The following is a 57,671-nucleotide window of genomic DNA, read 5'->3' on the forward strand; positions in this document are numbered from 1 at the left end:
GGGTGAAAAATTTTAAACATTTGTTTGGAGGGTTGGATGAGAGCGTGGGAGGGTTGGAGGGTTGGAGAGGGTGAGAGGGGATGATTCGGGATACGGGATACGGGATGCGGGGTTTAGGGTGATGATTGCCCACAGATCTCGCAGATTGACACAGAGAAGATGTTTGCTTTTATATTATATAGAATGGGAAGGATGGGAAATGCCAAAGAATATATTTATATATATAATATAGAGTGATAAGATTTAACTCGTATAAAGTAATTAATTAAAATGCTTCGACACAGCTCAGCATGACATTGCTAATACTAAAGGCTAAAAGGTCTGAGACACTATACTGTTATTTTACTTTCTTTAAGACTCTCGTAAAGAAGTTGGGATTCCTCCGGAATGAAATGGAGGTATGTTCGTATATTAACCACTTTCTATAGAAATCAGAAATATTGAAAACACAATACTAATGTTACTGCTCTACCCGGAAACCCGAAACCCGAAACTCAATAACCCGAACCTCATCATTCATCATTTACAGCTCCTCTCCTAGCCCTGATAGTAATGGTTACCCCGCAGCTTGGGTTGGAGGGCGAATGGGTTTGGGAGACCCTTCGGCTTCGCTCAGGGTGACAGCGTGGGAGGGCGATGGCGCGAGGAGTATGAATGGATAGCAGGATAAAGCTCCTGATTATTGGGCTGGATAGTCTGAGAGTCAGAGGGTTGGAGACTTGGAGACTTGGAGAGTAATAAAGTTTGAGGGTGGGTGGGTAAAAGGGTTTGAGAGTGCGGGAAGAAGAATAAAGAGGTAAACTCTATTTTATGCTATATATATTATACTATATATATTATACTATATATAAAGTAAGCTTAATCAAATAACCGTAGCTGCTGATCGCGAGTTCCTGTAAAATTTGCTGCTGAAAGCTTTGGAAACTCTTTGCCTTCAAAAAACTTCTTTTTGCCGATCTTAAAGGTGGTGTGAATCATTTCTGCAATATTCCCCTCTCCCTGTTGTCTTTCAAAATATCTTTTATCACCCAGTTTTCCACCCCGCATGGAGCGGATAAGGTTTAAAACTTTTTGTGCCCTATCCGGAAAATGGGTTTCAATCCAGTTCACAAAAACAGGTTCAACGGTATCATTTAACCGCACCAAGGTATATCCGAATCCTAAGGCTCCTGCATTGGAAATGGCTTTTAATATATTCAATGGTTCATCACTGTTGAGCCCGGGAATAATGGGAGCTACCATTACATGCACAGGAATATTATTTTCTGAAAGAATTTCCACAGCTTTTAATTTATTTTTTGCGGAACTTGTTCTCGGCTCCATCCTGCGCCTCAATTCTTCATTGATTGTCGGAATACTTAGAGAGACTGACACCAGATTTTGTTCTGCCATGGGTTTTAAAATATCGAGATCTCTCAGCACCAATGCATTTTTTGTCAGTATATTGATAGGATGCCTGTAATCCAGACAGAGCTGCAGTAATTTTCTGGTAATTTCAAATTGTCTTTCGGCCGGCTGATAGCAGTCGGTATTTCCGGACAATAGAATCGGGGCAGCTTTATAGCCTCTTTTTTGAAAAAATTTCTCCAGTAATTCGGGAGCATTTTTCTTTACCATGATTTTTCTTTCAAAGTCAATCCCGGCGCTATACCCCCAATACTCGTGGGTAGGTCTTGCAAAGCAGTAAGAGCAGCCATGTTCGCATCCCTGGTAGGGATTCATGGAATATTCCATTGGAAGATCTTCGCTTTTAACCTGATTGACAATGGTTTTGGGAAACACTTCTGTAAAAGAAGTCTTTACCGTTTCGAAATCTTCATCTTCAGGTTCATAGGTATACCTGTCGAAACGATTGACAACGTTCCGCTGAGCTCCCTGACCTTTTATGAAATTTTCGTTTTGCATTCCGGTGTAAAATTAGAATGGAATTTTTATAAAATAATGAGTTTTAACATTAAAGTTTTCCACAAAAAAATCCAACACTTTCAAAAGCGTTGGATTTAAACATAATTAAATATATTTTTTTACTACTTCAGTGCGAATAATTCTACTCCATGAGTTTCATCATCATTATTTTTTTCATCAAAGTGTCTGTGATAGTCCGAATAGGAATCACTATATTTTTTATCTTTTTTAGTCAAAATTTTTTTAATGCTAATTAAACTTAATACTGCCAAAAGACCAACTCCCCCTGCCAGTAAAACTCCAACTTCTTTTTTCATATTTCTCTGATTTATTATTGATACCATTGCAAAAAGCATACCTATTTTATTTTTTTTAATTATAAATTTTGTTAACATTAAACTTTATTTTTAGGAAAATTGCAATCCGCTATTTTTCTTATATTTAAAGTCTGCAATGGTTTAATTATTGTACTTAAAAATAAAAATATTATTATGGAAAATCCAGAAAACATAGACAGAATGACGACCTTGAGCCAAGTGATGAAAACACTCTCTGAAAGAGGAATACACAGGGAGTTCAGAATGAATGAAAAATGTGAAATGAAGTTTGAAAATTCTGACAAGGTGTATCAACCCTCTGAACTGGTGATTTTAAAAACCTATCGTTTCGAAGGAGACAGCAATCCTGATGATAATGCAGTGCTTTACGTAATCAAGGATAATGCAGGAAATCGTGGAATGATTATAGATTCTTACGGAGCGGACAGCAATTATCCGGGAGAAGAGTTCGATAAATTTTTAAGGGATATTCCTATTTTGGAAAGTGATGAATTCAATTTCTAGAAAATTCATCTTTTGTATATTGATTTTTTAAACCATTAAGTTCGTTTTATTACAATATTGCTTCTTCTTTTAATGGGCAATGGATAAGCAGACGTAATGGTTTAAAGAATTATTCTTCAGCCTTTTCCTTTTTCTTGAAAATATTATTCAGGAAACCTTTCTTTTCTTTTTTCTCTACTACCGGTTGGGGAGTTTCTTTTTTATTTTTTATTTCCTGTTTTATTTCTTTTACCGACTGCTTCATATCTTTCACGGAAGAAACCGCCTCTTTCACCTTTTTCTCTGTCTTTTCTACATTTTTACCAATCAGGGTTTTCTTTAATCCCTGTTCTATTCCTCTCCAGAAGAGATTAAAGAAAGACTTTGTAGGATCACGTTCCACATTTTCCACCGTAACAGCTTCCGGAAAGCTTCCTGAGTCTGATTTCAGAAAAATATTGGCAACTGCAGTCAGAAACCCTTTTTTCTCATGGTTATTCTTATTTAATACGGCAATTTTTAAGTCTTTATGTTTAAGATTAAAGGTGCCATGTAATCCGGCAGGGTTTCCTTTAAAGCTAAAAAGCATTTCCTGAATAGTTCCTGCAGTAGCTGTCACATGAAGGTAAGGTCTGATAAAGGGATTGATTCCGCTTGCGGGAAGATTGGACGTTTTTCCGGAGATCGCAAATCTATCATTCTGATCGGCTACATCAAAGTTCCAGTTGACAGAAAGCGGTGAGAGGTTCATGAAAGAACAATTGATTTTAATGTCCACTTTTGTGGGTTTTCCTTTTATTTTGGCAGAGTTCAGATTTTTAACATTCATATTAAAATTACTGAAGGTCAGTTTTCCGGGGCCCATACTTTCCGGAGTATCTTCTTCGTATACCAGGACAGAATTTTTGAGATCAAGGTTGTGAACTGTCATTGGAATTTTAATAGACCGCAGCATTTTAGAATATAATGCTTTTATTTTGGGGTCGTCTTTAGGAATTTTACTTCTGAAAATATTGGCATCTGCAGACTCAATGTCTACCTGCGAAGCGTTTACCATTTTGTTGTGAGAAAACAGATCCCACTCTCCTTCTGCGCTAATTTGTCCGGCTTTTAAATCGTAGAGATCTCTCTCAACAGGTATCATTTTGATAAATTGGGCTCTTGAAACGAGAGGTTTCATGGCGAAATTATTAATCTGCACTTTATTTTTATTTAGCTTCAGAAGTCCCAGACTCATGTTGTAAAATTCTGTTTTATACGCAAGGTTTCTGGTGGTAATATAATAATCTTTCACTTTGAAGGACAAGCCCGGCTGATTAGGCTTAGGTGATAATTCAATATTATTTACAGTGGCATTAAGATCATGGAATGTTAAAGGCTGTTTTCCTTTGTCATAAGTAATATTTGAATTTTTTAAGGATGTTTTTCTTATGATAACCGAATTAATAATATTCGGCTTTGCAGATTTATCGGTGCTTTTTTCACCCGCTTTAAAAGTTCCGTTTACATTTTCTACAAGAAGATCTTTAAGATCAAGATTTATTTTTTTATCAACGAATTCCAGTTTATTGATATTAAAAGCAATATGGTTTGTTTTTAGCACCGCTGCAGCTTTTCCAGTTGCAGGATGCCCCGGCGTCAATACAACGTCCCATATTTCACCATTTGCAGGTTTCAATGCCAAGCTTCTTATTGTAATATTCTGGCTGTTGGAGTATTCAATATTCCTTCCTGCAATAGTAAAGTCTTTATATCCTATTGGAATAACCTGTTCAGATGTTTCTTTATTAAACATCAGCTGATTGATATTTACCGTAAGGCCCGCTACAGACAGAAGATTATTTCCATCCTGTTTTGTAACGTTTACTATGGCATTATTCAGCTTTATATTTTTTAAATCTACCTCAAAATTTGATTTTTTTTCAGCCTTTTTAGCTTTTACACCCGTGTTATAAATTTTCAGAACAGGGTTTTGGAAGCCTGCATTGTTGAGTGAAACTTTATTTTGGTTTAAAATAACATCCGTAAAATCCATTTTAGGCACTGCAAATTCAAATAACTGAGTTTTTTCAGGATAAAACTTTTTAAACTGAGCAAAAGAGAGCAGCGGAGTCAGTCTGAAATTCTCAACAGCCATCTGTCCATTACTTGTATTGATACTACTAATGGTAATGGCATATATTTTATCCGGACGGAAAAAGAACTTTTCTCCTTTGATGCTGTATTTGTCAAAAACAACGGGCAGTTTATTTTCTACAGACTCTTCTGTCATCTGCAAATTTTCTACAAACAGATCCAATTGCTGCACAGATAGAAATTTCTGTTTGGTATGTCTGAAAACAGAAATTTTACCTTCGTTGATCCTGATATTTTCAAATAAAACCGGATTTCTTTTCTTTCCGGTTTTTCGATCAATAGGCTTTGCCAGAATGACATTTAAAACAGGTTTTGCCAGCAACAAATCTGACGAGCTGATTCTTTTATTAAAAACAGCATCATAAATTCCGAAACGGCTTATTTTCAAGGTATCAATGGTTCCCTGCAGCCCAATAACATCTGTATTTTGTGGATCTTTACTATTAACTGAGATTCCTGTTGCGAAGATATTCCCGGTTCCCAGATCCACATCAAGGGTTTTATAGGAAACTTTATAAGCAGTATTCTTTTTTATATAGTCCGGAAGCTGGGTCTTAAGCCAAATATTTAGCCCGAAATTCGCAGCTAGAAGAATTACTGCCAGAATTCCGCAAACCATAAGTAACTTTTTAATCCATCTTTTCATATCGTGATTTTGCTAAATATAAGTTTAAATATAAGATTAATAAGTGTAAATTTTACTCTACTATATGTAGTAATATTAAAATCAATATAATCCATTACTTTTTTAAGATGAGCAGAATACGCCTGAATCTCAAAATAGCAAAAGACCGCCCCGTTGGAGACAGTCTTTTCCTTATGAAAAAAAATTTTTATTTCAGATTATGATATCATTCTTTGATTATTTTTTTCGAAAAGAGTTCTCCCTTATTATTTTTCAGGAAAACAACATAATTTCCAGACGCAAGTGAGGACACCTCTATTGCACCTTTTCCCTTTGTGATGTATCCTTCAGAAGCAATCCTTCCCTCCATGGTGTACACAATATAAGATATATTCTCGCTGGAAATGATATGGATTACAGATCTGACACGAGTGACAGGGATTTCAGCAAAAGATGCTGTATTTTTTTTCACATCCATTGCTGCCAATGTGGCATTTGGATTATACCTGTAAGTTAGTGTTACCGGCGTCCCGTATTCATTATTAAAGCCATCCACCAGATAATATTTTATCATATAGTCAATTGGGAATGTTCCGGAGCCGGTATCAGAATTCCACATCGTATACCCACTTGAAACTTCAGAATTTGCGGGAATACTGATTGCAGGTTTGGAATTTCCTGGATAAACTGCTCCTAAAATTATAAATGGCAGGCATGTATTCTGGTAACAGAATTGAAAACTACTTCCGTCGGCATTAATAATATTCATAACCTTTGCACGAACATTAATAGGAACAGCAGAGTTGTTTTTAATTTTATAGTGTAAGGTTGCCAGATTTTCATCCACGCTGTTATAAGTAATAACGCTTCCGTCATTTATTGGTGTCCCGTCTTCTTTTGCCAAAGCAAGCTGCGCTTTCCCATAAAAAGAGATAAAAACAGACAGAAATATAATGTAATTAATATTTTTCATAATTTTTAATTTATAAAACCGGGAAGCTATATCGCAAGCTTCCCGGATTGTGAGAAATTACTTAATAATTAACTTTTTAGTAACTGGTTCCGTATCTTTTTCTTTAATGGAAACCAGATAAGTTCCTTTTACTAAATCGTGTACAGAAATTGGAGTATTAGGCTCTACATCTTCTTTTTCAAGAATTATTCTTCCCGTAACATCAAGAATTTTAATGTTTACTTTTCCTTTTCCGTTAATTTTAAAATAGTCTTTTGCAGGATTAGGGTATAAAGTATGTTCGTTATCTGTCTTTTCAGCAGCATGAACGCCTAATGTCCCGTTTATGGCAAATGGTCCTGCCGCATTCACTATTTCGCCGGTTATACCATCCAATAAAAGCAAAACAACTTTTATTTTATCCAGATTATAAGCGGTTGGAATATTTGCTGTAAATGTGTAGTTTACAACCTGTCCGTCAGTTATTGAAGCAGGTATAGATCCAGCTTGCCCGGCATATCCTCCCAACAGCATTCTGCCTACATGATCATACACCATATCGGCAGCTGGTATAGGATTAGGCTTACTTTCATATCCGTCCATAGGTCCGGCTCCTCCTCCGGCATAATAGTTTTTCTGATTGTATCCCGAAGTTGTTCCTTTTACTTCATTTTCTACAACTACTGCCGCTAATCTGAAGTTAGCATTTGTAAAATTGGTTCTGAAAACAGCAGATGCATTGAATGTTAAAGTTCTTCCTGCTAAAGAAGCTGTTGCATTTAATGCAGCCGGAACAATCATTGGTTTTCTGTCATTAATAAACTCAGAAAAATCAGGACCAACACTTTGTCTGAGAAGACTTCTGTCCACATTCATGCCAGGAAAGCTATTAAAGTTTGCTCCCGTATTATATTCAGCCAACATCATGGGATCGCTGTTGTGTACAGCAATTCCTATGAAATCATTAGGAAAACTGGTTTCTGCATTATGCATTCCTACTGCTCCTCGCGGACACCAGCCACACCATGTTCCCGTACCTTCTTCAATTACTACTTTTTTAGGCGAATTCTGGCTGACACTATTAAATGGGACTGAAAGTGTATTGTCTGCAGGAGTAGCATCCGCTGCTCCGTTGACTCCGGTGATAGATACTGCTATATTTTTATTGACGACTGTAGGATAATTTACAGCAACCGAATGCGTAATTACTTTTTCCTGCCCTGCATCTAAAGGTGTTGCTAATGCTATTACTGCGGAATGATCTGTCCCATCATTCCAGTTAAGGGTGACGTTATTAATACTTTGTAGTCCATTATTTTTTACAGTTGTTTTGATAAAATAATCCGTATTGATTACTCCATATCGATTTAAAGATAAATTTGTAAGGGCTACATCATAATCTGCAAGACTTTTGACTTTTATATTATCCAAAATGAGATAATATTGATCTGTACAGTCATAATGTCTAAAAGAAATATAAACTTGCTGCCCAATAAAGGGACTTACATTGATCACTCTGCTTTGAAAGCCACCTGCTGCCACAGTTTCTGTATACACAGGGGTGGAAGCAGTAATAGCTCCTGAAACGTTGGTTGTCGTAACATATACAGAATATTTTTCGTTTGGATAATTAGAATGAGTTGCCAAATTATAAACCAGATAAGCATTAGAAGCAGTAACAGAACTTAAGTCAATAATTGGTGAGGTAATCAAATTATTTGGAGTAAGAGCTATATTATTACTATCATCATAAGAATAAGAAACAAGAGATCCGTTTCCAAACCCTGCATTTATACTGGAAGCATTTGCATTAATCCATTGTTTCCCATCACCGTCAATATCAGTACTCACCCATCCGTTGAGCCCTGTAGTATTAAAATCCTGACTGTAATAAGTCTGTGAGTAGTGTATCCCGAATATCAGGATACACATCGTAAATAAAATCTTTTTCATTTGTTTTAAAATTTAAGTTTAGTATATAATAAGTTTTATAAAAATTCATAGGTGTTGGTTATCCCTATCTTTTCTTCTCTCACATTCAGTACGGTTCCATTACCATCCATTACCATCACAATAATTTTAAGATGATCACGGTTGTAATCTGAAGGAATAGAGTATTGAAATGTTCTTGAGTATTCGTTGGAAATTTCTGTCTGGGAGCCTGGAATATTTTCCCCTGCCACTGATGAGGTCAATTTATTCCGTAAAACATTGTGGTGTACATAATCATAAATGATAGGAGCTCCTAAAGCAGGAACATAGTTTTTCTGTTTACCTACCAGTTCATCCTCTACAATAAATGCGGCCATTTTAAGTCCTGAAAAACTTTGGGCAAACGAAATCCGGGCATCGATATTCAACGTATTGCCCGAAACAGCAGAGCCTATTTTTATTCCTATTTTACTGAATGCTTTTAGCTGAGACAATGGCAATGACATATCTGTATAATTCTCAGTATCATCCCACATCGTATTTCTGTTGATGAACATTGTGGGCCAGCCCAGATCTACCCCGGTTACATTTTTAAACTGCTCTACTTCAGTACTTACGGTATTCGACCACGGATCCTGACCGCTCGGGCCATGAATCCCGATAAAGACGAAACCATCATCAGTCTGTAATTTCAGATTTTTTGCTCTGGCCCCTGCACGGGTACAGTTTCCACACCAGGTACCGGTAAAGTCTTCGTATAGAATTCTGTGCTTAAAATTAACCCCGTCATTGATAACAGCATTTACTGAAATAGGATTTACCGGAAGGTTTTTATAGGCAGCCCGGACGGTATAAACACCTTTCTCTGCAGGAGTATAGAGATTTCCATTGATCGGGTGGTCATTAACAAAAATCTCACTTTCTGCAGTAATGTCATTATTGAGATTATCTTTTACTTTGAAAGTAAAGGTTTTGCCCAACAATTTCTCGTTACCTCCTTCTGAAGAAACCGTAAGATAGGTAACTACATTATCTCCTTCGTCACTCATAGATCCCTTACAGGAAGCCAGTAACAAAAAAAATAAAATCACACAATTTTGAAATAATAACTTTTTTTTCATTTTAATTTGAATTTTTTAATGTGTTTTTTAAAAAAATGAGGCTTTACATATGTGATGTTAATAAATCAATTTAAAATTTCAACTTTTATATTTTGATAAAATCAATATATTAGATAAAACAATAAATAATTCGCATTGAAATTACACAATTTATTATATATTAGCAAATAAAATAGATGTTTAATTATTAAAAATAATATCATGTTAAAAGTAATCTTATCTGGCTTTTTATTTCTTTATGTAAGTTTTTGTTACGCTCAGGATCTCCCCAATGTTTCAGTAAACACATTGTCCGGTGACAGAATTAATTTTTCCAAAATAGATTCTTCCCATCCTGTTGTTGTTAGTTTTTGGGCTACCTGGTGCCTTCCGTGTATGGAGGAACTTACTGCCATTAATGACAAATACGAGGATTGGCAGAAGGAAAGCCAATTTACCTTATTGGCAGCTGCTACAGATGATGCCCGTACAGTTTCAAAAGTAAAAACACTTGTTAAAAGCAAAGGATGGCCATACACCGTATTGCTGGACTCTAATCAAACTCTTAAGAGAGCTTTAAATATCAATAGTATCCCCCACGTCATCATTATTCATAAGGGCAAGGTGGTATATTCACACATAGGTTATTCTCCCGGGGATGAGGATGAACTGATAAAGAAGATTAAAGAATACAATACCGGCAATTAATTATGCAAAAGAAATTATTTTATGGTGCTGCTTTACTGGCCAGTGTTAATCTTTTCAGCCAACTCTCTGTAAATCTGGAATCCAATTCGCAATACTATGTAGATGACAGTAAGGTTAAACTCTCTGAAACTGAAAAAGATCAAAGATTCAGATCAAACAATTATCTGAATGTCAGCTACAAACTGAACAAATTCACAGTCGGAGCGCAGCTTGAATCGTATGAACCTAAGGCTTTGCTTAATTACTCTCCTGTGCTGAATAAAACCAATCTTGGAACTTACTTTATCAGCTACAATAATGAAAAAGCAGGAATTGATGCTACGTTGGGGCATTTTTATGAGCAATTCGGAAGTGGTTTAGCTTTGCGTGTATGGGAAGATAAACAGCTAGGGATTGCTAATTCTTTGTTGGGAGGTAAAATAAAATATACGGACCCCAGCCAAACCATCATTTTAAAAGCCCTATTAGGAAAGCAGAGATTAGGGTTTGATCTATCTAAAGGATTGATTATGGGACTGGATGCAGAACTGAAACTGGATAATATGATAAAGGTAAAGGATCTTTCCACAAGTATAGGATTCAGCTATGTCAATAAATATGAAGACAATAAGGACAATACCATATTCCCTAAAGATGTCAGTATTTATTCATCGAGAATTAAAATGGAATATTCGAAACTAGCAATGGAACTCGAATATCTTTATAAAACCAAAGACAACATTAAGCAAATCAATGTACTGGATCCGAATAATATATTTTCCGGCAATGCTTTCCTGCTAAATCTTTCTTATGCCACAGACCGTTTTGGGATTATTGCGGGGCTAAGAAGGCTGGAAAATTTTAATTTTTATTCGCAACGGGATCAAATCGGAAATATTTACCATAATTCCGTCCTGAATTACATTCCTTCGCTCACCAAACAATATGATTATAGCCTGGCCAATATTTATGTATATCAGGCACAGCCAAGGCTATCATTCCTTCCTCAAAAGAAGTCCGGAGAAATAGGTTCTCAATTTGATATTTTCTATAAAATCAAAAAAGGAACATTACTGGGTGGAAAATACGGTACAGATCTCTCTCTGAATATTTCAAACTGGTATGGATTGAAAGGAACATACAGATCGTACATCAATGATATTCGGGACTATAAAACTGATTTTCTTGCATTAGGAGAAAAGTATTATGCAGATCAAAGCCTTGATATCAGAACCAAACTGAAAGACAAATGGAAAATAGGATTGATACTTATCAATCAGTACTACAACACCCAAAGAGTTGAAGAAACAAGCGGTGAGGTAAAAGCACAAACCATCGTTCTGGATAATATTTACAGGTTTTCCAAAAGCTCCATGAAACTAGAACTGCAGCACCAGTGGGCAAACGGCTACCATGGAAATTGGGCAGCTGGTCTTTTTGAATATAATTTCAACAAAAACTGGTCGGTTTTTGCAAACGATCTTTATAATTACGGAAATTCCGACAAGGAAAAACAAATGCATTATTATACCGGTGGGCTGGTATTTCGAAAAAATGCTACAAGAATTCAGGCTTCTTATGGCAGACAAAGAGGCGGGCTGCTTTGTGTTGGTGGCGTTTGCAGATTTGTTCCGGAAAGTGCCGGTTTTTCATTAGGAGTAAGCACCAGTTATTAAAGTACAATGATGATATCCATTTAGCAAGACACAATACAGGGTTAATCATTATATCCGATAAAATCTTAGCTTAGAACATCTGATGCTCTAAGCTAAGATTTATTTTTAACTTTTTATTCCTAGTTCTATTACATACCCTTCATGCCCTCTCACATTGATGAAATTCCCCCCATCGAACCCAAGATACTGACCTTTAATACCTGTAAGCCTTCCGGTAAATTCCGGTTTTTTATCTAATGTAAATGATGAAACTTTTTCCGGTTTTTCAAAAGGATAATCAAACATCCACAGTTCTTCACCTTCACTATAAAATTTCTGGAAGTCGTTTGGAAAATATTCTTTTATCTTTTGTCGGAAATCAGCGAGATCTACTTCTCCTTCAAAATCATCCTGCAGCATCTTTCTCCAGTTGGTTTTATCCGCCAGATGTTCTTTCAATGCAACCTCTATCATTCCTGCTTCATAGCGGTTCTCTGTTCTTGCGATGGGCAATGCAAAAGTTGCCCCCTGATCAATCCATCGTGTAGGAATCTGTGTATTTCTGGTTACTCCTACTTTTACATCTCCGGTGTAAGCCAGATAAACAGTGTGTGGCTGCAGCTGAATTTGCTTTTCAACTTCAAGATCTCGCTCTGCAACTCCTAAATGTGCTGTAGAAAGTTCCGGGCGGATAATGGTATCACTTGCATAAGGGCTTTCAAAAAAACAGTTTTTGCAGAATCCCATTCTATAAATCGGTTTATTTTCACCACAATTTACACACTGAAAGCCTGTATGTTTTATACTTAACTCCTTTCCAAACAGCTCATTCATGTGGATCAGATCTCCGGAAAGATTGAGATAGTATTGGATTGGCTTAGCATCATAGCTTGTCATCTTTAAAATTTGCCCTTGAAACTGCATATTATATTTATATTACTTTTTTAAGTAAATTTAATGATTATATTTTTCAAAAGTAAAATTTATATTTTTGTGCTAATAAAAAATACAAATGGTTTATCTTGTAACAGGCGGTAGTGGGTTCATCGGTTCCCATTTAGTTGAACGATTATTAAGAAATGGACATTCTGTCATAAACATTGACAATTTTGATGATTTCTATGACTATAAGGTAAAAATTAAAAATACTTTAGAGTCAATCGGTAAAAATTCGGATTTTGAATTCTCAGATAAAGAGACGGATATTCCGCGTTTGGCTTCCCTCACTCATTCTGACCAATATTCCCTCTATTGGCAGGATATCCGTGATAAAAATGGTCTTGAAAACATCTTTAAGAATCATCATATTGATATGGTGATTCATCTGGCAGCACTTGCCGGTGTACGGCCCTCTATTGAACGTCCTCTGGAGTACGAAGAAGTAAATGTACGCGGTACTATGAATCTTTGGGAACTGTGTAAGGATTTTACTATTAAAAAATTCATTTGTGCATCCTCTTCAAGTGTTTATGGAAATAATGAAAAAATTCCTTTTGCTGAAACGGACAATGTAGACAATCCTATCTCACCTTATGCGGCAACCAAGAAAAGTGGAGAGGTTATAGGACACGTTTACCATAATCTCTATCATATAGATATGATCCAGCTCAGGTTCTTTACAGTATATGGACCAAGACAGAGACCTGACCTTGCTATACACAAGTTTACGAAACTTATTTCGGAGAATCAGGAAATTCCTTTCTATGGCGATGGGAACACAGCCAGAGACTATACTTATATAGATGATATTATAGATGGAATTACCAAGTCTATTCTTTATCTGGAGCACCATTCCGGAGTTTATGAAATCGTGAATCTCGGTGAAAACCAGGTAATCACTTTATCTGAGATGGTGAAAACTATAGAAACAGCACTTGGACAAACTGCCATCAAAAAAATTCTGCCAATGCAGCCGGGAGATGTCACAAAAACAAATGCCGATATTACCAAAGCACAGGATTTAATAGGTTATAAACCGGCCACAAACTTCCAAAATGGCATAAAAAAATTTGTGGAATGGTTTTTGAGAAAACGACAATAAGTAAATTGCTGACACAGCTGCCAGTCGGTTTGTGACAGTCATTTATTAGAAAAAATTATAAAAAGAATTGAAAATCAAGTATAAAAAAGTTTATTATACAACCTATTTTTATACTTTTGCAAAAAATTAGAAAATTATGTACTGGACATTAGAATTAGCTTCATATTTAAGTGACGCACCTTGGCCAATGACAAAAGCAGAGCTTATCGACTACGCAATCAGAACTGGTGCACCTATGGAAGTAGTAGAAAACCTTCAGGCTATTGAAGATGAAGGAGAAATTTATGAATCTATCGAAGAGGTATGGAGTGACTATCCTACTGACGAGGATTTCCTTTGGAACGAGGACGAATATTAATAAAGCGATAAGCTTTAGGCTGCGTGCTTAGAGCTTTTTTGCCCTTTTTATATATTAATTTACACGATAAGTGTTATTTAAAACGCTTAAAGCATTTTGCATTAAGCATAAAGCAAAAAATTTATGAGTTTTTTAAACAAAGTTCTTAAAGGGTTTTTGGGAGACAAGAAAGCGCAGGACCTAAAAGAAGTAAAAAAAGTTGTAACAAAAATCAGAGCTGTAGAACCTAACATTCAACAATTGTCGGATGATGGGTTGAGACAAAAAACTGCTGAGTTTAAAGAGAATATAAAATCTGCAACCAGCAAGATCACAGCTCAAATAGAACAGATAAAAGAGCAGATAAAAAATTCAACCAATGTTGATGAAAAAGAAGCTCTTTTCTCAAAAATTGAGTCTTTAAAGAAAGAATCATACGAAATTGAAGAAAAAGTTCTGGTTCAGGTTCTTCCCGAAGCTTTTGCATTGATCAAAGAAACGGCAAGAAGATGGGCTCAGAATGGAGAAATCCGAGTAACGGCAAGTGACTGGGACAGAGAGCTGGCTGCTGCAGGAAAAGATTTTGTTAGTATTCAGGGAGACACAGCTGTTTGGAAAAACTCATGGGACGCTGCCGGAACTCCTGTAGTTTGGGATATGGTCCACTATGATGTTCAGTTTATCGGAGGGGTTATTCTTCACAGTGGTAAAATTGCCGAGATGGCAACCGGTGAAGGTAAAACTTTGGTAGGAACATTACCTATTTATTTAAATTCACTTCCGGAAAGAGGAGTACACGTTGTAACCGTGAACGACTATCTTGCCAAAAGAGACTCCGCCTGGATGGGGCCTCTTTATCAGTTCCACGGAATGTCTATCGATTGTATCGATAACCACCAGCCGAACTCAGACGGAAGAAGAAAAGCATACAACTCAGATATTACTTACGGAACGAATAACGAATTCGGTTTCGATTATTTGAGAGACAACATGGTGACATCACCTTCAGAACTGGTACAAAGAGAACTGAACTTTGCTATCGTGGATGAGGTGGACTCTGTATTGGTAGATGACGCAAGAACACCATTGATCATTTCCGGGCCGGTTCCTCAGGGAGACAGACAGGAGTTTGATGTTCTTAAGCCTTCTATCGACAGAATTGTTGAAGTACAAAAGAAAACCGTTTCTACCATTTTCAACGAAGCGAAAAAATTAATCGCTGCAGGAAATACAAAAGAAGGAGGTTTCAAATTACTTCAGGCCTACAGAGGTCTTCCCAAAAACAGACAATTAATCAAATTCTTATCGGAAAGCGGAAACAGAGCATTGCTTCAGAAAGTTGAAGCGCAATACATGCAGGACAACAACCGTGATATGCCGATTGTAGATAAAGATCTTTACTTCGTTATCGAAGAGAAAAACAATCAGGTAGACCTTACAGACAAAGGTGTTGAATACATGTCTCAGGGTAACTCTGATCCTAATTTCTTCGTACTTCCGGATATCGGAACTGAGATTGCTGAAGTAGAAGCTAAAAACCTTTCTAAAGAAGAAGAGTTTGAAGCAAAAGAAAGACTTTTCTCTGATTTTGCTGAAAAATCTGAGCGTGTTCACACGATGAGCCAGCTATTGAAAGCATACACATTATTTGAAAAAGATGATGAGTATGTGGTGATTGACGGTGAAGTAAAAATCGTTGATGAGCAGACAGGTCGTATCATGGAGGGACGTCGTTATTCTGATGGTCTTCACCAGGCGATCGAAGCGAAAGAGAATGTAAAAATTGAGGCAGCTACTCAAACTTTTGCAACCATCACGCTTCAGAACTATTTCCGTATGTATAACAAGCTTGCGGGGATGACGGGTACTGCTGAAACCGAAGCTGGAGAGCTTTGGGAAATCTATAAATTAGACGTTGTGGTAATTCCTACCAACCGTCCGATTTTAAGACATGACAAGCAGGACTTGGTTTTCAAAACCAACAGAGAAAAATATAATGCTGTAATTGAAGAAATTGAAAAATTAACAGCACAGAAAAGACCAGTATTGGTAGGTACTACTTCTGTTGAAATTTCTCAGTTGCTTTCTAAAGCACTTCAATTAAGAAAAATTCCACACCAGGTATTGAATGCAAAGCTTCACAAGAAGGAAGCAGAAATTGTAGCTGGCGCAGGACAGCCGGGAGTTGTAACGATTGCAACCAACATGGCAGGTCGTGGTACCGATATTAAGCTTTCTAAAGAAGTAAAAGATGCAGGAGGTTTAGCGATCATCGGTACAGAAAGACACGACTCAAGACGTGTTGACAGACAGTTAAGAGGTAGAGCGGGACGTCAGGGAGATCCGGGAAGTTCTCAGTTCTATGTATCTCTTGAAGATAACTTAATGCGTTTGTTCGGTTCTGAGAGAATTGCTAAAATGATGGACAGAATGGGTCATAAAGAAGGAGAAGTAATTCAGCACTCTATGATCAGTAAGTCTATTGAAAGAGCTCAGAAAAAAGTGGAAGAAAATAACTTCGGAACAAGAAAGAGACTTCTTGAGTATGATGACGTAATGAACAAACAACGTGACGTAATCTATAAGAGAAGAAAGAATGCTCTATTCGGAGACCACTTGAAATATGATATCACGAATATGATTTTCGATGTTGCCAATTCTATCGTTGCGAAAGGAAAAGCTTCAGGAAATTATAAAGATTTTGAATACGAAATCATTAAAACATTCACCATGGAATCTCCGGTTTCCCAAAGTGATTTTAATAATAAAAATGTTCAGGATCTGACGAATATCTTATTCAAAGCAGCTCAGGAAGACTACAAAATGAAGCTGAACCTGTTGAAAGAAAAATCATTCCCAATCATTGAGAATGTATACCAAAATCAGGGTTCAATGTTCAAAATGATCCAGGTTCCTTTCACAGACGGACATAAAACAATGACTATTGTAGCTGATCTTAAAGAAGCTTACGATACTCAGTGTGAAAGTTTAGTGAACGATTTTGAAAAGAACATCACTTTATCAATTATCGATGAAAACTGGAAGCTTCACCTTCGTGAGATGGACGACTTAAGAAGATCTTCACAAGGAGCTGTTTACGAGCAGAAAGATCCATTGGTAATTTACAAGCAGGAATCTTTCCACTTATTCAGTGAAATGATCGATAAATTAAACAAAGAAATTATTTCTTTCTTATATAAAGGAGAAATTCCGGCTTAAGAAAAATTTAATAAAATCATACAAAAACCGCTCTGGCATTGGCCATAGCGGTTTTTTGTTATTCAGTATATAATTATTTTATGATAAATATCAATCACATTATTTATTTAGAACAGTTAAAAATAATATATTTGCAGAAAATTTGACTTTCATGAAAAATGTACTGATCTGTGCTTCCGCACTGGCAACAATGTTGGTTTCTGCGCAAAAAAAAGACACCATCAAATCCAATGATATTGAAGAAGTAATTGTTAACGGAAGATATTATCAGAAGTACAAACTGAATGAGGTTTCAGGTTCATTGAGAATCCAGACTCCGATTCTTGAGCTTCCTCAGAATGTGCAGTCTGTAAGTGCTCAGGTTCTTGCTGATCAAATAACACTGAATATGTCAGAAGGAATTGTCCGCAACGTAAGCGGAGCAAGAAAAGTAGAACACTGGGATAATGTATATTCCAATGTATTCATGAGAGGTGCCAGTATTGCTACTTTTATGAACGGAATGAATGTTTCTTCTACCTGGGGACCCATCAATCCTGATGCGTCTATCATAGACAGAATAGAGTTCGTAAAAGGTCCTGCCGGATTTATGGGTTCTATGGGAGATCCTGCCGGGTTTTATAATGTAGTAACTAAAAAACCTACAGGAAAGTTTGCCAACAGTGTGCGCTTCACAACGGGAAGCTATAATCTTTTCAGAGGTGAAGCTGATCTTGACGGAGTTCTTGTAAAAGACGGGGTTTTAGACTACCGTATCAATTTGATGGGAAGCTCCAACAATTCATGGGTGGAAAATGATAAGACAAGTAAAATCATTGTTGCTCCTTCCATTACTTTCAGACCTACAAAGACGACTACATTTACGGCTCAGTATAACTATCAATACTTAAAATTTAATCAGCCTGGAGCTTATCTGATGTCTAACGACGGATACGCTTCACTGAATGTACATACCAATTTTAATGACCCGAACTTTAAGAAAACTGAAGTAAAGGATCAGAGTTTATTCTTAAGTTTAGACCAGAAGCTTTTCAAAGACTGGGTTTGGAGTACTCAATATGCTTATATGGACCTGAATTATGACGGAGGTTCATGGTGGGGAACTTTTGATTCAGCCAATAAAAATGTTTTAAACAGAACATTAAGCAACTGGCAGGCAAAAGGAAAAAATCATATTTTCCAGACCTATGTGAGAGGAACACTTAATACAGGGAATATTGTTCATAAAATAATCGCGGGATTTGATTACGGAGACAGAAAATACACTGCTGACTTTTCTTCTTATTCAAAAATTGTAGATGGCAAAGAAACCTTACTATTCCCAATTGACATTTATAATGTAAATTATGGAGTAGATCCTTCAAAACTTCCATCTTCTGATTTTTATACATTAAACACTTCTGCTCCGTTTTATAACGATCAAGGCGTAAAATATACTTCTTATTACGCTCAGGATCAGATTGAAATGTTCAATAATAAATTGAGATTAACATTAGCAGGAAGATATACAAGCGGTAAAACTTATTCCGCATATCCTAATCTAAGTCCAGGGACTCCTATTGTACCTGATACAGCTGGTGAGTTTACACCAAGAGTTGGAGTGAGTTATTCTATTAATGAAAATTTCTCTGCTTACGGTATCTATGATAAAACCTTCGTACCACAATCCGGAATAGGAATTAACAAAACCAAAATTACAGATCCTTTCAGAGGACAGAATATTGAATTCGGATTGAAAAAAGACTGGTTTGGAGGAAAATGGAACTCTACTTTCGCAGTATATGAAATCAGAAGACAAAATATTCTTGTTGCCGGACCTAAAGAACAAAATGAAGGACAGCCTTTCCAGGTTGCTACAGGTGAGCAGAGAGCAAGAGGTTTCGAAACCGATATCAAAGGAGAAATCATCAAAGGGTTGAATATTATCATCAACTATGCTTATACAGACGCAAAAACCGTTAAAGACACAGATCCTACAAGAATTGGAATTCAGTCTCCGGGGAATGCAAAAAATGTTCAGAATACCTGGATCAACTATAGATTCCAAAATGGAGTTTTACATGGTTTCGGTATTTCAGCCGGTTATCAGTATCAGGGAGGAAGACAATCATGGTATGGAGTAAGTGCTACAAAAGATCAGAGCCTTCCGGATTATTTTGATACCAACTTCGGGGTTTCCTATGTTGCTAAGAAATTTGATGTCAATCTAATGCTGAATAATGTCCTTAACAGAAAATTGTACAGTGGTTACAGAGGAGATGCCGGCGAATATGCATGGATCTATAATGCTCCGCGTAACTGGAGATTATCAATCGGATATAAATTTTAAAAAATCAAAGGTTAGCCCCTCAGGGGGTTAACTTTTTGCTATGAGAAAAAAGCATCACCATAAAAAGAAAGCTCCTTCAAAAAAATGGTCTGCCAAGCTGCATTTGTGGTTTGGTTTGTCTGTTGGTTTCATTGTATTTATAGTCTCTCTTTCAGGGACTTTATATGTTTTTAAGGATGAAATACATAACAGTTTACGCAAAGAAGCCATTTATCTGAAAAAAGAGGATATCGGGACAAAGCCTTTACCTATTCATCTGCTTCGTGAAAAAGTATCACTGGTACTTAATGAAAAGTATCCTGTAAGTGCCGTAGAAATCCCTTTGGATAAAACCAAGTCTTATCAGTTTCAATATTATGACAAAAGCAAAAAGGGATGGAACTATTTCCAGCAGGTACTCATCAATAAGCAGGTCTATATCAATCAATACAACGGGCAAATCCTTGCTGTTTACGATGAAAAATATGATGTATTCAATATTTTGAAATACATCCACTGGGGACTTTTGCTTAATTCAGAATGGGGACCGTATACTGTAGGAATTCCAACCGTTCTTTTTATCGTTATGCTGATTACAGGAATTATTTTATGGTGGCCTAAAAATAAAAATGCCAGAAAAGGCCGTTTTTGGTTCAACTGGGAAAATGTAAAAAACTGGAAGCGTAAAAACTACGATCTTCATAATATCTTAGGATTCTATGCCTCATTTATTGCATTGCTGTTAAGTATTACAGGGCTTTATTTTGCTTATCCCTACGTAAAAAACACCTTTACTTTTGCCTTATCCGGTTCATGGGAACTTCCCAAAGAAAAAGAAAGAAAATCTCCGGACTCTCTCATGGCAAAGAATGAAGCAATTTTTGATCTTGCCGCTGCCCAGACTGAAAAACTGTACGCAAAATCATCCAGCTTCAGAATTACCCTAAACGGAAAGAATAAAAAAGGAAAAGAGCTTAAAAATCTTCCCGTAACAGTGTACGGAATGGACGGAAGATACAGTGAAAGAAACATCCTTACCTTCGATAAATACTCTGGAAAGCTACTGGCCAACAAACCTCATCACAAACTCAGTACCGCCGAGAAATATTCCAACGCCAATTATGACATCCATACCGGATCCTACTTCGGAATCATTGGAAAGATCATCTGGTTTATAGCCGGCCTCACATGTACATCACTCCCTGTAACCGGATTTCTGGTTTGGTGGGGAAAAAGAAAGAAAAAAGGAAAGAAAATATAATGAAAAAAGCGCTTTTATCAGCTGCCTGCTTAGGAACTACTACCGTTTTTGCTCAGGTAAAAGATAGTTTACAAACTAAAAATGTAGACGAGGTAGTCATGACCGCCTCCAGAAAAAAGGAAAACATAAAAGAAGTTCCAAGCTCCATCACAATAGTAGGAGAAAAACAGATTCAGTCTCAGCTTACTGTGAACTCAGATATTACAAGCATTCTGCAATACACTGTTCCCAGTTTAGGAACCAATTCAGGGCAGACTTCCAATTCGGGACAAACGTTAAGAGGCCGTCAGGTTTTGGTCTTAATTGATGGTATTCCACAGTCTACCCCACTTCGTAACGGAGCAAGAGATTTAAGGACTATTGACCCATCAGCCATCGAAAGAATTGAGGTAATCAAAGGAGCTTCTTCCATCTATGGTAACGGAGCAGACGGAGGGATCATTAATTATATTACAAAAAGAAATAAAACAGATAAAAAGATCTCCGGAATTTCACAGGTTGGTCTTACAGGACAGCCTTACGGTGGTACTTTAGGAGTAAGGGCCAGCCAGCTTTTAACGGGAAAGATCAAGAAGTTTGATTATACCCTTTCATTAGCTTACGAAAGAACAGGATATACAAAAGACGGAGACGGTGTTTTAATAAGCCCTACCTACAGCATTGCCAAGATGGACAACTACAACGGATTGCTGAAAATAGGATATGACATCAACGAAAATCAAAGAATTGAAGCCTCTTATATTGGTTATTCTTCAAGATCAGACCTGAATGTAGGATTAAAAACCGGAAAATACGGCATTACGCCAACCATTGGTGAAGGAATTGGAAAAGGGTTGGAAACCACTCCTCAGGGAACTCCAAAAAACCACAATATCCGGGTGAGCTATGACAATAAGAACCTGTTTGCAGGAACTTCTTTGAATATCAACCTTTACTATCAGGATTTTAAAACCGTTTACGGATACAGCGATACCTTTTTCAATGGCGGACAGTCTAATGTAATTTCAAAAAAAGCAGGAGCAAGATTTAATTTTGATACTCAACTTTGGAATTCAGCTAACTCTCAGGGAGAAATTATCTACGGAGCTGATATTCTGAATGATGAAACGGTACAAAAACTTGAAGACGGACGTTTCTGGACTCCGAATATGAACATGACCAATATTGCGCCTTTCGTATTGGCAAAAATTGATCTGTTTAAAAAATTAACCATCAAAGGAGGACTTCGTTACGAAAACATCAAAGTAAATGTAGACGATTTCAATACGCTTTCTACCCTTAAAAGTGACGGAACTTTCACGAAAAGCATTCCAGTAGCGGGTGGAAAACTTAATTATAATGCACTGGTAGGAAATATTGGTATCCGTTATAATATTGAACCTTATATCAATCTTTTCGGAAGCTTTTCTCAGGCCTACTCTATCAATGAATTAGGAAGAATTTTAAGGAACTCAACATCCGAAACGATCAAAAGCCTGGAGACAAAACCAATCATCGTCAATAACTACGAATTGGGAGCAACAGGACAACTTTCCAGCTGGTTAAACTATGAATTAACTTCTTATGTGAGTACCTCTAAACTGGGAGCATCATTCGTACAAAGCCCGGACAGAGCATTAATGATTCAGAGATCTCCCGAAATTGTATACGGAGTAGAAGGATTTTTACACTTTAGCCCTGCAAAATGGATTCAGTTTGGTGGAAGCTACAGCTGGATGGAAGGAATTACTTCGGTAAAAGACGATGGTGATTATTCTACTAAGATCAACAACAGCAGAATTTCTGCACCTAAAGTATTGGCATATGTTCAGGCAAGACCTGTTCCTGCTCTATCCGTTGGTCTTGATATGCTTCACTCTTTCCAGCAAAACAGATTTGAGCCTAACGCTAAAACAGGATTGTATGCTTATGGTGAGGGATATGTACCGGAATATACTGTCTTTAACTTTAAATCAAGTTATGAAGTTAACAACAACTGGAGATTGTCATTAGGTGTTGAAAACATTTTTAACAAAGTATATCAACCCGCTATTTCATGGTGGACTGCAAGAGACAGTGACTTCACAAATGCTCTTGGATTAAGAGGGACATTCATGATCGAATACAAATTTTAATTAATCTAAATAAAAAGTAAAACATATCTTTGCTTTACTTTTTACTGTTATATGAAGAAAAAGCATCATCATAAAAAGAAACCGGGCTTCATCAAAAAATGGTCGGCTAAGCTTCACCTTTGGTTTGGTTTGGGAATAGGTTTTCTGATCTTTATTATCTCCATTACCGGAGCATTGTACGTATTTAAGGATGAGGTGGAAAACATCACCCGAAAAGATGTCATCTACCATCATGAACAAAATATTGAGCAGAAACAGGTTCTTCCTATCAGAGTAATGGAAAAGGCTGTTGCGCAACAGGTCAAAGAGAAATATCCTATCCACTGGGTAAATGTTCCTATTGACAAAAAAATGTCCTATATGTTCTTCTGGTATGAACATAATACGGATGCCTGGAATTATTTTGATGAATTTCCCATCTACAAACAGGCCTACGTAAATCCATACACAGGAAAAGTATTGAGAGTCTATGATGAAAAAAACGGATTCTTCAATATTGTAAAAATGATCCACTGGAGCTACCTTCTGAAACAGGACTGGGGAACGTATGTCGTGGGAATTCCTGTTATCATTTTTATCATTATGCTGATCTCCGGGATTATTCTATGGTGGCCAAAGAACAAAGCAGCAAGAAAACAACGTTTTGCCTTCAAATGGAAAAACATAAAAAGCTGGAAGCGAAAGAACTACGACCTTCATAATGTCTTAGGATTTTATGCATCAATATTTGCTTTAATCTTCTCAATTACAGGCCTTTTCTATGCGTTTTTTGTAGTGCAGGCAATGATCTATGTGATATTTTCCGGTGGAGAAACCAAGTATCCCGACTTCTCACACATTAAAACAAAAGCTCCTATTGAGCTGAGAACGGAAGGGACACTGGACAAAATTATCAATACTGTACAGGCAAAATATCCGGATTCCTATGGTTTCGCCATAGATTTAGGGCACCCTCACATGGATGACCACGAACACCCTAACTTTGAAGTGTACGTGAAACATCTTTCTTATTCATACCATAAAAGCAGCAGCTTAATCTTTGATGAAAACTCCGGGGAATTGCTGCACACTCATGATCCTAAGGATAAAAACTTTGGAGAAAAGGTTGTGAACGCCAATTATGATATTCATGTAGGAGCTATTTTAGGACTTCCTACCAAGATTATTGCTTTTATTGTAAGTATTATCTGCGCTTCTCTTCCGGTTACCGGATTTATGATCTGGTGGGGAAGAAAAAAGAAAAAACCAATAAAAACTGCTTAAAGTATTAAATAAAACCTACTTAATAATCCATTAATACAATCTTTTTTATAATTTTAGCCTTTAGAATTTAATAATAGAAATGTCATTAATAGATTTATCAAAACAAGTTGCCCTTGGAGTTGACATCGGCGGAACCAATACTAAATTCGGAATCGTAAATCACCGCGGTGAAGTTCTGGATAAAGGAAATCTGAGAACTGATGCCTATGACAAAGTGGAAGATTTCATCGATGCTTTATATGAACATGTTCGTCCCATGATGGAAAAGTATGGTACTGAAGCACATTTTGACGGAATCGGAGTAGGCGCACCAAACGCCAACTATTACAAAGGAACCATAGAACTTGCCCCTAATCTTCCATGGAAAGGTGTTATTCCTTTCGCTGAGCTGATGACGGCAAAATTCAATCTCCCTTGTACCGTAACCAATGATGCCAATGCTGCAGCACTGGGAGAAATGCTTTTCGGAGCTGCAAGAGGAATGAAAGATTTCATCATGATTACCCTGGGAACAGGTGTAGGAAGCGGAATCATTGCTAACGGAGGCTTAATCTATGGACATGACGGGTTTGCCGGAGAATTGGGACATACGATTGTAAAACCAGGCGGTAGAAAACACTGGAGCACAGGATCTGAAGGAAGTCTGGAAGCGTATGCTTCTGCTACAGGAATTACTATCACAGCAAAGAAAATGAGAGCAGAGTTCCCGGAATCTATGCTGAACCAATATCCTGAAGACGAAATCAATTCTAAAACAGTATACGAATGTGCTATCAAGGAAGATCCGATTGCGATTGAGGTTTTCAGATATACAGGCCAGAAACTGGGGGAAGCATTAGCTAATTTTGTAATGTTCTCTTCCCCTGAAGCTATTCTTCTTTTCGGAGGAGTAATTAAAGCTGGAGATTTTATTTTAAAGCCTGCCAAGCTTCACATGGAAAGAAACCTTCTTCCTATTTTCAGAAATAAAGTGAAACTGGTATTCAGTGAGCTTGACGAAGCTGATGCTGCCATTCTTGGAGCAAGTGCTTTGGTTTGGGAAAAATAACTGAAAGACTTTTACATAATATAGAGCATCCTTTTTAGGGTGCTTTCTTTTTTTCCACAGACTGCATAGATCTTCGCAGATGATTATGTCGTATTTTCTTTGTGTTTATTTGTGTTTAAAATTAAATTAGCATAATTAAGATGCTTCGACAAAGATCAGCATGACAGCGCTAATACCAAAATGTTTTAAACTACCTCAGACAACAACCATTCCATTTGTATTGAATCTATTTTGACCACAGATCGCACAGATTTTCACAGATGATTATCCTATATTTTCTTTGTGTTATTTGTGAAAGCATTGGTGTTATTCGTGTTAAAATGAAAATGCTTCGACTAAGCTCAGCATGACAACGTTAATACTAACTGCTTTAAAATACTTTGTGGTGATTAAATGCAAGAAATTGTCTTCCATTTTTCTTGTGTTATTTGTGAAAGCATTAGTGTTATTTGTGTTTAAAATAATTTGTCACATCTATCATTGTAATTTAAGTTTACTACGTAAAAGCCTGTTCAAATGAAAAAGTTTTTCATATTTTTGATTGGTCTTTTCCGGATCGGGAAAGGATTATAAAACAATATAATTACCAATAATGGACAACAATATTTTAGAACAGATTACTTTCGGTGGCGGATGTTTCTGGTGTGTGGAAAGCTGTTTCAATATGCTTAAAGGAGTACAATCTGCTATTTCAGGATATTCTGGTGGACATAAAGATAACCCTACTTATCAGGAAGTTTGCACTGGAGAGACAGGACATGCAGAAGTGGTTCAGATTACTTATGATCCTGCTGTCATTTCGTATGAACAACTGATGGATGTATTTTTCTTTTTACATGATCCTACACAATTAAACAGACAGGGAAATGATATAGGGACTCAGTACCGTTCTGTTATCTATTTTAAAGATGATGCTGAGAAAGCAAAGGCTGAAGAAGCGATCAAAGTATCTCAGGAATCGGGAAGATGGGCTGGTACTTATGTAACGGAATTAACGAAATTCGACAAATTCTGGCCGGCAGAACAATATCATCAGGGATATTATAATGAAAATCCTACACAGCCTTATTGCAGCGCTGTAGTGGGGCCAAAAATCCAAAAGTTTAAAAAGCATTACGCAGAACTGGGAATGCTGAACGCGGAATAAAACCTTATATTCTAAGTTTTGGCTAAAGCCGGATTGATAATGTATTTGGGGTTAAACGGACTAAAGTCCGTTCCTATTGATGTCAACTGAATAGCTACAAACCGATACAAAATAACGGAAGCGAAGGGAAAATCTCTTCGCTTCTTATTTGATGCAAAGTGAATATGTCTGGAAATATTCCAATTGAATTTTCACTCTTGTAAAGGAAGTCTATTCTGCCTGTATCATTTCACTTGTTCCTGAGTATTTTCTAATGATATATGCAGTGGCCGGCTTTAATTCTTTTTTATTTTCCGGATCAACCCCATCCATGGTAAAAAACTCAACTTCCCCATTGACTTTTGAATACCATATTTTCCCCAGGGCATTCTCTACGGTAAGAGTATCCTTCCTTGTGATACGTTTAAAATATTTAATCCGGATTATATCTTTAGGAATAACATTTAGTATGGGATTCTCTTCCTTACAGTCCGCCAACTTATATTCATTTTGATCCCAATACATACAATTCTTTTCAAGGGAAGGCAGGTTCAAAAAATGGAGAGATTCGTATGCATTTCTATTTCCAGATGAACAATAATAATTTCCAATCAAAAACCCGCCAAGCATTAATATTCCTACAAGGCCAAAACTATTGTGTCTGACAAACTCCGGCATTTTGAAGTGTTGCTCATTAATGATATTAATATTGATCTTCGACAGCCTTTCTGATATAATTTCTTCATCCTGATCTACACTTATCTTAACTGTAGTTAGATTTTTTTTTTCATCATTTCTGATAAAAGACCTTGAAAACTCAGTGAAATCTTTATAGCCAATATACTGGCTCATTTTATTCAGTCTCTCAGTTTCAATATTCCTGCTGCTATTGCCTTCTACAAAGTCTTCATAATATCGTATGAATGTTTTCTCTGAAATTTCATAAAATTTCAGATTATCAATAAAACAAAGATGCAGATAGGAGGCTAATCCACTTTTTGTGGTTTTCTCTGACTCTCTTCTTGCCTGCTCAAATACCTCATTAATCAGTAGTTTTTTCTTGGACATAAACAGTGTTTTCGGGCATTACAAAGTAGATGATTTTCAATCATACGGCATTACGGATTTCCGTAATAACTCACACTTAACAAATGTCTGTTGATGTCTATATTTTGTCTAACATCCCTTTTATTTTTTACTGCAAATTTGCCTTAGAAATCAACAAAACATTACTAAAAACTGATTTCAAAAAAAACCAGAGAAAACAGAGATTAAACTCCGGATTGGGAAGCAGATGTTTCGCCTCCGTTTTTAAAGGTTCACTTCCCTGAAAAATTAAGAAGCGCTTCGAAATTTTAATAGTGTACAGCTTGCGAAAAATACTTCGTGAGAGGAAGAAATACGATTTCAACTTCGAAAATTTTAAGGAAATGATCCAAATTATAATGATGCTATTAGGATTAGCATTTTCAGATAATAATGCCAATACGTCAGCAACTGATACCAATTACCAACCTACTACAATGAACCTTTCCATAGAAAGTGGTAATGATACCAGCGGAGATAACGGACAACTCCCTCCAAAAAAATAAAAAGACACACCTAAATTCAGCGAAAGAGAAATCTTTCGCTGTTTTTTTTTAAATTCGACAAAACAAATAATTTTGAAGTTTTATTTTATTCTATTTTGTCTGATTATTCTATCGTGCTCTAAGAATAAACCTCCGGTTGTTAAACATAATTTAACCAATCCTTTCTATGATAAAGCCTTTGAATATAGAGAAAATAAACAGCCTGACAGCGCATATTTCTATTTCGACAAAGCTCGTGATTTATTCCTGCAAAGACAGGATAGTTTAGGTGCCGGAAAGTGTCTAAACAATATGGCAATTATTCAAGAACAATTCGGTGATAACTATGGGAGCCGGGAGACTTCATTAGAAGCAACTAAATATTTAAATGAAGGTAATACAGCCAATTATGAATATGTAAAGTCAAACTATAATAATCTCGGAATAACCAGTTATAATCTAAAGGAGAGTGACAATGCGATACGATTTTACAACCTTGCCATAAAATTCTCACCAAGCCCTGAGGAAAAAAAAACATTCATTAATAATAAAGGAAATGCATACCGTCAAAAGAAAGACTATAAAAATGCATTACAAATGTATGCTTCAATTTTACAAGATTCTCCAAAAAGTAAAAAACTATTGGCAATGGTTATTACGAATCAAGCCAGGACGAAATGGCTTCAGAATCCGTCATATGATCCAATCCGAGAATTTAATAAGGGATTAGATATTAGAATTGAAGAACATGATATTTACGGACAGGTGTCCAGCCATTCTCATTTAGCAGATACCTATCAGGAAAAAGATACTCAAAAGGCTTTATTTCATGCCAAAAAAATGTATGAACTTGCCAGAGAAATAAAAAACCCAAATGATGAAGTTGAAGCTTTACAAAAAATAATCCTTTTAGAGTCACCAGAAAGAAGTAAATTCTTTTTTAAAATTTATCAAAAACGAAATGACAGCATTGATGTGGCAAGAAAAAAAGCTAAAAATCAATTTGCATTAATCCGTTATGAAACAGAAAAAAATAAAGCAGAGAACCTCTCACTTCAAAAGGGAATTGCTCAGAAGGAATATCAAATCACCAAGAAAAATATTTTAATTATAAGCATAAGTTTGGGAACGCTTGCTCTTATAATTGGTGCTTTCTTTTGGTATAAAAAACGTAAGCAGACCCTGCTTCTAGAATCCGACAACAAGTTAAAAGAACAGCAGCTAAAAGTTTCCAAGAAAATTCACGATGTGGTCGCCAACGGTATTTATCAGGTAATGACCAAGATCGAAAACCAGGAAGATTTTGATAAAGAAAAAGTATTGGATGAACTGGAATTTGTCTACGAAAAGTCCAGGGACATTTCCTATGAGAAGACCGCTTCTGAAAACAAGCCGGAATTCAGTAAAAGAGTATCTACCCTTATTGCTTCGTTTAATAATGAAAATGTGAAAACTTATCTTGCCGGAAATGATGAAAATGTATGGAAGTCCTTGAATGAATTTACCCGGGAAGAAATCTATCAGGTCATGCGGGAACTTCTTATCAACATGAAAAAACACAGCCATGCCACCCTCGTTGCCTTTAAATTTGAAAGAAAAAACAATAGTATACAAATTCAGTATACAGACAATGGAATCGGTATCCCCGGAGGAATTATCTATAAAAATGGTTTAACAAATACGGATTCCCGTATTGAAACTATTCATGGAGAAATTATTTTTGACACTGAAACCGAAAAAGGGTTGAAAATTTATATTTCATTTCCTGCTTCTTAAAAAAGAAAAAGAATGTTCAAAAAAATTTTAATCGCTGAAGATCACGAAAGCAGCAGTATTTCTGTACAGAAAACATTAGAAGACCTTACTATTTCCAACACAGATTATGTTTATTATTGTGATGATGCATTAGCTAAAATTCAAAAATCCATTCGTGAAAATGATCTTTATGATTTGTTAATTACAGATCTTTCTTTTGAAGAAGACCATAATATACAAAATATTAAAGATGGAAAAGAGCTGATAAAAACCATCAGAGAACTTCATCCTTCACTGAAAATTATTGTTTTTTCCGCTGAGCATAAATCTGGGATTATAGACAGCCTTTTTAACGAATATGGAATTAATGGTTTTGTTCGTAAGGCAAGAAATGATTCAAAAGAGTTGAAAAAAGCAATTGCTTCCACGTATGTGAATGAAAATTATCTTTCTCTTGATCTTAAACAGGAAGTAAAGAAACTCAACAATTATGAATTCTCTACGTATGATATTACTTTAGTCTCTCTTTTGTCTCAGGGCGTTTTACAGAAAAATATCCCTGTTTATCTTCAGAATAACGATATTAAACCCAATAGCTTAAGCAGTGTAGAGAAAAAACTGAACAGCATGAAAGAAGATCTGCAGATAACAAGCAATGAACAGCTTGTGGCTTTCTGCAAAGATTTGGGAATTATTTAACCCATTACGGTTTTCCGTAAGGTTAGTTTTCATAATTGCCTTACTTTTGAAGTAAGAAATGATGAAAAAAACTAATAACACCCAATATAATTTTATACAGTTCGAAAAAAGGTATCTCGTTTGGGATACCTTTTTACTTTCTGATCATTTCCGTGTGCGGAATATCATCTTCCAGATATTTTTTCCCCGTATCTGCAAATCCGAATCCACCGTAAAATCTTAAAAGATAATCCTGAGCCGATATTTTGATTTCAGAAGTATGAAAACGGTTTTCTATAGTTTCCACAGCATATTGTATCAGCTGTTTTCCCAGGCTTTTTCCTCTAGCCTGCTCTGTTGTCAGAACTCTCCCAAATGAAGTTTCATCATACTTGATGCCCTTGTCAAATACACGGCAATAAGCCAGCACCTGCCCATCTTCTTCCGCCCAGATATGAATTCCTTTCTGATCATAATTATCCAGATCAGGATAAGGACAGTTCTGTTCAATTACGAAAACATCAATACGGGCTTTCAGTACGGCGTATAACTCCGGAACAGTAAACTCATCAAATGTTTTGATTTTCCAGACAATATTACTCATCGAAACTTATATTATTATGGGTTAAAAAATCATTGGTCTTCTGTATAAAATTAAGAATATTATCTCCTCCTTCCTTCTTTTCCGCTGAGGTAATATATAATTCAGGAAGATCTTCCCATGTTTTATGAAGTTCCGCCTTATAGTCTTCAACGTTTTTAACTACTGCGTTTGGCTTTAATTTGTCTGCCTTGGTAAAGACAATGGAAAACGGAATTCCACTTTCCCCACACCATTGGATGAATTCCAGATCAATCTTTTGCGGAGTATGCCTTACATCTACCAATACAAAAAGGTTAACCAGATTCCTTCTGTTCAGAATATAATTGGTGATCAGCTTTTCAAAATCCTTTCGCTGAACTTTGGAAACTTTTGCATAACCATATCCGGGTAAATCGGTAAGGTACCAGTTTTCATTCACCAAAAAATGATTGATCAGCTGGGTTTTTCCCGGGGTTTGTGATGTCTTGGCAAGATCTTTATGATTCATCATGGCATTGATCAGTGATGATTTACCTACGTTCGATCTTCCGATAAAAGCATATTCCGGAATATTGGGTTCAGGACATTCCTGCCATTTTCCGCTACTCTTTACAAACTCTGCTGTCTTGATAATCATTTTTGAATGTATTTTAGAAAAATAAACCATTAAGAAAAGCTCTTAATGGTCATTTATATGTTTTAAACTTTATCTTTTATCCAGTTATACAGGATTTCATTGAATTCATCTGGTTTTTCCATCATGGCTGCATGGCCGCATTTATCAATCCAGAATAAGTCCGAATTAGGAATAAACTTGTGCATATCTTCTGCCACTTCAGGAGGAGTAACATTATCCTGTTTACCCCAGATCAGGCAGGTAGGTGTCACAATCTTCGGAAGATCATTCAACATATTGTGTTTGATGGCACTTCTTGCCAGCATCACTGTTTTTATTCCTTTCATTCTGTCATTAACAACTGCAAAAACTTCATCTACAAGATCTTCTGTTGCCACCTTTGGATCATAGAAAACCTCTTCCGTTTTCTTTCTGATATAAGAACGGTCATTTTTTCTTGGGAAGCTGTCTCCGAAAGTTCTTTCATAAAGACCGGAACTTCCTGTAAGAACAAGATTCTTTACCAGATCAGGTCTTGCTAAAGTCAATATAAGTCCTACATGACCTCCCATTGAGTTTCCTACAATGGTTACCGGACCGGAAATATGACTTTCTATAAACTTGATAATATATTTTGCAATCGTGGTAAGATTCGTATTGAGTACCGGCAGATCATAGATCGGCAACTGAGGAACATATACTTTGAAGCCTCTATCCGAAAAAAAATCTACCATTTTATCGAAATTACTCAAACCACCCATTAACCCGTGCAACAGCACTAATGGATGTCCTTCTCCCGCTTCTACATAGGAATATTTCTTTTCTTTTTTTGTACTAAATATCATAAAACGCCTTAATAAAGCCCTGCAAAAATACAAATTAAACCTCAAAAAAATTTTGATTATCCTAATTTAAGATAAAAATAATATAATATTCTGCTTTTTAACTTTTTTTTTCAAAACGGCTTTACTATGGCTTAAATAGCACTTTCAACAAGTCTCTTCATATCAGCATTTTACATTATTGAAATTCAATCTTTAATAAAACTTATTAACATTGAGTCAAAAAGTGGGAAAAAGTGGGAAATTTTGGAAATTATTATATAAATTTGTCCCAAATGAAAAATTTCATTGGGACATATGAGTGTAAAATTGACGACAAAGGCCGCTTAAAAGTTCCTTCATCTTTAATCAAACAGATGGAAAACTTCGACGATAAGGCGTTTGTAGTCAAAAGATCTGTGTTCCAACCTTGTCTGGAAGTTTATCCTATGAATGCATGGGACAAACTGATGGGTAAAATTAATAAACTGAACAGGTTCATAAAAAAGAATGCTGATTTCATACGAATGTTTACGGCAGGAGTAAAAACAGTAGAGCTGGATAATGCAGGAAGACTGCAGATCTCTAAAGACCTTACGGTTTTCGCAAATCTTCAGAAAGATATTGTGATCACCAGTGCAGGAGAACTCTTTGAGATTTGGGATAAAGATGCCTATGAAAAGGTAATTGCCACCAACGAAGCTGATTTTGCAAGCCTGGCCGAAGATGTGATGGGCTCTTTCGATGAAGAATAACTGTAGAGGTTATTAATTGATTATATAGTAAATAAAAAACACAATTAAGCATGTATCATAACCCCGTTTTGTTGAAGCAGAGTGTTGATGATTTGGTGACGAATCCTGACGGAATATATGTGGACTGCACCTTTGGAGGCGGAGGCCATTCAAGAGAAATCTTGAGCAGACTTTCCGACAAAGGGAGATTGTTCAGTTTTGATCAGGACCTGGATGCACTTAAAAATACAATTGATGATCCCAGGTTTACATTAGTTAATCAGAATTTCAGATTCCTGGAAAACTCATTGCTGATGTATGGCATTTCACAGGTAGATGGTGTTTTGGCAGACTTAGGCGTGTCTTCTCACCAGTTTGATGAAGCAGACAGAGGTTTCTCCACAAGAAGCAATGCTCCTTTGGATATGAGAATGAATGTAATGCAGAATCTGGATGCCAAAAGAGTGATTAATGAATATGAAGAAAGTGAGCTTGCAGACCTTTTCTACCACTATGGAGAATTAAGAGAAGCAAGAAAGCTGGCGAGAGAAATTGTGCACCACAGAAAAACTAAAAGTATAGATACTACGGAAGATCTGAAAAAATTGTTCAGCTATATTCCACCTCACAAAGTGAATAAGTTCTATGCTCAGCTTTTTCAGGCGATAAGAATTGAAGTAAACCAGGAACTTGAAGTATTGAAAGAAATGCTGGTTCAGGCTTACAATGTTTTAAAACCGGAAGGAAGATTAGTCGTTATTTCTTACCACTCTCTAGAAGACCGTTTGGTAAAAAGATTCCTGAAAAACGGAATGTTCGAAGGAGAACCGGAAAGAGATATCTACGGAAATTATAAAAAGGCATTCGAATTGATCAAGAGTAAAGCCATCATTCCTGATGATCAGGAAATCGAAGAAAACTCAAGAGCAAGAAGTGCCAAGATGAGAACAGGAATAAAGGTATAAATGATAAATCATAAGTGATAAACGATATCAATTATCTTTTATCATTAATCAATTATAAAAAAAGCTTTGGCTAAAAGAACAACAAATCGCCCCCAGAAAAGACTCACTTTTATAGACATTATAAAAGGAAACTTTCTGAATCGTGATGAGATCAAAATACATTACAAGTACTTTCTCCTCTTATTTGTTCTGATGATGGCCATGATTTATACCAACCATCTCGTCAATAAAAAAATAAAAATTGTAAACGCCTTAAAGGAAGAAACAGAAGAATATAAATCACGAAACGCTTACGCCCAGAGTAAGCTGATCAAAGTAAAAATGGAATCAGAGCTGGGGAAAGAGGTTGCCCGGGATTCATTGATGACCCTGGAAAACCACCCTCACAAATTGCTAATAAAACTGGACAGTACAGATGCAAAAGCAAAATGAATACGACAATAAACGTAAGAAAACGTTACGATGGGGCTACCTCTTTGCAGTGGTAGCTTTGTGCGTGTTTGTCATGTTCCTGGCAAGAATTGTCATCCTGCAGAATACCAATGTCCAGGAGATAAAAGACGATTACATTAATAAAAATTATCGTGAAGCCACTTTAAAAGCGGCACGAGGAAATCTTTTTGCTTCCGACGGATCTATCCTTGCCACAACGGTGATGCGATATGACATCTATCTTGATTTCAAAACAATGAAAGATACGGTGTACTCCAACAACATCGGAGCACTCACTGATTCTCTGAGCAAAATGTTCGGAAAATCCAGAGGAGAATTCAGACAGAAGTTTGATGAACAGAAGAAAAAGAAAAACCAGTACTATACTTTGGTAAAAGGACTGGATTTCGATCAATACGACAGAATCCGAAAATTCCCGATCTTCAAAAGAGGGAAGAATAAAGGAGGTTTTATCGTTGACCGAAACTATAAAAGAGAATTGGCCACCTCAGAAATCGGAGCCGGAACCATCGGAATGGATAACGGCGAGCTTAAATCCGGACTGGAAGGAGCTTTCTCAAAATATTTAACAGGAACAGACGGTAAAAGGCTGGAACAGAGAATCAACTCTTCCCAATGGAAACCGATCGACTTCTGGAAAGTTCAGGAACCGGTAGACGGAGAAGATGTTTATACGACTTTAGATCTTAGAATTCAGGACATTGCGCACTCCGCCCTTGAGAAGCAATTGGTTAATTTCGAAGCCAAACACGGAACCGTCATTGTGATGGAAGTGGAAACCGGAAAAGTACGTGCTCTTGTTAATTTAAGAAGAACAGAAGAAGGAGAATACGAAGACTCTTACAACTACGCGCTGAAAGATAATATCGAGCCCGGATCTACTTTTAAAACCATTTCGCTTCTGGCAGCAATGGACGATGGATTTATCGATGAAAACACAACGGTAAACGTAGGAAACGGAGTCTGGGTCTATGCAAAACAGAGAATCTCTGACGGCCACGGAGGAGGAACATATGATATCAGTGATGTATTGGCGAAATCCAGTAACGTAGGAACTTCAAAGCTCATCACAAAGTATTATGCAGAAAAGCCTCAGATCTTCCTTGACCACCTGAAACGTTGGAAATTATTCGACAAAATGGATATCGAACTTCCGGGAATCACAAAACCGAAGATCGTAACCCCACAAAATAAAAGATGGAATGCCGCAACACTGGCTTCTATCTCTTACGGATACTCTTCCAACATCAACTTGTTGCAATTGACAACCTTCTATAATGGAGTTGCTAATGGAGGAAAAATGCTTAAGCCTTTATTCATTGATAAAATCATGAAAGACGGGAAAGTGATGTACAACGCAAAACCTGAAGTAATGGTGAATAAAATGGCATCTGAAAAAGCCATTAAAATGATGACCAGCGCTTTAACTAAAGCGGTAGAAAAAGGAACAGGACGAAGCATCTTTACTCCCAACCTGAAAATGGCAGGAAAAACAGGTACCGCAAGATTTGAATACTGGCTGCCCGGCCCAATGAAATATCGTGCATCGTTTGCAGGATTCTATCCGGCTGATGCTCCAAAATATACATGCTATGTGATGATTAGTGAACCCAATACCGCAAAAGGATTTTATGGAGGTTCCGTTTCAGCACCGGTGTTTAAAGAAATTGCAGGAAAAACATTCCTGAAAACACCGCAGAATATTGAAAAAGAAATGCTGGTAGACAAAAAGGTAAACCTGAGCAAAATGGTTGAACCTAATGTTAAAGTAGCAGTCAATGATAAACAAATGCCTAATGTAGTGGGGCTAATCGGGAAAAATGTAATCCCGCAGCTGGAAAACTTAGGCTATCGTGTCGATTATAAAGGAGTAGGAAGAATTAAAGAACAATTCCCTCTGGAAGGCACAACGATTAGTAAAAACCAGAGAATTTATTTGTCTCTGCAAAATTAAAACAAGGTTTCGGAAGGAACATTTAAACCAAAATAAGGCAAAGCCTTATTGATAAAGATGATAATAACAGAATTAGTAAACAGAATCCCAGTATTGGAAATCCACGGTGATAATAACCGTGAGGTTACCGAATTGGTGATCGACAGCAGAAAAGTTACAGAAAACTCTCTTTACATTGCCATGAGAGGAACCGTGGTGGATGGTCATTCATTCATTGCATCTGCTATTGAAAAAGGAGCTGCCGCAATTGTTTGCGAAGAATTCCCTGAAACATTGGTGGAAAACGTAACCTATGTTCAGGTAAAAGATTCATCTAAAGCCTTAGGTCATCTTGCCTCTAACTTCTACGGAAATCCTTCTCAGAAATTAAAACTGATTGGAGTTACAGGAACTAACGGAAAAACATCTGTTTCTACCCTTCTTTTTGATGTATTCAAAAATCTTGGGTACTCTGCGGCTTTACTTTCTACTGTAGAAATCAGAATTGGTGAAGAAATTATTCCGGCTACCCACACCACTCCTGATGTGATTACCATCAACAGGATTTTAGCGGAAGCTGTAGAAAAAGGATGTGAATTTGCTTTCATGGAAGTAAGCTCACACGGAATTGCCCAAAACAGAATTGAAGGACTACACTTCAAGATAGCAGGCTTCACCAATCTTACTCATGATCATTTAGATTATCATAAAACCTTCGAAGAATATTTAAAAACAAAGAAAAGATTCTTCGACCAGTTAGAAGATACAGCCATTGCCATCACCAATGTAGATGACAAAAATGGAAACGTCATGCTTCAGAACACGAAGGCTAAAAAGAAGTCTTATGCTTTGAAATCCATGGCAGACTATCACGGGAAATTATTGGAAGTAGATTTCAACGGAATGCTGTTGAATTTCAATGGAAAAGAATTCTGGACGACATTAACCGGAAAATTCAATGTATACAACTTGCTGCTTGTATTCGGAATTGCTGAAGAACTAGGTTTCGGGCAGGATGAAATTCTTCAGGCTATCAGCAAATTAAAAAGAGTTTCCGGAAGATTTGAAACCTTCAAATCCGATGGTGGAATTTTCTTTATCGTAGACTATGCACACACTCCGGATGCTTTGGAAAATATCCTGGACAGCATCAACGATATCAGAACCAAAAACGAAAGATTAATCACCGTATTCGGTTGTGGAGGAGACAGAGATCACTCCAAAAGACCTGAAATGGGAAATATTGCCACCAAAAAATCGACCTTGGCAATCATCACTTCAGATAATCCGAGAACAGAAGATCCGGCACAGATCATCAAAGAAATTGAAGCGGGCGTTGAACCTCAGAACTTCAGCAAATACACTTCAATTCCGGACAGAAAAGAAGCCATAAAAATGGCGATAAAGTTTTCAGAACCCAAAGATATCGTTTTAGTTGCCGGAAAAGGGCACGAAACCTATCAGGAGATCAATGGTGTGAAACATCATTTTGACGACAAAGAAGTAATTAATGAGCTCTGGAAATTAATGAGCAAATAAATTACAAGTGATAACTGAAAGAATAATTGTTCAATCATTCATCAATTATCAATGATCATTTATTAACAATTGAAACTATGCTATACTATCTATACGAATATCTAACCAACCATGGAATTCACGTTCCGGGATTAGGAATGTTAAAATACATTTCCTTCCGTGCCGGAATGGCTGTACTATTCTCATTGATTATTGCTCTTGTCTACGGAAAAAGAGTAATCAATTACCTGAGAACAAAACAGATGGGCGAATTGGTACGTGATCTGGGATTGGATGGCCAAAAACAAAAAGAAGGAACTCCTACCATGGGAGGGCTTATCATTATTCTGGCAACCATTATTCCGGTATTGCTGTTTACAAGAATCACCAATGTGTACATTGTGTTGCTGCTGGTTTCTATGTTCTGGATGGGTGCTATTGGTTTCCTTGACGATTATTTAAAGAAAATCAAAAAAAATAAAGACGGTTTAAGTGGTAAATTTAAAATTGTAGGACAGGTTGGTTTAGGGCTAATTGTCGGAATTACAATGTATTTCCACCCGGACATTACGGTTAAAAGAAAATATGCAGATGCTAAAGTGGTAAACAGAAACAATGTAGAGCAAAACTTTATGCCTACTGAAAAAATTACAGTTTCCACTGTTCCTTTTGCCAAAAATAATGAATTCGATTACAGTGGAATTTTATTCTGGATGAATGATAAAGATGCCCATGAGTGGGCATGGATTGTCTTTATTCCGATCGTGATCTTCATTGTAACAGCCGTTTCAAACGGAGCCAATATCACAGATGGGATTGATGGTCTGGCAGCAGGAACAAGTGCCATTATACTCCTCACGCTGGCTCTTTTCGCTTATCTTTCAGGGAACATCATCTTTGCAGATTATCTCAATATCATGTTCCTTCCGAATATGGGAGAAACCACCATTTTTGCCGTGGCAATGGTAGGCGCCGTGATTGGATTCTTCTGGTACAATACCTATCCTGCACAGGTTTTCATGGGAGATACCGGAAGTTTGATGCTGGGAGGAGTAATTGCCGTTTTGGCCATCATTTTAAGAAAAGAATTGCTGATTCCTGTATTATGCGGAATCTTCTTAATTGAAAACCTGTCTGTAATGCTTCAGGTAGTTGTTTTCAAATACAGAAAAAGAAAATACGGGTTGGAATATGCCCAAAACAACAGACTATTCAAAATGTCACCATTACACCATCATTATCAGAAAGAAGGATTCCACGAAAGTAAAATCGTGAACAGAATGATCATCATCGGGGTAATATTGGCTATTGTATGTCTGATCACACTAAAAATGAGATAAAAATTAAAAGCTGTAAGCAATAAGCATAAAGCTTAAAGCCTATAGCATAAAGCTTTTATAATATGAAAATAGTTGTTTTAGGAGGTGGAGAAAGCGGATGCGGAGCTGCTTATTTGGCCAAAAAGAAAGGTCTGGAAGTATTTCTTTCAGATAAAGGAGCCATTAAGGATAACTATAAGCAGTTTCTTACCGATAATGAAATTGAATTTGAAGAAGGAAACCACGATGAAGAAAGGATTTTAAATGCTGACTGGATCGTAAAAAGCCCGGGAATTCCGAAAAAGGCTGATATCATCAGTAAAATTCATGAAAAAGGAATCAGACTTTCCTCTGAAATTGAATTTGCTTCTGAATTTACAGACGCAAAGATCATCGCCATTACCGGAAGCAACGGAAAAACAACCACTACTTCCCTGATCTATTATATCCTGAAAAATGACGGATTGAATGTAGGTTTAGGAGGAAATATCGGATACAGCTTTGCCAAGCAGGTTGCAGATGAAAACCATGAATATTATGTACTGGAAGTAAGCTCTTTCCAGCTGGATGATATTCAGAATTTCAGACCTTATATCTCTTTATTGTTGAATCTGTCTCAGGATCACCTGGATCAGTACAACTACAATTATGAAGAATATGCATTGGCCAAATTCCGAATCACAGAAAATCAGGAGAATGATAACTTCTTCATCTACAACAAAGATGATGAAATGAGTAAGAATCTTCTTGAAAAGCTTGAAATAAAGGCTAAAATGATTCCTTTCTCAACCAAAGAGAAGTTACCTGAAGGAGGTTTTGTCAGTGATGATGAAATTGTGGTAAAAATGAAAGACGAATTCGCAATGAAAGTTGAAGAATTATCTCTCCTAGGAAATCACAATGTAGCCAACAGTCTGGCGGCTTCTATTGCCGGTAAGATCTTAAAAATCAACAATGAAAGCATCAGACATTCATTGATGACATTCCAGGCCGTAGAACACAGATTGGAATTTGTAACTGAAATTGATAGTGTAAAATACATCAACGACAGCAAGGCAACCAATGTAAATGCTACTTACTACGCTTTAGAAAGTATGAAAACACCAACCGTATGGATTGTTGGTGGATTAGATAAAGGAAACGACTATACCGAAATTGAAGATTTAGTCAAAAGAAAAGTAAAGGCAATCGTTTGCCTTGGAATAGACAACAAGAAGATCATCGATTTCTTTAAAGACAAAAAAGAAATTATTTATGATACTTCAAGCATGGAAGAAGCAGTGAGAATTTCAAAATCACTGGCTAAAAAAGGCGATACCGTCTTATTATCTCCATGCTGCGCAAGCTTTGACTTGTTCAAAAGCTATGAAGACAGAGGACGCCAGTTTAAAGAACAGGTATTAAATGCCAATGGCCACTAGCCATTAGCCAATAGCATTAAATATGGACGAACAGAACACAGAAAGCAGATTTGAATTTCTAAAGGGCGATAAAGTACTTTGGATGGTCATCCTTGTGATCTCCATTTTCTCTATTTTCCCGGTATACTCTGCAAGTTCAAATCTCGAATACATTGTTAATAACGGGACCACAACAGGCCACGTTATCAAACATATGTTCTTTGTAGTCTTAGGATTAGCCATTATGAGACTGGTAGGAACCATAAAATATGAATACATCGGAAAGCTCAGCAGTATCCTGCTCGGCCTGATGATTGTTCTGTTGATTGTTACCATGTTTACCGGACAAACCATTGATGGAGCCAGTGCTTCCAGATGGCTGAAAATTCCGGGAACACCGATCTCGTTCCAGCCTTCATCATTTGCCTTTTTAATGCTCATCATTTATCTGTGCAGATATCTGACCAAGAAGATCACCAGAGAAAGGCTTCCGATAGAGAATATCATGTATATTTTCGGACCTATCCTGCTTGTTTTTGTATTGGTAGCGAAAGATAACGGTTCAACGGCATTGATGATTTTAATGGTTTCCGTGGTGGTTCTTATCATAGGACAGCTTCACTGGAAATACATTGCAGGATTTATCTCCGCATCATTTGTAGCCATTGTATTCTTTTTATTGATTGCTTTAAATACCAATATGATTGGTGGAAACCGTGTTCATACATGGATGAGCCGTATAGAAACCTTTACCTCAAGTAAGGCCAAAACAGCCGATGTAGATGATGAAAGCGTAAAAGCAAAAAATTATCAGGTAATGCAGGCCAAAGCAGCCATAGTGCACGGCGGGATTACCGGAATGGGGCCTGGAAAAAGTGCACTGAAACAAATGCTTCCGCAATCCGCCTCCGACTTTATTTTTGCGGTTATCGTAGAAGAATACGGGGTGATAGGAGCCGCTTTTCTGATCAGTTTATATCTGATCATGATGATAAGGATTGTAATGATCGCCAGTAAAATGCCGGCCTTTTTCGGATCGTTGCTCGTGCTCAGTCTTGGGGTAATGATCTTTATCCAGCTTTCGGTAAACATAGCCGTTGCTGTGAATCTGATCCCGGTGACGGGACAGCCGCTGCCTTTGATCAGTTACGGAGGAACTTCAATGCTGGTGACCTATCTCCAGTTAGGTATTATTTTAAATATAAGCTCGAGGATTCAGATTTATGATGAAGAAGGAATGGGCAAAAAACAAAGTATAGCAGAAATAAACGATATCGCTTAACATGAACAAAAAATTAAAAATACTATTATCAGGCGGAGGAACCGGAGGACATATCTTCCCGGCCATTGCCATTGCTGATGAGATCAGAAAAAGGTTTCCTGATGCAGAATTTTTGTTCATTGGTGCCAACGGGAAAATGGAAATGGAAAAAGTTCCTCAGGCAGGCTATAAAATTGAAGGAATTGATATCGCAGGAATCGACAGAGGAAACTTGTTATCCAACCTGGGACTTCCTTTCAAGATTCTGAAAAGTTTATCAAAATCTAAAAGGATTATCAAAGACTTCGCTCCTGATTTTGCAGTAGGAACCGGAGGATTTGCCAGCGGGCCCGCTCTTTATGAAGCAAGCAAAATGGGAATTCCGATTTTCATCCAGGAACAGAATGCTCATGCGGGAGTCACCAATAAGATTTTAAGCAAGAAAGCTAAAGCCGTTTTCACAGCGTACCCAAAAGTAGAAGGCTTCCCGGCAGAGAAAATAAAATTCCTGGGAAATCCGATTCGTGAAAACATTGTTTCAGGAATGCAGGAAACTGCTCAGGCAAAAGAGAAAATGGGTTTGAATAAAGACAAACTTACAATCCTTTCTGTAGGAGGTTCATTAGGTTCCAGAACATTGAATAATGCCTGGAAATCTCATTTGAAACAAATTGTAGATAAAGATTATCAGCTGATCTGGCAGACAGGAAAGCTTGATTATAAAGATATTTTAGAAGAGACAAAAGATACAGACACCAGAAATATTCAGATCCTTGAATTTATCAAAGACATGGAACTGGCGTATTCTGCAGCTGATATTATTGTTTCCAGAGCCGGAGCTATTGCCATTTCAGAGTTGGCTGTAGCACAGAAACCGGTGCTTTTGGTGCCTTTCCCTTTTGCAGCGGAAGACCATCAAACCAAAAATGCCATGAACCTGGTTGAAAAAAATGCAGCCAGAATGGTGAAAGACTCTGAAATGCAGGAAAAATTCTGGAATACATTATCAGAAATCTGCGAGAATGAAAGCGTAAGAAAAGAAATGTCCGACAATCTGAAATATTTTGCCAAGCCAAATGCTGGAAAAGAGATTGTAGACGAGATTTTTAACATAATAAAATAGTTAGGAAAGGCTTCGACAAGCTCAGCCTGACATAAATAAATCAGTTAGTATTAGAGCTGTCACCCTGAGCTTGTCGAAGGGTCACACCGCTAAAATATAATTTATGAAAGGGGCATGAATGTTAGTTGATCAAAGCCTTATAATACAAAATATAGTAATACAACTCTGAACTGGTTCAAGAGTGGTTAAAGATTAAAATATAAATGAACATTTTACAAACATATCAGACTTTTTACTTCGTCGGAATCGGAGGTATCGGAATGAGCGCATTGGCACGCTATTTCAATGCATCCGGAAAAAAAGTATTGGGATACGACAAAACCAATACAAAGCTTACTCAGAATCTGATGAATGAAGGCATTGATATTGTTTTTGAAGACCTTATTGATGAAAGGATTACTTCCCTTCAGAAAGAAGATACTTTGGTAATCTATACTCCGGCTATCAAAACGTTGGGAATACTGGATTATTTCAACCAAAATCAGTTTGAAGTTTTAAAACGTGCTAAAGTTTTAGGATTAATTACTGAAAATACAGACTGTATCGCTATTGCAGGAACCCATGGAAAGACCACCACGTCTACCCTTGTGGCTCATTTGTGTAAAGAGGTGGATCTTCCTTTCTCATGCTTTCTGGGAGGAATTTCTGAAAACTTTAAATCCAACTTCCTGTATAACGGTTCTACCTATTCTGTTGTAGAAGCAGATGAATATGACAGAAGCTTCCTGAACCTGTCTCCGGACTGGGCAGTAGTAACTTCTACCGATGCAGATCACTTGGACATTTATGGAGACGTCAACCATATTGAAGAAGGATTCAGACAGTTTGCAGCTTTGGTTCCTCAAGACAAACAACTTTTTGTAAGAAAAGGGTTGGAAATTGGCAGAGGCCATCAAACCTATGCAGTGAATGAGCCGGCAGATTATTATTCAGACAACCTGCGTATGGAACATGATAAAATTTATTTTGACTTCCATACCCCATCTGAAACAATAAAAGATTTTGTCTGGGAAATTCCGGGAATTCATAATGTGGAAAACGCCACTGCAGCACTGGCTATTCTGCATAATTTAGGCGCAGATTTTGATACGCTGAAAAAGGCCATTGCCAATTTTAAGGGAATTAAAAGAAGATATACCAAACATATTTATCAGAACGGTAAAATTTACATTGATGATTATGCTCACCACCCTACAGAAATCAATGCTGTAGTGAGCTCAATCAGAACATTTTACCCTGATAAAAAGCTATTGGTAGCTTTCCAGCCTCACCTTTTCAGCAGAACAAGAGATTTCGCAGATGGGTTTGCTGAAAGTTTGAGCAAAGCGGATGAGCTTATTCTTCTCGATATTTACCCTGCGAGAGAGCTTCAGGAAAATTTTGAAGGAATTACTTCAAGCTGGCTGTTGGACAAAGTAACATTAGATAAAAAAGAAGTATCGGCTTTATCCGATGCTTTTGAAAAAATAAAAGAAAAAGATTTTGATATCCTCCTTACTGTAGGTGCAGGAAATATAGATACCCTGTATGACCCTATCTGTGAGTGGATTGAGAAAATTTGAATATAAACGCAATGCTCGCGAAGAAAAATATAAAATAGTTCGCAAAGGCGTTTCACTCAGCAAATGAGAAAAATAACTGATTTATGTTAAAAAAATAATTTACTTATTAAAAATAAATTATTCAAATGATAGCCGTAGCTGAGTGAAACGCCCTCGCGAACGGAAAGAAATAAAAAGGTTGCTTTGCGATCATAGCGTTAAAACAAAAAACACAAAATGTATGATAGAAAATGAAATTTCAGAGATTGTTTTCGATTCTGGAATGAAAATACATCGTACCCTTGGAATTGGACTTTATGAGAATGTATATGAAGAATGCTTAGTTTATGAACTGAAAAATAGAGGATTGAATGTAGAACGTCAAAAAAATATTGACATAAACTATGAGGAATTAAAATTTTTAAGGCGTTCAGAGTAGATTTATTAATTGAAAACAAAGTAATAATTGAAATAAAAGCAGTTCAGGAAATTAATGATTATCATTTTTTCCAGCTTTTAAATTATTTAAGAATAACAAATATAAAACTTGGAATGATTTTGAATTTCCATTCAATCTTATTCAAAAATGGAGTAAAACGAGTTGTAAATAAATTATAAAATTTAAACACTTGCTAAGTGAAACGCCCTTGCGAACTAAATAATAAAAACAAAATAAACTCTTTGTGAGCATTGCGTTAAAATAAAAATATGAAAAATAAATACAGAATATTAAAAATTGTTGTCACTGTAATTATCCTGGGATTGTTACTGAGCTTCTCATTGAGGAGATTCAGCCGTGAGCAGATTACAGACAATAAGATTTCTGTAAAAATGAGCGAGAAAACTCCGGTATACTTTGTTGATGAAAAAGACATCAGGGAAATTGTAAAAAAAGAAAATCCTTCAGGAAAAGTGGGAGATCTCAATATTCCTTCTTTGGAAAAAAAGATCAATTCACTACCGGCCGTAGACAGCGCCAATGTTTATCTGAACCTGAACGGAAAACTCAATCTGGATATCAAGCAGAGAGTTCCTGTGTTCAGATTAAATAAAGACGGAAAAGACTTTTATGTGGATGAAAAAGGAGTTGAATTCCCGATTTCAAGAACCTATTCACACCCATGTATGCTGGTAACCGGAAACGTGCATCCGGAAGAATATGAAAAGCTGGCAGAACTGGTAGAAAAGATAGATAAAGATGATTTCAGTAAAAAATACTTTATCGGAATCTCAAAAAGTAAAGACAGCTATAATCTTCTGACAAGCGAAGGAAATTATAAAGTGGAAATTGGAGACCTTGATAATATTGATTTTAAAGTAAAAGGATTTAAAACGTTTGTGGAAAAATATCTGGTGTATCAGGATCCTCAGAAATACAGCATGGTTTCTGTGAAATATCAGAATCAGATTGTCACTACTTTAAACCCTTATTTTAAAGAGAATGACAGTATTTTAAAGGCAGGAAAGATGGAATTGGCAAAAGTTCCTTCCCCAACAGCCGCTAAAAAGACGGAAGCTAAACCCAACATAGCAGAGGTAAAAAAAAGCAGCTCTACTTCGGTAAAACCGAAAGAGAGTACCAAACCGAAAGGAGCAACAAAAGAAGCCAAAAAAGCGGAGAAAAAGCCACCCGTCAAGGCGCAGTCCAAGCCTAAGGCAAAAGTAAAAATAGAATAAGTCCCTCAGGGCATGTAATACACAAATAGGAGCCTATCCATATAGATAAAAAAGTAGAAAAAAATCAAATCGATATAAAATGGAAAATCAAGAGTATTCAGTAGGTCTGGACATCGGGACAACGAAGATAGTCGCGATTGTCGGAAGAAGGAATGCACACGGGAAAATAGAAGTTCTCGGTGTAGGAAAAGCTAAAAGTCTTGGTGTTCATAAAGGTATTGTGAATAATATTTCACAAACTATTAATTCAATCAAGGCTGCAGTATCCGAAGCACAATCCAGTGCCGGTGTTCCTATCCGCAAAGTTACGGTAGGTATTGCAGGAAAACACATCCGTTCTCTGCAGCACTCCGATTATATTATGCGTGAACATCCTGATAAATTTATTACAGACGATGACATCGAAGCATTAAAAGATCAGGTAAAAAAGCTGGTTATGCTTCCTGGAGAAGAAATTATCCACGTACTTCCTCAAGAATATAAAGTGGATTCCGAGGGGGAAATTCAGGAACCTGTCGGAATGCACGGAAAACGTTTAGAAGCCAACTTCCACGTTGTAGTAGGGCAAATGGGCAGCATCAGAAATATTGCAAGATGCGTTCGTGAAGCCGGATTAGAAATGGAAGCCCTTACTTTAGAACCATTGGCATCTTCAGAAGCTGTCCTTACAAAAGAAGAAAAAGAAGCCGGTGTAGCCATTGTTGACATTGGTGGTGGTACAACAGATATTGCGATCTTTAAAGACAATATCATCCGTCATACCTGTGTGATTCCATACGGAGGCGGAATTATTACCGAAGATATCAAAGAAGGTTGTTCCATCATAGAGAAACATGCAGAACAACTGAAAGTAAAGTTTGGTTCGGCTGTTCCCGAATTAGAAAAAGACAGTACTTTTGTAACCATTCCCGGGCTTCACGGAAGACCGGACAAAGAGATTTCTTTAAAAACTTTAGCGCAGATCATCAATGCAAGAGTAGAAGAAGTTTTGGAAATGGTGAATACAGAACTGAAGGCTTATGGTGCTTTTGAACAAAAGAAAAAACTGATTGCAGGAATCGTTCTTACGGGCGGTGGTTCAAACCTGAAACACCTTCGTCAGCTGGCGAATTATACGACAGGTTTTGACAGCAGAATCGGTTTTGCGAATGAATATATCGCCAACGATAAAAATCAATATCTGAAAGGCCCTGAATTTGCTACCTCTATCGGGTTACTGATGGAGAGTTTGAAAATCAGGGATAAAAAGCAGACTATTGACGAAGTTGTAGAAGTTGTTGCAGAGCAGCCAAAACCGGAAGTTACTGCAGCACAGACAGAAACTGTTCAACCCGTTCAGCAGGCAGCACCTGTTCAGGAACAACAGTCTTTTGAGAATGAAAGACAGGAGAACAGAAAGGCGAAGTTGACCTTTGGGCAGTCGCTTATGGAAAAAGTAAAAAAATTCTTTGAAGAAGTAGAGTAAATAAATATAAATGATAAAAGATTAATGATCAATGATACCTGAAATAGATTAATATTTATTAAATTAAAGACGAATATCATTCATCAATTATCATCTATCACTTATCAATTATTAAAAGTATAGTTATGGAAAATATAGGTACACAAGGATTTTCATTTGATTTGCCAAAAGGAAATTCATCCATCATAAAAGTAATCGGTGTAGGGGGCGGTGGAAACAACGCTCTGAAGCACATGTACGAGAAAGGAATCCACGGAGTTGATTTCGTGATTTGTAATACAGATGCTCAGACTTTAGATAATAACCCGGTAGCCAATAAAGTTCAGTTGGGAACTTCTATCACAGAAGGTCTTGGAGCTGGTGCCGACCCTGAAGTTGGTGAGAAATCAGCCATCGAAAGTATTGAAGATATCAAGGCTGCCATGGGCCAAAACACCAAGATGGTGTTCATCACTGCCGGAATGGGCGGTGGTACAGGTACCGGAGCCGCTCCTGTCATTGCTAAAGTAGCGAAAGACATGGGAATTCTTACTGTAGGTATTGTTACCGTTCCTTTCAGCTTTGAAGGGAAAAGAAGGTTGGAACAGGCAGAAAACGGTCTGGATAAATTAAGAAATAATGTTGACTCGCTTATTGTGATCAACAATGATAAACTAAGACAGCAATTCGGAAACCTTGGATTCAAGCAGGGATTCTCAAAAGCCGATGAAGTGTTAACCAATGCTGCAAAAGGGATGGCAGAAGTTATTACAGGTTACTTTGATGTAAACATTGACTTTAGAGATGCTAAATCTGTACTTCAGAATTCCGGTACAGCATTGATGTCTACAGGAACGGCTTCAGGTGAAAATAAAGCTGAAGAAGCGGTAAGAAAAGCCCTTGATTCCCCGTTATTGAATGATAACAAGATTACTGGTGCTAAAAACGTATTGTTATTGATCAGAAGTGGTGCTGAAGAAGTTACCATGGATGAAATCGGTATCATCATGGACCACATCCAGAAAGAAGCAGGAAATACTGCGGATATCATTTTCGGGGTGGGTGCAGATGAAGAATTAGGAGATGCAGTAAGCGTTCTTGTGATTGCAACAGGATTCTCTAATGATAATAAGAAGTTTGCAGGGCCTACTGAGAAAATCAGAATCAGTCTTAACGACAGTTTTGAAGCTCCTAAAAACTCTCCTTTCAAAACAAGAGAAGAAAGAGAATCGGCGCCGGAAGTAACCCATGATTTTGGAGGAAAAAACCTTTTCAGACTAGATGACGAAGACCACGAAACTTCGTTCAATGTGACGTCTGTTGAAAAAAAAATGATTATTGAAGAAGAACAGCCAAGAACTGAAATAAAATTCTTTGATAAAGAGGAAGATACGGTAAATACTCCGGAACAAAGCTGGAGAAATGAAGAAGAAGGAGAAGAAGAATATAGCTTATTAGCTATTGATGAAGAACATGATGATCCTAACGATCTTGAAATCCAGTCTTTCTCATTTGATTTTGAAAATAAAAAAGAGGAGCCACAATCCGGAACTCCATTCAACAATTCGTTTTCTAATGAAAAACCTGTTGAATTCAGTTTCTTTGTAAACGAGCCGATCAGAAACGAGCCTAATACGGATTTCGGACAGCCAAAAGCAGAATTTAACACGCCTACCAATGCTGCGGTAGCCGAACCTGCTCAAAAGATTGAAACGTTCTACCAGAAGCAGGAAGAGCCAAAGGCTGAAACAAGATCAACTTTTGAAAACAGAACAGAAATTGAAACTCCGAAAACTGAAGAATCAGAATTCACTTTCGTGAATAAAACGATTGATCAGGACAGAGTAATTGAAAGAAGAAATAAATTAAAAGAATTCAACTCCCGTTACCAGAATTTTGACAGCACAAGTGAATTCGAATCTATTCCTGCTTTTAAAAGAAAAAATATTTCGATCGACGGAAACAATGCATCAGACCAGAATATCAACACTTACCTGTCTGATAACAATGGATCCATGCAGATCAGAGAAAACAGATTTTTAAATAAAGACGTAGATTAAATGCTATTGGCAATTGGCTATTAGCAAATGGCTCTCGGGCCCTATTAAAGCTATTAGCCAACTGCCAGAAGCCAAAAGCATATAAACATGAGTTTAGAAAATACCATAAACGAAGCTATAAAAACAGCAATGAGAGCCAAAGACAAAGTGGCTTTGGATTCTCTGCGTGCTGTAAAATCTCAGATATTACTGCTTAAAACGGAAGCCATCGGAGCTGAAGTAACGGCAGAACAGGAAATTGCTATTCTTCAGAGAATGGTAAAACAACGTAAGGATTCTTACGACCAGTTTACTGCACAGGGAAGAAATGATCTTGCAGAAGTAGAAGACGCTCAAATGAAAGTTATTGAGCAGTTTTTACCTAAACAGCTTTCTGCTGAAGAATTAGAAACAGAAATTAAAAATATTATTTCTGAAACCGGAGCTGAATCTGTTAAAGATTTAGGGAAGGTAATGGGAGTGGCATCAAAAGCATTAGCCGGAAAATCAGACGGAAAAAGTATTTCCGAGATGGCTAAAAAGCTCCTTTCTTAATGGTGATATGCGTTTAAACTTATATTTATTTCAAAGTTTAAAAACGCTTCTCACTCCATAACTATAGGATATACAACCTTTGCATATCGATTTGATTAGAAGCCCGGAACTGTTCAGTTCCGGGCTTCACTTTCTTTGGATATTAAAGTTTGTTAATCAGTTTGATTCTAAACTGAAAAAGAATTAAGCTACTACCATATTTCAGAGAGTATTTAAGTGATTGATTGCTTGAGGGAAAGCTTCAAATGTTTTTTTCACGGTCGTTTGTTTTTCAGAATCATTTCAAATTTAATAATAATATTTCATTATTCCTAGTGTTAATTCACTTTTTTTAGAATATTATTACAATATTAATACTTGGTTAATTTTATATGACTAATCAATTGATAGTTTTTATATATTGAACAAACGCAAAGAATTGCTTAACTTTGTAGGGATAAAAAACAAAATATATGTATCCAACAGATTTAGTAATGCCAATGAAGGCAGAGCTTACAGATAAAGGTTTCCAGGATTTAACAACTCCTACTCAGGTAGAAGATGCTTTGAAGCAGTCCGGAACTACATTATTGGTCATCAACTCTGTATGTGGTTGTGCTGCAGGTGCTGCAAGACCAGGAGTAGTATACTCTTTGACAGGAGACAAAAAACCAGATCATTTAACAACTGTATTTGCAGGATTTGATACTGAGGCAGTGGTAGAAGCAAGAAAACACCTTGCTCCATTCCCTCCAAGTTCTCCATGTGTAGCACTTTTCAAAGATGGTGAATTGGTTCACATGCTGGAAAGACACCACATCGAAGGAAACCCTGCAGGAGCTATCGCAGCCAACCTTCAGGCAGCATACGACGAATATTGCTAAGAAGCAATCAGATAAATATCAAACCGTTACAAATTTTGTAACGGTTTTTTTATTTATTCACGTAAAAAATTTTCTGAAAATTCAAATATCATTATATTTGTTGAAATGGCAACCAAAGCACTTTTCAATACCGTAGTCAACTGGTTTATCCGTCAAAGGATTGACCAGATACAGAATTTTATGGACCATCCTATTGAAACCCAGAAAGGTATACTCTTTTCTCAGCTGTTTCATGCGGAGGACACAGAATATGGCAAACTATACGGATTCAATTCTATTTCGAGTTATCAGGATTTTAAAAACAAAGTTCCTATTGTTACCTATGAAGAAATGGAACCTTTTATTGAAAAAGCAAGACAGGGATACAAAGATGTAAGCTGGCCGGGCCTTATTAAACATTTTGCCAAATCATCGGGTACCACGAATGCTAAAAGCAAATTCATTCCGATCTCTGCCGAAAGCCTTGAATACTGCCATATGAAAGCCGGAAAAGACATGGTTTCCATTTATGCCAACAACCATCCCGAAAATCAGCTTTTTAATTATAAAAATCTACGCCTAGGCGGCAGTTCTGAGCTTTATGCTGATTTTAATACAAAATTTGGCGATTTATCTGCTATTTTAATAGATAACCTTCCTTTTTGGGTAGAAATTACCACCACTCCGAGTAAGAAAGTTTCTTTGATGGGAGAATGGGAAAGTAAGCTGAAAGCAATCACCTCCGAAGTAAAAAACGAAGATGTAGGAAGTATCCTTGGAGTACCAAGCTGGATGATGGTTCTTCTTCAAAGGGTGTTAAAGGAAACTCATGTAGAAAGTATTTCTGAGCTGTGGCCTAATTTAGAGGTGTTTTTTCATGGTGGAATCAGCTTTAAGCCCTACAGGGAGCAATTCAGACAGATCATCGGAAAAAACATCAATTACTACGAAATTTACAATGCTTCTGAAGGCTTCTTCGGTATTCAGGACAGATCAGACAGTGATGAGATGCTGCTGATGCTGGATTATGGAATATTTTATGAGTTTATCCCTATGGATCAGTTCCATTTTTCAAATCCTAAAGTCGTCAGTCTGGAAGATGTGGAAGTAGGGAAAAACTACGCAATGGTGATCACCACCAATGGAGGCCTTTGGAGATACCTGATTGGCGATACCGTTGTCTTTACTTCGATCAATCCTTTCAGAATAAAAATAACCGGAAGAACAAAGCATTATATCAATGCTTTTGGGGAAGAACTCATGATCACCAATGTTGAATCTGCGCTCTCAAAAGCTTGTGAAGCCACCGGTGCACACATCACGGATTTTACAGGAGCTCCTGTATTTATGAAGGGAAATGAAGGAGGTGCCCACGAATGGATCTTTGAATTCAGTCAGCATCCCGATAATCTGGATCACTTTATTGATGCTTTTGATACGCATTTAAAGACCATCAATTCGGACTATGAGGCGAAAAGATACAATAATATGACTCTTAAAAGACCAATTGTACATATTGCCAAAGAAAATCTGTTCTATCACTGGCTGGAAGCTAAAGGAAAGCTAGGCGGACAAAATAAAGTACCAAGGTTAAGCAATGACAGAGAATATATTGATCCATTGCTGGAAATGAATAAATAAAGCTTTTTTAAACGCAAAGAATTAGTAACTCGAATGTTTATTTAAGGAGCCCAAAAATATGGCAGCTTCGCCGCTTATGAAGCGTAATGGCTATGCATACGCTTCCTTAGAACTAATCTATTGATTCAAGCTTTGCTCCCTCGAATGATTACGGTATCAAAATAGAAACTTTGCGTTAAAAAAATCTATTCACTGATAATAAATAAAAAAGCCGCAATTCTATAGAACTACGGCTTTTCTTATTTATTTGCTTAAATCTTCTTTTACTTTTTTCGCGGCTTCTTCTACTTTAGAAGCTCCTTTTTTCGCGGCTTCTTTTGCATCCTGCCCTACTTTGTTGGCTTCAGTTTTGATATCCTGTCCTGCTTTGTTAAGATCTTGTTTTGTCTTATCTGCAGTGGCATCAATTTTATCTTTTGCCTTCTGAGCAGCGGCATCAATCTTATTGCCTGCCTCATCTACTTTAGCCTTAACGTCTTCTTTTGCATTGTTGATTTTTGCAGTATCCACAACGTTCGGTGTTTCGGTAGTGGTAGTTGTGGTAGTGGTAGTAGACCCGTCAGGATTTTCTACCTGTTCTGTTTTGGTGGTTGATTTTGTACATGCTACCGTGAATACTGAGATCACCAGTGCAGCTAAAATTTGTTTTTTCATATTGTTTATTTTTTAATGGAATTTGGATTTATTCTGTTTTGGTTTCCGGTGTTGCCGGCTTTTCTGTTGCCTTCAGTTTCTTTTCAGCTTCTGCTTTTCTCTTTTCCTCTTCCTGTTTTGCTTTACTTTCCTTTTCAAGCTCTGCTTTAATCTTGCTTTCTTCCTCCTGCAGCTTTTTAGCCTGTTTTACAGAATCAAGATACTGAGGAGAAGACATTCTTATTTTACGAGCGATATCCACTGAAACAGCACCTGTAGAAAAGGAGTCGACAGCCGTTGTATCATAACGTACTCTCACTTCCTGTTCAGCCCCAAAACCAGGAGATTCTTTCTTGGAACAAGCCATAAAAAGAATGGTAAAAATAAAAGTTGCAGCCAGTAAATTTTTCATGGAACTAATTTAGCAGAAATTCTGCAATTACAGGATAATGATCCGATAATTTCACAGACTGGTCTACCTTATAGCTTAAAGGGATGATTGATTTTGAAGTGAAGATATAATCAATCCTTAAAGGCACTTTATAATCATGAAAACTGCTTGCACTGCCCTTTCCTGCTACCAGAAAGGCATCCTGAAGATCTTTTCCAAGATTATAATACTCATATGAATTGGGAACAGAATTAAAATCTCCTGCCAGAATTACAGGGTAAGGAGATAAATCGATCATTTTTCTGATTCTTTTTACCTGATCTTCATGAGCCTGAAAGGTCGGTGTCATATGAGAAAGCAATGTCGAAACATTTCCCAAGCCTAATTTATCAAGTTTCGTAAACATCGATTTATGAAGCCTGAAGGGTTCCAGATACACATTAATAATTCTGATTACTTTTCCATTAATGTCTATATCTGCGTAGAATGAATTCCCACGGGCTTTCTCATCAATAAGTTCCGCTTGTCTTACAATTTTATGCTTCGTTTTAAGAATAACTGACGGATATTTTATAAGATCACGTTGTATAACGCGGTTCGTATCTTTTTCCTGTACCAGAATAATATCAGCATCTTGTGCTTTAATGTAGTCCTTTACTTTATCCCAGCCATATTCTCCGTATTTTACATTAAAAGTCAATACTTTAATATCCCGTATTGTTTTTAAGTTTTCTGTTTTGGGAGAAAAGTTGATCCATCGTCTGATTGGATTATAGAAAATAAATGTACCTAAGACAAAAGCAATTGCAATTTTTTCTTTTTTGAAAATCCAGATCAGCGTTAAAATTACGTGTGACAGGATCAGATAAGGAAAACCAAGGGACAGAAGATTCAGGTTGCCTAAAATGTTCGGTGGAATCCATGCATTCCCCAATGTGCATAACAGCAATACAGCAACAACGATATGTATAAATAGTAATATCTGGTTCGACTTCATGAAAAAACGGTCTTGGTACGGTTTTCTTTCAACAAAAATCCTACCAAGCAGATAATTTTAACTATTTTTATGATTATTTGCCTTCCGTAGAAAACTTAACTGTGACAGGATAATGATCTGAAATACTTACAGAACGGTCAACTTTATAAGATATTGCCTTTAAAGCTTTAGAAGAGAAAATATAATCTATTCTAATGGGAAATTTATAATCGTGAAAACTGGTTGCACTCCCTCTTCCTGCCTCCACAAATGCATCTTCAAGCCCATCTGATAAATGATAATATTCGTAAGAATTGGGTACAGAATTAAAATCTCCAGCCAGAATTACAGGATAAGGAGAATTGTCAATGGCTTCACGAATAAGCGCTACCTGGTCCTGGTGTTTTTTAAAGGTAGGAATCAACCTTTTAACAACATCTTTTATTTTTTGTTCATCAGTATCGGTATTTCCATTAAGTCTTACCATATCTTTTTGAAAACGAAAAGGATTGAGATAGACATCAATGAACCTGTAGGTTTTTCCTTTAATTTCTATATCAGCCAGCAAACCAGGAATTCTTAATTCTCCATCTTGTGGCTCTATAATCTGCTGCTTCAGGATTTTGTGCCTGGTCAGAATTGTTAAGCCTCCTCCGGGATTTGCTATTTGATAGCCTTCCAATTGATATTTGATACCCGCATCCTCCTGTAAAAGAAGAACATCTGCATTCTGAGACTTCAGGTAGGGTTCGAGCTCTTCGTTTCCTACTCTTCCAGCTCTTGTATTGAAAGAAACCACTTTTATTTCGGAACCTCCTTTCTTATCAGAATAGTTAACCCAACGTTTTACAGGATTTATAAATGCTAACCCTGCAAACATAAACACAAATGCCCTTTTCTTCCAGCTGAATACCCAGAAAATTGTTAGAATTACATAAAGTATAATAAGCACAGGAAAGCCTAAGGAAAGCAGATTAAACCAAGGAAAAATCTTTGGCGGAACATAAGCGTTCAATAAAGTACCCAACAGCAGAAATAAAATTCCCAGGTGGACAATCAATACTATAAGTCGGAAAATCTTCACAAAATTATTTTAGTTGAATCTGTACAAATGTTTCTTCCAAATTCTTGCCAAAAGCCATCCAACCAAAGCACCGCCAACGTGGGCAAGGTGAGCAATACCCCCTCCGTTTCCGGAAACACCAAGATATACAGAAACCACCACAATGATGGGCAAAAGATATTTTACTTTAATCGGAACAGGAATAAACATAATTCCGATTTTAGCATCGGGATATAATGTGGCAAAAGCAGCTACTACACCGAAAATAGCTCCTGAAGCTCCTACCATTGGAGTAGCAACAATCGCTTTTAAACTTTCCAGTAATTCTTTCTGTTTAAGAACAGCACCCGTATTTCCAGCAAATTCAACACTTGCCCCTGACAAATAAGCATTTACATTAAATCCAAGCTGTTCTAATTCACGTGAAAGTTGTTGAACTTCCACAAAATTCCAGGCATTAAAAAGGAAAAATGCTCCCAAACCACTTGCAAAATATAAAATCAAATACTTTTTGTCGCCTAATGTCTGCTCCAGAATAGGACCAAAACTAAAGAGCGTCATCATATTAAATAAAATATGCATAATACTTCCATGCATAAACATATGGGTAATAACCTGCCATGAATGGAAAAAGGGAGAAAACGGATAAAAGCCCGCAAGATAACCTATCATCTGGTTTCCCATGAAGTAAGTAACAATAAATACTATAACATTGATGATAATGATATTCCTTGTAATGGGCGGTATATTGTTAAACATAATTTTTTAAAATTTGTTTTTAAAGTCGTTAAACGGAACTTCATAAAAACATCGTTTGCCGTCCGGTAAAAATTCCGGGAAGCCTAATGCTGTAAAGTCTTTAATCAGTTGTTCCGCATCTTTTTTATAAATAAAGTCAAATCTTGACTTCGACTGCATTTTATTCCATTGGTTATGGTAATACTGCAAAAACTCTTCTTCCGTCTTGTAGTCCAGGATCTCAAAAAGGTTTTCCAGGAACTTCATGGCCTGGGTTTCTTTCAGCCCTTCCGGAAGAGAATCTATTCGAAGTACACTTTCATGAGCAATTTTCATGTCAAACCCTAATTCCGGCAGATATTTTTTGATCGAATTGTATTTTGCCTTTTCGATTTCATTCATATGATACTCCAGAGAGAAAAGAAGAGCATGACTATTTGTATTTGATTTTCTGGTGGATTTATTCCCTTCAGAAACCAACAGTCTGTGCATTCTTCCCAAATCCAGCATCAAAGTGACATCTCCTTTGTTGAAAAGCCAGTATCCATTGGGAAGTCTCATCAGATCTTCGTCAAAATCTTCATCTTCAAAGAGGTTAATCTTTGAAGGTTCTGCTGTAATATTCTGATGATACATTTCCGTTAGGTTCTGAATTTCCTCCGGATGTACTACATTTTTTTCTTCCAGAAACGGATTATAATCTTTGTCTACAATAATTTCCGGCATTTTGAAAACACCTCCGCCGGGTCCTCCTCCATTTCCTTTGCTCGGAATCGGTTTATTCATCATTTCATCCAGTTCCGGATCTCTGTCGAAATCAAGACTTGGAGAAACATTATAAATTCCTAAAGATCTTTTAATCGTTGAACGA

At 36.8% G+C, this 57,671-nt stretch carries 48 protein-coding genes and 1 pseudogene (1 of these 49 running past the window's edge); 32 read left to right on the plus strand and 17 right to left on the minus strand.

The annotated features are described in order from the left end of the window. Positions 1–858: 858 nt before the first annotated feature. Both DDF69_RS03270 and DDF69_RS03275 read right to left on the minus strand, forming a co-directional pair. The gene (locus DDF69_RS03270; protein WP_114819522.1) at positions 859–1,905 is read right to left on the minus strand and encodes a PA0069 family radical SAM protein; all 1,047 of its coding nucleotides are present in this window, start codon (positions 1,903–1,905) and stop codon (positions 859–861) included. Between the two features lie 122 nt (positions 1,906–2,027). Next, positions 2,028–2,300 (minus strand): hypothetical protein, encoded by a 273-nt coding sequence (locus tag DDF69_RS03275; RefSeq protein WP_228411915.1) that lies wholly within the window; start codon positions 2,298–2,300, stop codon positions 2,028–2,030. Positions 2,301–2,396: 96 nt separating this feature from the next. Between DDF69_RS03275 and DDF69_RS03280 the strand changes: the two genes are divergently transcribed. Beyond that, on the plus strand, positions 2,397–2,747 hold the full coding sequence (locus tag DDF69_RS03280; RefSeq protein ID WP_114819523.1) for a hypothetical protein: 351 nt from the start codon (positions 2,397–2,399) through the stop codon (positions 2,745–2,747). Positions 2,748–2,856: 109 nt separating this feature from the next. Here DDF69_RS03280 and DDF69_RS03285 read toward each other — a convergent pair whose 3' ends face one another. From DDF69_RS03285 to DDF69_RS03300, 4 genes are all read right to left on the minus strand, one after another. Next, positions 2,857–5,508, minus strand: coding sequence for a hypothetical protein (locus DDF69_RS03285; protein ID WP_114819524.1), 2,652 nt, complete (start codon positions 5,506–5,508; stop codon positions 2,857–2,859). Between the two features lie 205 nt (positions 5,509–5,713). After that, positions 5,714–6,460, minus strand: coding sequence for a T9SS type A sorting domain-containing protein (locus DDF69_RS03290; protein WP_114819525.1), 747 nt, complete (start codon positions 6,458–6,460; stop codon positions 5,714–5,716). Between the two features lie 57 nt (positions 6,461–6,517). Further along, positions 6,518–8,392 (minus strand): T9SS-dependent choice-of-anchor J family protein, encoded by a 1,875-nt coding sequence (locus DDF69_RS03295; protein WP_114819526.1) that lies wholly within the window; start codon positions 8,390–8,392, stop codon positions 6,518–6,520. A gap of 35 nt (positions 8,393–8,427) precedes the next feature. Beyond that, positions 8,428–9,492 carry an Omp28-related outer membrane protein gene (locus DDF69_RS03300; protein ID WP_114819527.1) on the minus strand — a complete coding sequence of 355 codons (1,065 nt, stop codon included), beginning with the start codon at positions 9,490–9,492 and terminating at the stop codon, positions 8,428–8,430. Between the two features lie 201 nt (positions 9,493–9,693). Between DDF69_RS03300 and DDF69_RS03305 the strand changes: the two genes are divergently transcribed. Next, complete coding sequence (locus DDF69_RS03305; RefSeq protein ID WP_114819528.1) at positions 9,694–10,179, plus strand: TlpA family protein disulfide reductase; 486 nt, start codon at positions 9,694–9,696, stop codon at positions 10,177–10,179. Between the two features lie 2 nt (positions 10,180–10,181). Further along, positions 10,182–11,834, plus strand: coding sequence for a DUF6029 family protein (locus tag DDF69_RS03310; RefSeq protein WP_114819529.1), 1,653 nt, complete (start codon positions 10,182–10,184; stop codon positions 11,832–11,834). Between the two features lie 105 nt (positions 11,835–11,939). Here DDF69_RS03310 and DDF69_RS03315 read toward each other — a convergent pair whose 3' ends face one another. Beyond that, the gene (locus DDF69_RS03315; RefSeq protein WP_114819530.1) at positions 11,940–12,737 is read right to left on the minus strand and encodes a DUF2797 domain-containing protein; all 798 of its coding nucleotides are present in this window, start codon (positions 12,735–12,737) and stop codon (positions 11,940–11,942) included. 88 nt (positions 12,738–12,825) lie between these two features. Here DDF69_RS03315 and DDF69_RS03320 point away from each other — a divergent pair, with 88 nt between their 5' ends. From DDF69_RS03320 to msrA, 9 genes are all read left to right on the plus strand, one after another. Further along, positions 12,826–13,854 carry a GDP-mannose 4,6-dehydratase gene (locus tag DDF69_RS03320; protein WP_114819531.1) on the plus strand — a complete coding sequence of 343 codons (1,029 nt, stop codon included), beginning with the start codon at positions 12,826–12,828 and terminating at the stop codon, positions 13,852–13,854. A gap of 136 nt (positions 13,855–13,990) precedes the next feature. Then, positions 13,991–14,212 carry a DUF2795 domain-containing protein gene (locus DDF69_RS03325; RefSeq protein ID WP_002662059.1) on the plus strand — a complete coding sequence of 74 codons (222 nt, stop codon included), beginning with the start codon at positions 13,991–13,993 and terminating at the stop codon, positions 14,210–14,212. A gap of 123 nt (positions 14,213–14,335) precedes the next feature. Beyond that, positions 14,336–17,410, plus strand: a complete 3,075-nt coding sequence (gene secA / locus DDF69_RS03330; protein WP_114819532.1) for a preprotein translocase subunit SecA — start codon at positions 14,336–14,338, stop codon at positions 17,408–17,410. 151 nt (positions 17,411–17,561) lie between these two features. Then, positions 17,562–19,739 (plus strand): TonB-dependent siderophore receptor, encoded by a 2,178-nt coding sequence (locus tag DDF69_RS03335; RefSeq protein WP_114819533.1) that lies wholly within the window; start codon positions 17,562–17,564, stop codon positions 19,737–19,739. 40 nt (positions 19,740–19,779) lie between these two features. After that, positions 19,780–20,979 carry a PepSY-associated TM helix domain-containing protein gene (locus DDF69_RS03340; protein ID WP_114819534.1) on the plus strand — a complete coding sequence of 400 codons (1,200 nt, stop codon included), beginning with the start codon at positions 19,780–19,782 and terminating at the stop codon, positions 20,977–20,979. Then, on the plus strand, positions 20,979–23,093 hold the full coding sequence (locus tag DDF69_RS03345; RefSeq protein ID WP_114819777.1) for a TonB-dependent receptor: 2,115 nt from the start codon (positions 20,979–20,981) through the stop codon (positions 23,091–23,093). Before DDF69_RS03340 ends, DDF69_RS03345 begins: the two co-directional genes overlap by 1 nt. A 51-nt stretch (positions 23,094–23,144) precedes the next feature. Next, on the plus strand, positions 23,145–24,356 hold the full coding sequence (locus DDF69_RS03350; RefSeq protein ID WP_114819535.1) for a PepSY-associated TM helix domain-containing protein: 1,212 nt from the start codon (positions 23,145–23,147) through the stop codon (positions 24,354–24,356). Positions 24,357–24,435: 79 nt separating this feature from the next. After that, complete coding sequence (locus DDF69_RS03355; RefSeq protein WP_114819536.1) at positions 24,436–25,404, plus strand: ROK family protein; 969 nt, start codon at positions 24,436–24,438, stop codon at positions 25,402–25,404. Positions 25,405–25,996: 592 nt separating this feature from the next. After that, a complete protein-coding gene (gene msrA / locus DDF69_RS03360) occupies positions 25,997–26,551 on the plus strand; it encodes a peptide-methionine (S)-S-oxide reductase MsrA (protein WP_114819537.1) in 555 nt (184 codons plus the stop codon). Between the two features lie 210 nt (positions 26,552–26,761). Here msrA and DDF69_RS03365 read toward each other — a convergent pair whose 3' ends face one another. Beyond that, a complete protein-coding gene (locus DDF69_RS03365; RefSeq protein ID WP_114819538.1) occupies positions 26,762–27,598 on the minus strand; it encodes a hypothetical protein in 837 nt (278 codons plus the stop codon). A 362-nt stretch (positions 27,599–27,960) separates the two neighbouring features. Here DDF69_RS03365 and DDF69_RS21995 point away from each other — a divergent pair, with 362 nt between their 5' ends. The 3 genes from DDF69_RS21995 to DDF69_RS03380 all read left to right on the plus strand — a co-directional run bounded on the left by DDF69_RS21995 (position 27,961) and on the right by DDF69_RS03380 (position 30,555). Next, the gene (locus DDF69_RS21995) at positions 27,961–28,122 is read left to right on the plus strand and encodes a hypothetical protein (RefSeq protein WP_162800865.1); all 162 of its coding nucleotides are present in this window, start codon (positions 27,961–27,963) and stop codon (positions 28,120–28,122) included. 291 nt (positions 28,123–28,413) lie between these two features. Continuing rightward, the gene (locus tag DDF69_RS03375; RefSeq protein WP_162800866.1) at positions 28,414–29,877 is read left to right on the plus strand and encodes an ATP-binding protein; all 1,464 of its coding nucleotides are present in this window, start codon (positions 28,414–28,416) and stop codon (positions 29,875–29,877) included. A gap of 12 nt (positions 29,878–29,889) precedes the next feature. Beyond that, entirely contained in the window at positions 29,890–30,555 is a 666-nt protein-coding gene (locus DDF69_RS03380; protein ID WP_114819541.1) for a response regulator, read from the plus strand. Positions 30,556–30,688: 133 nt separating this feature from the next. Here DDF69_RS03380 and DDF69_RS03385 read toward each other — a convergent pair whose 3' ends face one another. The 3 genes from DDF69_RS03385 to DDF69_RS03395 all read right to left on the minus strand — a co-directional run bounded on the left by DDF69_RS03385 (position 30,689) and on the right by DDF69_RS03395 (position 32,578). Further along, a complete protein-coding gene (locus tag DDF69_RS03385; protein ID WP_114819542.1) occupies positions 30,689–31,138 on the minus strand; it encodes a GNAT family N-acetyltransferase in 450 nt (149 codons plus the stop codon). Then, positions 31,131–31,754 carry a ribosome biogenesis GTP-binding protein YihA/YsxC gene (gene yihA / locus DDF69_RS03390; RefSeq protein ID WP_034694211.1) on the minus strand — a complete coding sequence of 208 codons (624 nt, stop codon included), beginning with the start codon at positions 31,752–31,754 and terminating at the stop codon, positions 31,131–31,133. The genes DDF69_RS03385 and yihA overlap by 8 nt, the downstream gene beginning before the upstream one ends. 62 nt (positions 31,755–31,816) lie before the next feature. Next, the gene (locus DDF69_RS03395) at positions 31,817–32,578 is read right to left on the minus strand and encodes an alpha/beta fold hydrolase (protein ID WP_047426276.1); all 762 of its coding nucleotides are present in this window, start codon (positions 32,576–32,578) and stop codon (positions 31,817–31,819) included. Positions 32,579–32,850: 272 nt separating this feature from the next. On the opposite strand from DDF69_RS03395, the gene mraZ reads away from it, so the two are divergent. From mraZ to DDF69_RS03480, 17 genes and pseudogenes are all read left to right on the plus strand, one after another. Then, a complete protein-coding gene (gene mraZ / locus DDF69_RS03400; RefSeq protein ID WP_041461948.1) occupies positions 32,851–33,309 on the plus strand; it encodes a division/cell wall cluster transcriptional repressor MraZ in 459 nt (152 codons plus the stop codon). A 50-nt stretch (positions 33,310–33,359) separates the two neighbouring features. Then, positions 33,360–34,253, plus strand: a complete 894-nt coding sequence (gene rsmH / locus DDF69_RS03405) for a 16S rRNA (cytosine(1402)-N(4))-methyltransferase RsmH (RefSeq protein ID WP_034693889.1) — start codon at positions 33,360–33,362, stop codon at positions 34,251–34,253. A gap of 66 nt (positions 34,254–34,319) precedes the next feature. Next, the gene (locus tag DDF69_RS03410; RefSeq protein WP_002981890.1) at positions 34,320–34,685 is read left to right on the plus strand and encodes an FtsL-like putative cell division protein; all 366 of its coding nucleotides are present in this window, start codon (positions 34,320–34,322) and stop codon (positions 34,683–34,685) included. Further along, positions 34,669–36,660, plus strand: coding sequence for a penicillin-binding transpeptidase domain-containing protein (locus DDF69_RS03415; RefSeq protein WP_114819543.1), 1,992 nt, complete (start codon positions 34,669–34,671; stop codon positions 36,658–36,660). The genes DDF69_RS03410 and DDF69_RS03415 overlap by 17 nt, the downstream gene beginning before the upstream one ends. Before the next feature lie 57 nt (positions 36,661–36,717). Further along, complete coding sequence (locus DDF69_RS03420) at positions 36,718–38,178, plus strand: UDP-N-acetylmuramoyl-L-alanyl-D-glutamate--2,6-diaminopimelate ligase (RefSeq protein ID WP_114819544.1); 1,461 nt, start codon at positions 36,718–36,720, stop codon at positions 38,176–38,178. 77 nt (positions 38,179–38,255) lie between these two features. Beyond that, positions 38,256–39,497 carry a phospho-N-acetylmuramoyl-pentapeptide-transferase gene (mraY, locus tag DDF69_RS03425; RefSeq protein ID WP_114819545.1) on the plus strand — a complete coding sequence of 414 codons (1,242 nt, stop codon included), beginning with the start codon at positions 38,256–38,258 and terminating at the stop codon, positions 39,495–39,497. A 62-nt stretch (positions 39,498–39,559) separates the two neighbouring features. Beyond that, the gene (gene murD / locus DDF69_RS03430) at positions 39,560–40,897 is read left to right on the plus strand and encodes a UDP-N-acetylmuramoyl-L-alanine--D-glutamate ligase (protein ID WP_114819546.1); all 1,338 of its coding nucleotides are present in this window, start codon (positions 39,560–39,562) and stop codon (positions 40,895–40,897) included. 22 nt (positions 40,898–40,919) lie between these two features. Continuing rightward, entirely contained in the window at positions 40,920–42,158 is a 1,239-nt protein-coding gene (locus DDF69_RS03435) for an FtsW/RodA/SpoVE family cell cycle protein (RefSeq protein WP_114819547.1), read from the plus strand. A 1-nt stretch (position 42,159) separates the two neighbouring features. Next, positions 42,160–43,260, plus strand: a complete 1,101-nt coding sequence (gene murG, locus DDF69_RS03440) for an undecaprenyldiphospho-muramoylpentapeptide beta-N-acetylglucosaminyltransferase (protein WP_114819548.1) — start codon at positions 42,160–42,162, stop codon at positions 43,258–43,260. A gap of 203 nt (positions 43,261–43,463) precedes the next feature. Then, positions 43,464–44,822, plus strand: a complete 1,359-nt coding sequence (gene murC, locus DDF69_RS03445) for a UDP-N-acetylmuramate--L-alanine ligase (protein WP_114819549.1) — start codon at positions 43,464–43,466, stop codon at positions 44,820–44,822. Positions 44,823–45,084: 262 nt separating this feature from the next. Beyond that, a pseudogene (locus DDF69_RS03450) lies at positions 45,085–45,419 on the plus strand (GxxExxY protein). 90 nt (positions 45,420–45,509) lie between these two features. Continuing rightward, a complete protein-coding gene (locus DDF69_RS03455; protein WP_114819550.1) occupies positions 45,510–46,478 on the plus strand; it encodes a cell division protein FtsQ/DivIB in 969 nt (322 codons plus the stop codon). 79 nt (positions 46,479–46,557) lie between these two features. Further along, positions 46,558–47,943, plus strand: coding sequence for a cell division protein FtsA (gene ftsA / locus DDF69_RS03460; RefSeq protein WP_114819551.1), 1,386 nt, complete (start codon positions 46,558–46,560; stop codon positions 47,941–47,943). 125 nt (positions 47,944–48,068) lie between these two features. Continuing rightward, positions 48,069–49,982 carry a cell division protein FtsZ gene (gene ftsZ, locus DDF69_RS03465; protein WP_114819552.1) on the plus strand — a complete coding sequence of 638 codons (1,914 nt, stop codon included), beginning with the start codon at positions 48,069–48,071 and terminating at the stop codon, positions 49,980–49,982. A gap of 87 nt (positions 49,983–50,069) precedes the next feature. Continuing rightward, positions 50,070–50,516 (plus strand): GatB/YqeY domain-containing protein, encoded by a 447-nt coding sequence (locus DDF69_RS03470; protein ID WP_062672649.1) that lies wholly within the window; start codon positions 50,070–50,072, stop codon positions 50,514–50,516. Positions 50,517–50,968: 452 nt separating this feature from the next. Further along, positions 50,969–51,379 carry a BrxA/BrxB family bacilliredoxin gene (locus DDF69_RS03475; protein ID WP_079243608.1) on the plus strand — a complete coding sequence of 137 codons (411 nt, stop codon included), beginning with the start codon at positions 50,969–50,971 and terminating at the stop codon, positions 51,377–51,379. Positions 51,380–51,484: 105 nt separating this feature from the next. Then, on the plus strand, positions 51,485–52,999 hold the full coding sequence (locus DDF69_RS03480; protein ID WP_114819553.1) for a GH3 auxin-responsive promoter family protein: 1,515 nt from the start codon (positions 51,485–51,487) through the stop codon (positions 52,997–52,999). A gap of 243 nt (positions 53,000–53,242) precedes the next feature. Here DDF69_RS03480 and DDF69_RS03485 read toward each other — a convergent pair whose 3' ends face one another. From DDF69_RS03485 to mutL, 6 genes are all read right to left on the minus strand, one after another. Beyond that, a complete protein-coding gene (locus tag DDF69_RS03485; protein ID WP_114819554.1) occupies positions 53,243–53,653 on the minus strand; it encodes a hypothetical protein in 411 nt (136 codons plus the stop codon). Between the two features lie 28 nt (positions 53,654–53,681). After that, positions 53,682–54,044: a hypothetical protein gene (locus tag DDF69_RS03490; RefSeq protein ID WP_114819555.1), complete on the minus strand. Its 363-nt coding sequence runs from the start codon at positions 54,042–54,044 to the stop codon at positions 53,682–53,684. A 4-nt stretch (positions 54,045–54,048) separates the two neighbouring features. Next, entirely contained in the window at positions 54,049–55,020 is a 972-nt protein-coding gene (locus DDF69_RS03495) for an endonuclease/exonuclease/phosphatase family protein (RefSeq protein WP_185144310.1), read from the minus strand. Between the two features lie 73 nt (positions 55,021–55,093). Continuing rightward, positions 55,094–56,083, minus strand: coding sequence for an endonuclease/exonuclease/phosphatase family protein (locus DDF69_RS03500; RefSeq protein ID WP_185144311.1), 990 nt, complete (start codon positions 56,081–56,083; stop codon positions 55,094–55,096). Positions 56,084–56,092: 9 nt separating this feature from the next. Next, a complete protein-coding gene (locus tag DDF69_RS03505) occupies positions 56,093–56,821 on the minus strand; it encodes a rhomboid family intramembrane serine protease (RefSeq protein ID WP_114819557.1) in 729 nt (242 codons plus the stop codon). 6 nt (positions 56,822–56,827) lie between these two features. After that, positions 56,828–57,671, minus strand: partial view of a DNA mismatch repair endonuclease MutL gene (gene mutL, locus DDF69_RS03510; RefSeq protein WP_114819558.1) — the end only. It continues 953 nt past the right edge of the window; only the last 844 of its 1,797 coding nucleotides appear in the window; its start codon lies beyond the right edge, outside the window; it ends in the stop codon at positions 56,828–56,830.

The organism is Chryseobacterium sp. KLBC 52 (assembly GCF_003347605.1).
GTDB lineage: Bacteria > Bacteroidota > Bacteroidia > Flavobacteriales > Weeksellaceae > Chryseobacterium.

Coding starts and splice junctions, on each gene's coding strand:
- DDF69_RS03270 (WP_114819522.1), bottom strand. CDS start 1,905: ATGCAAAACGAAAATTTCATAAAAGGTCAGGGAGCTCAGCGGAACGTT.
- DDF69_RS03275 (WP_228411915.1), bottom strand. CDS start 2,300: ATGTTAACAAAATTTATAATTAAAAAAAATAAAATAGGTATGCTTTTT.
- DDF69_RS03280 (WP_114819523.1), top strand. CDS start 2,397: ATGGAAAATCCAGAAAACATAGACAGAATGACGACCTTGAGCCAAGTG.
- DDF69_RS03285 (WP_114819524.1), bottom strand. CDS start 5,508: ATGAAAAGATGGATTAAAAAGTTACTTATGGTTTGCGGAATTCTGGCA.
- DDF69_RS03290 (WP_114819525.1), bottom strand. CDS start 6,460: ATGAAAAATATTAATTACATTATATTTCTGTCTGTTTTTATCTCTTTT.
- DDF69_RS03295 (WP_114819526.1), bottom strand. CDS start 8,392: ATGAAAAAGATTTTATTTACGATGTGTATCCTGATATTCGGGATACAC.
- DDF69_RS03300 (WP_114819527.1), bottom strand. CDS start 9,492: ATGAAAAAAAAGTTATTATTTCAAAATTGTGTGATTTTATTTTTTTTG.
- DDF69_RS03305 (WP_114819528.1), top strand. CDS start 9,694: ATGTTAAAAGTAATCTTATCTGGCTTTTTATTTCTTTATGTAAGTTTT.
- DDF69_RS03310 (WP_114819529.1), top strand. CDS start 10,182: ATGCAAAAGAAATTATTTTATGGTGCTGCTTTACTGGCCAGTGTTAAT.
- DDF69_RS03315 (WP_114819530.1), bottom strand. CDS start 12,737: ATGCAGTTTCAAGGGCAAATTTTAAAGATGACAAGCTATGATGCTAAG.
- DDF69_RS03320 (WP_114819531.1), top strand. CDS start 12,826: ATGGTTTATCTTGTAACAGGCGGTAGTGGGTTCATCGGTTCCCATTTA.
- DDF69_RS03325 (WP_002662059.1), top strand. CDS start 13,991: ATGTACTGGACATTAGAATTAGCTTCATATTTAAGTGACGCACCTTGG.
- secA (WP_114819532.1), top strand. CDS start 14,336: ATGAGTTTTTTAAACAAAGTTCTTAAAGGGTTTTTGGGAGACAAGAAA.
- DDF69_RS03335 (WP_114819533.1), top strand. CDS start 17,562: ATGAAAAATGTACTGATCTGTGCTTCCGCACTGGCAACAATGTTGGTT.
- DDF69_RS03340 (WP_114819534.1), top strand. CDS start 19,780: ATGAGAAAAAAGCATCACCATAAAAAGAAAGCTCCTTCAAAAAAATGG.
- DDF69_RS03345 (WP_114819777.1), top strand. CDS start 20,979: ATGAAAAAAGCGCTTTTATCAGCTGCCTGCTTAGGAACTACTACCGTT.
- DDF69_RS03350 (WP_114819535.1), top strand. CDS start 23,145: ATGAAGAAAAAGCATCATCATAAAAAGAAACCGGGCTTCATCAAAAAA.
- DDF69_RS03355 (WP_114819536.1), top strand. CDS start 24,436: ATGTCATTAATAGATTTATCAAAACAAGTTGCCCTTGGAGTTGACATC.
- msrA (WP_114819537.1), top strand. CDS start 25,997: ATGGACAACAATATTTTAGAACAGATTACTTTCGGTGGCGGATGTTTC.
- DDF69_RS03365 (WP_114819538.1), bottom strand. CDS start 27,598: ATGTCCAAGAAAAAACTACTGATTAATGAGGTATTTGAGCAGGCAAGA.
- DDF69_RS21995 (WP_162800865.1), top strand. CDS start 27,961: ATGATCCAAATTATAATGATGCTATTAGGATTAGCATTTTCAGATAAT.
- DDF69_RS03375 (WP_162800866.1), top strand. CDS start 28,414: ATGGCAATTATTCAAGAACAATTCGGTGATAACTATGGGAGCCGGGAG.
- DDF69_RS03380 (WP_114819541.1), top strand. CDS start 29,890: ATGTTCAAAAAAATTTTAATCGCTGAAGATCACGAAAGCAGCAGTATT.
- DDF69_RS03385 (WP_114819542.1), bottom strand. CDS start 31,138: ATGAGTAATATTGTCTGGAAAATCAAAACATTTGATGAGTTTACTGTT.
- yihA (WP_034694211.1), bottom strand. CDS start 31,754: ATGATTATCAAGACAGCAGAGTTTGTAAAGAGTAGCGGAAAATGGCAG.
- DDF69_RS03395 (WP_047426276.1), bottom strand. CDS start 32,578: ATGATATTTAGTACAAAAAAAGAAAAGAAATATTCCTATGTAGAAGCG.
- mraZ (WP_041461948.1), top strand. CDS start 32,851: ATGAAAAATTTCATTGGGACATATGAGTGTAAAATTGACGACAAAGGC.
- rsmH (WP_034693889.1), top strand. CDS start 33,360: ATGTATCATAACCCCGTTTTGTTGAAGCAGAGTGTTGATGATTTGGTG.
- DDF69_RS03415 (WP_114819543.1), top strand. CDS start 34,669: ATGCAAAAGCAAAATGAATACGACAATAAACGTAAGAAAACGTTACGA.
- DDF69_RS03420 (WP_114819544.1), top strand. CDS start 36,718: ATGATAATAACAGAATTAGTAAACAGAATCCCAGTATTGGAAATCCAC.
- mraY (WP_114819545.1), top strand. CDS start 38,256: ATGCTATACTATCTATACGAATATCTAACCAACCATGGAATTCACGTT.
- murD (WP_114819546.1), top strand. CDS start 39,560: ATGAAAATAGTTGTTTTAGGAGGTGGAGAAAGCGGATGCGGAGCTGCT.
- DDF69_RS03435 (WP_114819547.1), top strand. CDS start 40,920: ATGGACGAACAGAACACAGAAAGCAGATTTGAATTTCTAAAGGGCGAT.
- murG (WP_114819548.1), top strand. CDS start 42,160: ATGAACAAAAAATTAAAAATACTATTATCAGGCGGAGGAACCGGAGGA.
- murC (WP_114819549.1), top strand. CDS start 43,464: ATGAACATTTTACAAACATATCAGACTTTTTACTTCGTCGGAATCGGA.
- DDF69_RS03455 (WP_114819550.1), top strand. CDS start 45,510: ATGAAAAATAAATACAGAATATTAAAAATTGTTGTCACTGTAATTATC.
- ftsA (WP_114819551.1), top strand. CDS start 46,558: ATGGAAAATCAAGAGTATTCAGTAGGTCTGGACATCGGGACAACGAAG.
- ftsZ (WP_114819552.1), top strand. CDS start 48,069: ATGGAAAATATAGGTACACAAGGATTTTCATTTGATTTGCCAAAAGGA.
- DDF69_RS03470 (WP_062672649.1), top strand. CDS start 50,070: ATGAGTTTAGAAAATACCATAAACGAAGCTATAAAAACAGCAATGAGA.
- DDF69_RS03475 (WP_079243608.1), top strand. CDS start 50,969: ATGTATCCAACAGATTTAGTAATGCCAATGAAGGCAGAGCTTACAGAT.
- DDF69_RS03480 (WP_114819553.1), top strand. CDS start 51,485: ATGGCAACCAAAGCACTTTTCAATACCGTAGTCAACTGGTTTATCCGT.
- DDF69_RS03485 (WP_114819554.1), bottom strand. CDS start 53,653: ATGAAAAAACAAATTTTAGCTGCACTGGTGATCTCAGTATTCACGGTA.
- DDF69_RS03490 (WP_114819555.1), bottom strand. CDS start 54,044: ATGAAAAATTTACTGGCTGCAACTTTTATTTTTACCATTCTTTTTATG.
- DDF69_RS03495 (WP_185144310.1), bottom strand. CDS start 55,020: ATGAAGTCGAACCAGATATTACTATTTATACATATCGTTGTTGCTGTA.
- DDF69_RS03505 (WP_114819557.1), bottom strand. CDS start 56,821: ATGTTTAACAATATACCGCCCATTACAAGGAATATCATTATCATCAAT.